The organism is Paraburkholderia sp. BL25I1N1 (assembly GCF_003002025.1).
GTDB lineage: Bacteria > Pseudomonadota > Gammaproteobacteria > Burkholderiales > Burkholderiaceae > Paraburkholderia.
In genome coordinates, this window is sequence record NZ_PVZB01000030.1 from 57,672 (window position 1) to 107,213 (window position 49,542).

The 49,542-nt window shown below is 56.4% G+C and carries 41 protein-coding genes and 1 pseudogene; 15 read left to right on the plus strand and 27 right to left on the minus strand.

Going from position 1 to position 49,542, the window contains the following annotated elements; translation table 11 throughout:
• Positions 1-131: 131 nt before the first annotated feature.
• From B0G73_RS33360 to B0G73_RS40235, 9 genes are all read right to left on the minus strand, one after another.
• Complete coding sequence (locus tag B0G73_RS33360; protein ID WP_106285429.1) at positions 132-1,580, minus strand: FAD-dependent oxidoreductase; 1,449 nt, start codon at positions 1,578-1,580, stop codon at positions 132-134.
• A 647-nt stretch (positions 1,581-2,227) separates the two neighbouring features.
• The gene (locus tag B0G73_RS33365; RefSeq protein WP_106285393.1) at positions 2,228-3,064 is read right to left on the minus strand and encodes an IclR family transcriptional regulator; all 837 of its coding nucleotides are present in this window, start codon (positions 3,062-3,064) and stop codon (positions 2,228-2,230) included.
• A 54-nt stretch (positions 3,065-3,118) separates the two neighbouring features.
• Positions 3,119-3,823, minus strand: a complete 705-nt coding sequence (locus B0G73_RS33370; protein ID WP_106285394.1) for a glutathione S-transferase family protein — start codon at positions 3,821-3,823, stop codon at positions 3,119-3,121.
• A 7-nt stretch (positions 3,824-3,830) separates the two neighbouring features.
• Positions 3,831-5,264, minus strand: coding sequence for an aldehyde dehydrogenase (locus tag B0G73_RS33375; RefSeq protein ID WP_106285430.1), 1,434 nt, complete (start codon positions 5,262-5,264; stop codon positions 3,831-3,833).
• Positions 5,265-5,465: 201 nt separating this feature from the next.
• Positions 5,466-6,185 (minus strand): ABC transporter ATP-binding protein, encoded by a 720-nt coding sequence (locus tag B0G73_RS33380; RefSeq protein ID WP_181196695.1) that lies wholly within the window; start codon positions 6,183-6,185, stop codon positions 5,466-5,468.
• Entirely contained in the window at positions 6,182-7,993 is a 1,812-nt protein-coding gene (locus B0G73_RS33385) for an ATP-binding cassette domain-containing protein (protein ID WP_106285396.1), read from the minus strand. Before B0G73_RS33385 ends, B0G73_RS33380 begins: the two co-directional genes overlap by 4 nt.
• A 10-nt stretch (positions 7,994-8,003) precedes the next feature.
• On the minus strand, positions 8,004-8,909 hold the full coding sequence (locus B0G73_RS33390) for a branched-chain amino acid ABC transporter permease (RefSeq protein WP_106285397.1): 906 nt from the start codon (positions 8,907-8,909) through the stop codon (positions 8,004-8,006).
• A gap of 14 nt (positions 8,910-8,923) precedes the next feature.
• A complete protein-coding gene (locus B0G73_RS33395; protein WP_181196696.1) occupies positions 8,924-10,174 on the minus strand; it encodes an ABC transporter substrate-binding protein in 1,251 nt (416 codons plus the stop codon).
• 225 nt (positions 10,175-10,399) lie between these two features.
• Positions 10,400-10,861, minus strand: coding sequence for a hypothetical protein (locus B0G73_RS40235; RefSeq protein WP_146144264.1), 462 nt, complete (start codon positions 10,859-10,861; stop codon positions 10,400-10,402).
• A 329-nt stretch (positions 10,862-11,190) separates the two neighbouring features.
• Between B0G73_RS40235 and B0G73_RS40735 the strand changes: the two genes are divergently transcribed.
• Positions 11,191-11,385: a hypothetical protein gene (locus B0G73_RS40735; protein ID WP_181196697.1), complete on the plus strand. Its 195-nt coding sequence runs from the start codon at positions 11,191-11,193 to the stop codon at positions 11,383-11,385.
• Positions 11,386-11,569: 184 nt separating this feature from the next.
• Here B0G73_RS40735 and B0G73_RS33410 read toward each other — a convergent pair whose 3' ends face one another.
• The 5 genes from B0G73_RS33410 to B0G73_RS33430 all read right to left on the minus strand — a co-directional run bounded on the left by B0G73_RS33410 (position 11,570) and on the right by B0G73_RS33430 (position 16,523).
• Positions 11,570-12,523, minus strand: coding sequence for an electron transfer flavoprotein subunit alpha/FixB family protein (locus B0G73_RS33410; RefSeq protein ID WP_106285400.1), 954 nt, complete (start codon positions 12,521-12,523; stop codon positions 11,570-11,572).
• Between the two features lie 10 nt (positions 12,524-12,533).
• On the minus strand, positions 12,534-13,283 hold the full coding sequence (locus tag B0G73_RS33415) for an electron transfer flavoprotein subunit beta/FixA family protein (RefSeq protein ID WP_106285401.1): 750 nt from the start codon (positions 13,281-13,283) through the stop codon (positions 12,534-12,536).
• A gap of 14 nt (positions 13,284-13,297) precedes the next feature.
• On the minus strand, positions 13,298-14,578 hold the full coding sequence (eno, locus tag B0G73_RS33420; protein WP_106285402.1) for a phosphopyruvate hydratase: 1,281 nt from the start codon (positions 14,576-14,578) through the stop codon (positions 13,298-13,300).
• A complete protein-coding gene (locus tag B0G73_RS33425; protein WP_106285403.1) occupies positions 14,565-15,611 on the minus strand; it encodes a phosphotransferase in 1,047 nt (348 codons plus the stop codon). Before B0G73_RS33425 ends, eno begins: the two co-directional genes overlap by 14 nt.
• A gap of 78 nt (positions 15,612-15,689) precedes the next feature.
• Positions 15,690-16,523: a CoA ester lyase gene (locus tag B0G73_RS33430; protein ID WP_106285404.1), complete on the minus strand. Its 834-nt coding sequence runs from the start codon at positions 16,521-16,523 to the stop codon at positions 15,690-15,692.
• 657 nt (positions 16,524-17,180) lie between these two features.
• Between B0G73_RS33430 and B0G73_RS33435 the strand changes: the two genes are divergently transcribed.
• The 7 genes from B0G73_RS33435 (at position 17,181) to B0G73_RS33465 (ending at position 26,827) form a co-directional block, all read left to right on the plus strand.
• Positions 17,181-18,305 carry a zinc-dependent alcohol dehydrogenase family protein gene (locus tag B0G73_RS33435; protein WP_106285405.1) on the plus strand — a complete coding sequence of 375 codons (1,125 nt, stop codon included), beginning with the start codon at positions 17,181-17,183 and terminating at the stop codon, positions 18,303-18,305.
• A 29-nt stretch (positions 18,306-18,334) separates the two neighbouring features.
• The gene (locus B0G73_RS33440; protein WP_106285406.1) at positions 18,335-18,883 is read left to right on the plus strand and encodes a hypothetical protein; all 549 of its coding nucleotides are present in this window, start codon (positions 18,335-18,337) and stop codon (positions 18,881-18,883) included.
• A gap of 41 nt (positions 18,884-18,924) precedes the next feature.
• The gene (locus B0G73_RS33445) at positions 18,925-19,809 is read left to right on the plus strand and encodes an N-acyl homoserine lactonase family protein (RefSeq protein WP_106285407.1); all 885 of its coding nucleotides are present in this window, start codon (positions 18,925-18,927) and stop codon (positions 19,807-19,809) included.
• A 326-nt stretch (positions 19,810-20,135) separates the two neighbouring features.
• Positions 20,136-21,803, plus strand: coding sequence for a GMC family oxidoreductase (locus tag B0G73_RS33450; protein ID WP_106285408.1), 1,668 nt, complete (start codon positions 20,136-20,138; stop codon positions 21,801-21,803).
• Positions 21,804-21,818: 15 nt separating this feature from the next.
• The gene (locus tag B0G73_RS33455; protein ID WP_106285409.1) at positions 21,819-23,261 is read left to right on the plus strand and encodes an aldehyde dehydrogenase; all 1,443 of its coding nucleotides are present in this window, start codon (positions 21,819-21,821) and stop codon (positions 23,259-23,261) included.
• A 283-nt stretch (positions 23,262-23,544) separates the two neighbouring features.
• Positions 23,545-24,981 carry an MFS transporter gene (locus B0G73_RS33460; protein ID WP_106285410.1) on the plus strand — a complete coding sequence of 479 codons (1,437 nt, stop codon included), beginning with the start codon at positions 23,545-23,547 and terminating at the stop codon, positions 24,979-24,981.
• Positions 24,982-25,165: 184 nt separating this feature from the next.
• Positions 25,166-26,827, plus strand: coding sequence for an electron transfer flavoprotein-ubiquinone oxidoreductase (locus B0G73_RS33465; protein ID WP_106285411.1), 1,662 nt, complete (start codon positions 25,166-25,168; stop codon positions 26,825-26,827).
• Positions 26,828-27,483: 656 nt separating this feature from the next.
• On the opposite strand, the gene B0G73_RS33470 is transcribed toward B0G73_RS33465, so the two are convergent.
• From B0G73_RS33470 to B0G73_RS33505, 8 genes are all read right to left on the minus strand, one after another.
• Complete coding sequence (locus B0G73_RS33470; RefSeq protein ID WP_106285412.1) at positions 27,484-27,870, minus strand: nuclear transport factor 2 family protein; 387 nt, start codon at positions 27,868-27,870, stop codon at positions 27,484-27,486.
• Between the two features lie 670 nt (positions 27,871-28,540).
• Positions 28,541-29,401, minus strand: coding sequence for a carbon-nitrogen hydrolase family protein (locus B0G73_RS33475; RefSeq protein ID WP_106285413.1), 861 nt, complete (start codon positions 29,399-29,401; stop codon positions 28,541-28,543).
• Positions 29,402-29,444: 43 nt separating this feature from the next.
• Positions 29,445-30,149: a ribonuclease activity regulator RraA gene (locus tag B0G73_RS33480; protein ID WP_106285414.1), complete on the minus strand. Its 705-nt coding sequence runs from the start codon at positions 30,147-30,149 to the stop codon at positions 29,445-29,447.
• Between the two features lie 37 nt (positions 30,150-30,186).
• Complete coding sequence (locus tag B0G73_RS33485; RefSeq protein ID WP_106285415.1) at positions 30,187-30,972, minus strand: SDR family oxidoreductase; 786 nt, start codon at positions 30,970-30,972, stop codon at positions 30,187-30,189.
• 86 nt (positions 30,973-31,058) lie between these two features.
• Entirely contained in the window at positions 31,059-32,210 is a 1,152-nt protein-coding gene (locus B0G73_RS33490; RefSeq protein ID WP_181196698.1) for a porin, read from the minus strand.
• A 108-nt stretch (positions 32,211-32,318) separates the two neighbouring features.
• Positions 32,319-33,587: an MFS transporter gene (locus B0G73_RS33495; RefSeq protein ID WP_106285417.1), complete on the minus strand. Its 1,269-nt coding sequence runs from the start codon at positions 33,585-33,587 to the stop codon at positions 32,319-32,321.
• A gap of 89 nt (positions 33,588-33,676) precedes the next feature.
• Positions 33,677-34,504, minus strand: coding sequence for a creatininase family protein (locus B0G73_RS33500; protein WP_219907305.1), 828 nt, complete (start codon positions 34,502-34,504; stop codon positions 33,677-33,679).
• Between the two features lie 63 nt (positions 34,505-34,567).
• The gene (locus tag B0G73_RS33505; protein WP_106285419.1) at positions 34,568-35,251 is read right to left on the minus strand and encodes an RraA family protein; all 684 of its coding nucleotides are present in this window, start codon (positions 35,249-35,251) and stop codon (positions 34,568-34,570) included.
• 606 nt (positions 35,252-35,857) lie between these two features.
• Here B0G73_RS33505 and B0G73_RS33510 point away from each other — a divergent pair.
• Both B0G73_RS33510 and B0G73_RS33520 read left to right on the plus strand, forming a co-directional pair.
• Positions 35,858-36,793, plus strand: a complete 936-nt coding sequence (locus tag B0G73_RS33510; RefSeq protein WP_181196699.1) for a LysR family transcriptional regulator — start codon at positions 35,858-35,860, stop codon at positions 36,791-36,793.
• Between the two features lie 582 nt (positions 36,794-37,375).
• A pseudogene (locus B0G73_RS33520) lies at positions 37,376-38,145 on the plus strand (sulfatase-like hydrolase/transferase); the annotation flags it as partial.
• Positions 38,146-38,309: 164 nt separating this feature from the next.
• On the opposite strand, the gene B0G73_RS33525 reads toward B0G73_RS33520, so the two are convergent.
• Positions 38,310-38,714 carry a DUF3331 domain-containing protein gene (locus tag B0G73_RS33525; protein ID WP_258194081.1) on the minus strand — a complete coding sequence of 135 codons (405 nt, stop codon included), beginning with the start codon at positions 38,712-38,714 and terminating at the stop codon, positions 38,310-38,312.
• A gap of 31 nt (positions 38,715-38,745) precedes the next feature.
• Entirely contained in the window at positions 38,746-40,038 is a 1,293-nt protein-coding gene (locus B0G73_RS33530; protein WP_106285421.1) for an NAD(P)/FAD-dependent oxidoreductase, read from the minus strand.
• 134 nt (positions 40,039-40,172) lie between these two features.
• On the opposite strand from B0G73_RS33530, the gene B0G73_RS33535 reads away from it, so the two are divergent.
• Together B0G73_RS33535 and B0G73_RS33540 are read left to right on the plus strand one after the other, a co-directional pair.
• On the plus strand, positions 40,173-40,844 hold the full coding sequence (locus tag B0G73_RS33535) for a TetR/AcrR family transcriptional regulator (protein WP_106285433.1): 672 nt from the start codon (positions 40,173-40,175) through the stop codon (positions 40,842-40,844).
• A 159-nt stretch (positions 40,845-41,003) separates the two neighbouring features.
• Entirely contained in the window at positions 41,004-41,756 is a 753-nt protein-coding gene (locus tag B0G73_RS33540) for an MFS transporter (RefSeq protein ID WP_258194083.1), read from the plus strand.
• 99 nt (positions 41,757-41,855) lie between these two features.
• On the opposite strand, the gene B0G73_RS33545 is transcribed toward B0G73_RS33540, so the two are convergent.
• The 3 genes from B0G73_RS33545 to B0G73_RS33555 form a co-directional block, all read right to left on the minus strand.
• Positions 41,856-42,599 (minus strand): SDR family NAD(P)-dependent oxidoreductase, encoded by a 744-nt coding sequence (locus B0G73_RS33545; protein ID WP_106285423.1) that lies wholly within the window; start codon positions 42,597-42,599, stop codon positions 41,856-41,858.
• 246 nt (positions 42,600-42,845) lie between these two features.
• Positions 42,846-43,883, minus strand: a complete 1,038-nt coding sequence (locus tag B0G73_RS33550; RefSeq protein WP_181196701.1) for an IS630 family transposase — start codon at positions 43,881-43,883, stop codon at positions 42,846-42,848.
• 181 nt (positions 43,884-44,064) lie between these two features.
• Positions 44,065-45,816 (minus strand): P-loop NTPase fold protein, encoded by a 1,752-nt coding sequence (locus B0G73_RS33555; RefSeq protein WP_106285425.1) that lies wholly within the window; start codon positions 45,814-45,816, stop codon positions 44,065-44,067.
• A gap of 495 nt (positions 45,817-46,311) precedes the next feature.
• Here B0G73_RS33555 and B0G73_RS33560 point away from each other — a divergent pair, with 495 nt between their 5' ends.
• The 3 genes from B0G73_RS33560 (at position 46,312) to B0G73_RS33570 (ending at position 49,447) form a co-directional block, all read left to right on the plus strand.
• Complete coding sequence (locus tag B0G73_RS33560; RefSeq protein ID WP_106285426.1) at positions 46,312-46,980, plus strand: hypothetical protein; 669 nt, start codon at positions 46,312-46,314, stop codon at positions 46,978-46,980.
• Positions 46,977-48,491, plus strand: a complete 1,515-nt coding sequence (locus B0G73_RS40740; RefSeq protein WP_181196702.1) for a lysozyme inhibitor LprI family protein — start codon at positions 46,977-46,979, stop codon at positions 48,489-48,491. The genes B0G73_RS33560 and B0G73_RS40740 overlap by 4 nt, the downstream gene beginning before the upstream one ends.
• 485 nt (positions 48,492-48,976) lie before the next feature.
• A complete protein-coding gene (locus tag B0G73_RS33570) occupies positions 48,977-49,447 on the plus strand; it encodes a toll/interleukin-1 receptor domain-containing protein (RefSeq protein ID WP_258194085.1) in 471 nt (156 codons plus the stop codon).
• The last annotated feature ends 95 nt before the right edge of the window (positions 49,448-49,542 follow it).

Here is a 49,542-nt window from a genome sequence, read left to right on the forward strand (position 1 = left end):
AAGACGCCTGCAGGCTTTTGGGGGCGAGCTGGCGCTACCGCTTCAGGTGCGGACCTTGACCGCGGATCGAGGCCTTGCCTTCCGGACAAGGCCTTCGTATCCCCGTCATCGACTTGCTTATTCCCCTAACGCTAGTTGACCAGTGAACTCCTCTCTGCAATATGCTTTCCTGCAATGCGCCCGAAGGTCAGGGCTCGTAGGACCGAGACCGCCCCAACATATAGGCCGTAGAGGATACCTACCGTCTCACCAGCAGCATAAAGTCCAGGAATCACCATGCCGCTGTTATTCACTACCTGCGCATTTGCAGTGGTTTTCAGTCCGCCGTATGTGAACGTAATTGAAGACATAATCGGGTAAGCAAGGAAAGGTCCTTTGTCAATGGGTCTCGCCCAGTTTGACTTTGGCGGCTGCAGCCCTTCTGTTCCCACGCCATCGAGCGTCGACGGTTCAAACGGACCTGGCACGCACGCTTCGTTGAAGGCCGACAGCGTACTCACAAACTTTGCAACCGGAAGCTCCAACTTTTGCGCCAGACCTTCGAGCGAATCAGCACTGACTGGTGGCAAATCCGAACGTACCATGGTACGCCAATTAGGATAATCATTGATCTTCTGATCGAGAATCAGGTAGGCAATGCCGTCGCGCTGCTCTGTCACGAATCGACACGGGTCCTCCTGAATTCGCCAGGCCTCGCTCGGTGCCTCGTCCATGAAGCGCACGGCGTCCTTATTGACGATAACTCCCATCGGGAAACAATTGACCAAAGCTTCTTGCATGCAGGAGCGGGCGTCGATCATCTGACGGTGACAGTCAGCGTAGTCGCCGGCAGGAGCGGCGCCAGCGTCAAGGGCCATACGGATGCCCTCACCCTTGTTGTAATATCCTCCGCGTGCGACCGGGCGCATATAGCGTGCTGCGGGACCGATGTGCTGAACAACCATCTGAGGGTTCCCTTCAAATCCGCCACACGCGAGGACCACGGATGCCGCATGAATTTTGATGCCTTCATGATTCGCATCTACAGCCTTGATGCCTACCACGCGTTCGTCGTCGTCCCGCAGGAGACCAACTGCAGTGGTCTCATATAGCACCTCTGCTCCCTTCTTCTTCACAATCGGCGTCAAGGTCTCAATGATGGCAAGCCCGCCCCCGTAGATGCTCATCATTGCCCAATATAGTGGGTAAGGATAATAACTATCGACGACTTTGATTCCGTGGCCTTGCAACCACTTCAGCACTTCCGGAACACCTTCAGCGAACGCATTCAATACTTCCGGGTCGAGGAAGGACAGAGCTTTCACAACACTAGGCCACGTCGAATATTCCCGTGTAGTGGCTTCAATGAAGTCCTGCTGAATGTTGTAACCTGAGTTCCGTGTAAACTCGTCGACAAAATCGTCGGTAACCTCGGTTTCACTTTTTAGTCTCAGCAGTGCTTCAGTCCACCGGGTATTTCCGCCGGACTCTGCTTCGTTCGCACGCTCGAGCATAACTACGGACTTACCCGCCTCCAGCGAAGTAAGCGCACAGGAAAGGCCAGCCGCGCCGCAGCCGACGATTACGACATCTGCTTGCATCTCTTTCACGATATCTCCTCCAACGCTTTTTGCGTGGTTATTGAGAACCCGCCCAAGTCGGTCAGGTTAATTACTCATTTCCGATCCCATTGCTGAGCCGCGAACAATAATGGGAAAGGCAGCATCCATGAAGCCGGACTTCAGTATTGTGCGATTTTGATGAGTGGAGGTTGCCAGATACCAAATAATCACGAATGTGATCGACGGACCCCCTCGGCCTAATGTCAACGGAGTCCGTGGCCGATGCGACCGTAGGAAGCGCCAACAGGCAACGTAGGTGCAGCCGCTGGTAGCGCGCACCGTGGCCTGGCATTCGAGACACTGTTTGATAGCTAAGTGCCCCGCTCTGACGCCCCTCTCACACACTGTGCTTTCTGGTTAGACTCGATACCACCGCGCGTGCTGGACCACTATATCGTTCGAGACGCTAGTGTTCCTGAGCCCTTGCCGGAGCATGGGCGCCGCATAGTTCTCACCTGCGGCACCTGGCGGCCCCATTTGTTTTCACGCCGAGAAAACAGCCAGGGAGGTTTGGTATTACTTGTTAAACAACGATAGAGCCGTCAGCAGGGCGATAACTTGTTCGCCGTGGCACGTGTACCGGCCTGAAAGGAGGGACTGGATTCAGGTGCAAAGGCGCCGCACCGCTATGCCCCTCTCTTCGGGGGACCCTTCCAACTAAGTCTCGCCCGAAACGGGCGAACCGTTTCGTCGAGTAGGTCTATAAACTCGTTCTTGTTCGCCTTTAGAACCTCTATCGACGCACCGAGTCCGATCGCCATGGGTGGTTGGCTAGATGGTGTGGGCAGTTCCATCGCCACCACACCATTTCCCGCTCGCACGGTACTTTCCGTGTAAGCGTATCCTTGGCGTCGAATCTGGTCTAACTCTGCCAGCAACGCAGTAGTGTTCACACGCTGGTCCGGATCCGGCTCTTCTCCGTTGATCCTGCGGACGATGGCGAGCGCATCTACGTCGGTCTTTTGAGACAAAAGTACCTTACCCAACGCCGCCTTATGCAAGGGGCGAAGCGACCCTGGCTTGATATAGAGAGGAACGGTCGGTTGAGGTTCCTGGATGAGGTGAATGTAGTGGACGTAAATGTCGTTTTGCATCCCTATCAGGACAGTCGCTCCCGTCTTCTCGTGCAATTGCTCAGTGATCCTTGACAGACTATTGTCGCTGAAAAGCTGGTCGTGGATCCACTCTCCCAGGAATGCGACTCGCATGGTCGGTAGGTAGACGTGTCTCTGGCGGTCGTAGTCGAGATAACCTAGTTTGGTCAAACTTTTCAGAAGCACCGAGGTACTCGACTGGGGAAAGTCGAGTTCGCCCACAATCTCGCCGACGCTCGCTGAGCGCCGGTTGTGAGCGAAGAATTCCAGGATTTGCAGGACTCGCTTTGCCGACTTAACCGTATCTCTTTCCGTCTTGAGAGATGCAGACTCCGAGTCCTTCTCAGCCTTCCCCGATTGATTAACCATGTCTAACCCAGCCGCTCTCCAGGCCAACGATCCAACGTTAAACAAGCAACCGTTTCAGGCAGCCATGCGCTGCTTATCGGGTGCTGCTGCGTTCACGCGTTTCAACCATTCTGCGATCTTCCCCTTAGGCTTGACATAGTCTGAGAACTCCCGCGCATACAGTAAAGCCTCAACCTGCACTGACACTGCGATGTCCGCAAGACTAATTTTCTCGCCCACAAGCCATAACTGTTTTTGTAGCAATGCATCGAGAGCGTCCGCATGGCGTTTTGCGTCCTGTACGACTTGCTCTTGGGGCTTACGCCCAATGCCCTGTGCTGTAGCGATGGCGCTGCCTTTTTCGACCAACAAAGCCGGCAGGGCTTGCCGATCCACGTTAGGCATAGTGGCGGCGAACTCATCTACCACTCGTTCCACGTTTTGTGGCCAGCCGATCCGCATCAACACCTCATAGAAGTACAAACTCTCATCAGCCCATTCCTCGATGATGTGTACGATTGCGCGATCGTGTGCGTCCGCTGGAATCACGGCCCGCTCAGGAAACGCCGCATCCAGATAGTACGCGATATCGGTCGAATCCCAAACGACGTCCCCGTCATTACGAATCGCCGGAAACTTGCCGGTCGGACTTACATCCTTGAATTCCGCTACCTTGTCTCGCGGCACCTCCACGATTTCGTAGTGGAGGCCCTTATAACCGAGGATCTTACGGACCTTTGCGCAAAAAGGAGAGGTAGAGAATTGGTAGACGGTAATCATCGTAGCCTCACAGCCGGATAGTGACGCACTTCAATTGTGTATTGTGATGCAGCGCCTCAATACCCTTCTCGCGACCATAGCCGCTATTCTTGTACCCGCCGAACGGGGTCTCGATGCCTGCAGCGAAATAATCGTTAACGGTGACCTGGCCAGCCTCGACAGCCGCGACCATTCTCAAAGCGCGACCTATATCGCGCGTCCAGATTCCGGCTGCAAGGCCATATTCACTATCATTGCTAATACGAACAGCGTCGGCTTCATCGTCAAAGGGAATAACAACGCCAACTGGACCAAAGATCTCTTCTTGGGCGATGCGGGCCTTGGGATCAATCGATTCGTACAGAGCCGGACCGATGTAATTGCCAATCCTGCCCGGTGCCTCATCGGTCGAGCCGGCCAACAAGCGCGCCCCGTCTTTGACAGCCATTTGAAGGGATTCACGGACTCGTTTATATTGTGCGTCCGTTGTGATTGCGCCAACATCGCTCGGAGCGTCAGCGCCCACTTGCAACGCGTTGACCTTAGCGACGAGCAGTTCAACAAAGCGATCGTATGTGGTGCGTTGGACTAAGCAGCGCGTTCCCGCCCAACAAATCTGGCCCGCATTCCAAGTAAAGCCTCTTAGAACTCCGTTGGCAGCGGCTTCCAAGTCCGCATCGTCAAAGACGATATTGGGCGACTTTCCGCCGAGCTCAAGAGTCAGCGGGATAATACGCTCTGCCGCAATATGCCCTACCTCTCGTCCTGCCCTGACGCTGCCAGTGAAACTTACCTTCCGGACCAATGGATGTTCCACCAGCGCGCGCCCAGCTTCCTGTCCTCGACCAAGAACGACGTTCAGTATTCCCGGCGGAAGTCCGCACTCTTCGACGCACATTTTGGCGAACTCGATCAATGAGCTTGAGGTCTCTTCAGATGGCTTGGCAACGACAGCGTTGCCCACGGCCAGTGCAGGTGCCGCGGCCCGGCAGGCCTGATTTAGAGGGGCGTTCCAAGGCAGGATCGCACCAATGACGCCGTAAGGCTCCCGTCGTGTGTACGAGTGCAACCCGGCTCCAAGATTAATGACCTCGCCTTGATAATAATTCACCAAGCCGCCATAGAAGTCGAAATACTGAGCACAAACCTCTATCTCCGATCGCGCCTGCTGCAACTTTTTTCCAGCGTCCGCGGCTTCCAATTCGGCAAATCGGTCTATGTCGCGGCGCAGCATCTGTGCGATCGAAATCATGATGCGGCCGCGCTCCATTGGCCTGAGGTCTCTCCAAGCCGGATACGCTTCGTGAGAGCTTTTTACGGCCAGGTTAACATCCGCGGCGTTGCCTGCCGCGACTTCTCCGATCGGCGCACCGGTGGCCGGATTGGTGTTAGGAATGTATGCGTCGGCGGATGGGGCAACCGATCGACCAGCAATATAATGGGTCAAACGTTGGCTAGACATGATGATATGGTCCTCGGGCGAATAGGGAGGAGCAAGCGGGCTCGAAATCCCCTTTGCAAGTTCCAAAGCCGACTTGAGTTCGTTAGCAAGGCTTTGGCGATTATTTATATTGCCGCCTCATCCCGAACACGATCCATTTTAGCGTCACATATCACATATGTGAGGGCCGCCGCCCAGGCAGCCCCCTCGCGGATTTTCTCGTCAAGCAGCCAGGTAGCGATGTCGAAGCGCCTCATCAGCATTGAACGCTGCAATATCGTCATCGAAGACCACGCTACCCTGATTAATCACCACCGCCCGCGACGCAACTCCCATACAGAATCGCATGTTCTGCTCCGCGAGAACCAAGGTCATTCCAGCCTGCCGCAATTGCTGCAGCAAGAGTTGGAGCTGATCCATAACTAATGGCGATAGACCTTGGCTGGGCTCGTCCAGCAACATTATTAAGGGGTTGCCTAACAATGCACGCGCGATCACCAGCATCTGTTGCTGCCCTCCTGATAGGGTGCCGGCGCCCTTTCGTCGTGCATCCCATAGCATCGGAAAGACTGAATAAACGCGTTCAAGAGTCCATTCGCACCCGCCGTCGGCGCCCGCCTTCATCCCGAGCGTAAGATTGGCTTCGACACTTTGGCGACGGAACACTTGCCGATCTTCCGGTACATAGGCTACGCCAAGACGGGCGATGTGCTCTGGGCGACAGCCTCGAGCCGGATGGCCCGACACCTGGATGATGCCGTTGCGCACGTCAGCCAAGCCCATTATTGATTTCAATGTCGTGCTCTTGCCGGCTCCGTTGCGGCCAAGCAATGCAACGGAATCCCCCCGATGCACGTCGAAGCTAACACCGAAAAGTGCCCGACTGGCCCCATAGAACGAATCGACGCCCTTAATGTTCAACATATCGTTGGTCGCGCTCACGTCGCTGCCCCCAGCACCGCCGGGTCGGCGATCTCATCACGCTCACCGGTGCTGCCCAGGTACGCTTCGATAACCCTCGTGTCACACCGGACCTGCGCTGGGGGGCCTTGAGTAAGCAAGGCGCCCTGCGCCAACACAACCACATGTTCCGCGATCGAGAACACGATATCCATGTCATGTTCGATGAAGACGACCGTCAGCTTGTGGCTTTCCCACAGTTGTTGGATGGTCCGCATCATCTTCCAGCGCTCGTCTGGCCCCATGCCTGCCGTAGGCTCGTCGAGTAGCAATACACGCGGTTCAAGCATCAGAGCGAGCGCAATATCCAACATTTTCTGGTCACCGTGGCTCAACTCGGAAACGGGACGATGTGCAACGTCGCCCAGATTCACCAGTCCGATTACACGTTGCGCACGTGCTGCTCCCTTCGGAGTGGGACAGGTCCTGAAAACTCCAGGCAGACCCAAATAGTCTGGATCTCCTACGGCGGATAGCGCTTCGTAAGCGGTCATCGAAGGAAACAGGCTTGCGACCTGGAACGCCCGCGCCAATCCCATTCGCACAATCTTACGCGTGGGCACGCCAGTGATCGGTGCGTTGCCTAGTAAGACCGCCCCGTCGTCCGGCTGCAATGCACCGGCCATCAAATTGAAAAGTGTGGTCTTTCCCGCACCGTTTGGGCCGATAATTGCGGTCAAGGATCCGGACGGGAATTGCAGGGATACGTCCCGTGTGACCTTCTGTCCGCCAAATCGCTTCTCTAAATGTTCAACCTGTAGCGTCCCACCATTCTCTTTTGGCGAAGCTGCAGCAAAAGAGGCCGCGCCCTCGCTGCCGTGCGGTGAAACTGCACGCCGCCGATTTTTCAAGATACCCGTAACCTTCCCATAGACAACGTCGGCTGGACTACGCCGAAGGCCGAGCACTATAACCAACAGCACACTGCCAAGCACCAGACCGGTATGGCCGGAAGATGCGCTCGTCACATAAATGAGACCATTCAAGATTCCATATCCAATGAGCGGCCCCAGGAAAAGTTGGCTACCGCCAAGCAAGATCGCAAAGATGGCGTCTCCTGATGCCGTCCACGCTGCAAATGTCGGATACGCGCCCGCGACCATGAACGTCGCCAGGCCGCCCGCGACCCCCGCGAACGCACCTGCGATTGTGAAAGCCGCAAGACGAGCCGAGTATACGTTTACACCAAGGCAAGCCGCACGGTCGGCGTTATCGCGGATCATCTGTAACGTTGTCCCGAATGCGCTCCGTGTGACATAGCGTAAAAGCATCACCGCCGCAAAGAAAAACGTAGCAATGAACACGTAGCGTTCAGTTCCTGTTGAAATGTCTAACCCAGCCACAGTAAGGCTCGCCGCACGGACCGATAAGCCGGAATCACCGCCTGTGTAATTGCTCGCCGCGTTTAAAGTGTTGGCGAATACCATGGCGAAAGCTAACGTGATAAACGAGAAGTATGTGTCTTTCAGTCGGACGCAAAAAATTCCTACTACCAAAGACGCCAACGTAGTCACTAACACGGATAACCCAAATGATCCCAGCACACCATACTCGTTTCCGAGGAACCAAGAGAAGCTATAAGCCCCGAGCGCGAAGAACATGGCATGACCAAAAGATACAAGCCCGGTTTTCCCGACCAGAAGGTTTAGCGACATCGCCATCAGACCATACACTAGCGTGTAACTCACGAAATCCTGCAGCGTGATGTTATGCAAAATGACAGGAATGACCAATAGCAGCACCGCCAATCCATATTTTACGAGCACCCGTAAGAAGCTAACTTTTGCCATGTCCTATTCCTCAAGGTCTTTCATGGACAGCGAACAATCCTGTCGGTTTAACACACAGCACAATAAGCATTGCAACGAATGTCAGACCCTCTGTAAATAGAGGCATCGCAATTGAGCCATACGATCGCGTCAAGCCGATGAACAGCGCCGCAAGCAACGCTCCGAAAATCGATCCCATCCCGCCGATAACTGTCACGACGAAGCACTCGATCAGGATAGAAAAGCCAACACCGGGCATCGTTGCGCGCATCGGCGATGCAAGAGATCCCGCCAAGCCGGCAAGACCACAACCTACCGCGACGACAACCGCAGCATAGAGTCGAGTATTTATCCCCAGCGCTGCGGCCATCTTGGGAACCTCCGCGACTGCTTGCACCGCGCGGCCAAAGCCGGAGCGGTTAATTAGCAGCCAACTCGCGATCCCTACCGTTGCCGAGATCCCGATAAGCACGAGGTAATAAACCGGCACCACACCCCCGCCGAGCTGCACGGGAGGCAACTGCATGGCCTCTGGCATGCCGGTAGACAATGCTGCACTACCCCAGAAGATCTTGACCAGATCGTCTGCTATCAAAACGACGCCATAGCATCCGAGCAGTATCATCAGCGGGTTCGAATCTTTGACACGACTGATAACCGTGCGCTCGAACAGGGCTCCGCTTGCGGCCACCAGGAGCGTCGCGCCGATCACAGCGACGAGAAAGCTCCCGTTCGCACGATAGAACGCGATGGTAAAGTAAGCGCCTAACATGTAGAACGTGCCGTGGGCGAAGTTTGTGACCCTTAACACGCCAAATACAAGCGTGAGCCCAGAGGCTGCCAAAAACAACAGGAAGGCGATGACCAACCCAGTCATCGTTTGCGTTACCAGACACGGTGCGCTTACTAGACACTCGGTCAATGCAGTGAGATCCATTGGCTACACTCCTATTAAACGTAGTTACTACGCTTCAGCCACGCTGTTTCGGATTCCAGAACTTGGTCCCAATTAACCGACTCGAAACTTTTCACGAACGGTTCGGCCGATTGGGCCATTCCAAATCCCAATGGATATCGAATCACTGCGTTATCGGCCGCACGCATGGTCACTTTGCCGTCGAGCCCGTACGGTACTTGCACGGTCGAGCCACGAATGGCCTGAGCCATTTTGTCGACCCGCAGTTCGCCGCCGGTTGCAGTCAATGCATTCACCGCAAGTTGGGCCGCCAACGCAGCTTGCCATGACCAGGTAGTCGGCCTGATTCCGCCACTTGTCTTCACGATTGCGTCGTGCCACGCTCGATTTTCTGCAGTAGGCGGATAGACCATACTGTAACGACTGCCCGTGTATGCAACCGGGGGAATCTGCTTGACTTTGTCGATCACGCCATATTCGGAGAGATCCGGCATGAACACGGCCCGATTACTGAACAACCCATAAAGATTCCCTTGCTCCATCAGCGAGAGAAGATCTCCGCTGAAGCATAGGGAATATATGACGTCGGCTTTCGAGGAAAGCATCTTTGTGACAACCTCCGTGTAATCGGAGGCGCCGAGCTTGGGCCAACTTTGACTGACAACGTTCAGGCTGCTGCCGAAACGTTTGCAGTTGTCAACGAACAGCTGTGTCACGTCACGCCCGTACTGATAGTCGGGCGAGCAGGTCGCCAATCTCCCATAAGATCGCTCTTTTGCTAAGCGGGTGAACCACAATGCTCCGCCCGCCGCGTCATGCACACCCTGTCGTGAAGTACGAAACACGTGTGGGGATCGCTGTTTGGGATCTGCGGTTAAAGCCGAATACTCCGCGGCCGTGTGAAAGAAAAGGACATCGCTGGTTCGAGCCACTTCGTTGACAGCGGCTGCGCCTGCCGAGGTTTCAGCCGCGATAATAATCCGGCATCCGTCCGAGTTCATCAGATTGCGAACATTCTTCACCGCCTCCTCGGGCAACGCACGCGAGTCACGAACAAGCAGTTCCAGCTTCCGGCCATTGATCCCGCCAGATGCATTAACTTTGTCGAAAAGGAACTTCACGGCGGCAACGCTGCTAGTACCGGTCAAGGCGACGGGACCGCTGGTTATGCATGACATGCCGACCTTGATACTCCCAGACTGAGCGCGACCAATTAAAGGAGAAGTCGCCAGAACTGCGCCGCTTGCCAAGCGTATAAACGAGCGGCGAGAAATTTGATGTTCCACGTGTTGTCTCCGAACTGTTGTTTTGACATTCATTGCAGCACCGCATCACGCAGCGCCGATCGGAAAGGTTGAGCTTAGCGGCCGACTCCTTCCGCTCCGGTCAGCGAGAGGCTTGCCTGAGACATGTAGACCCGGTAAGCCCGAGTCGACAATCCATGCTATGAGATATTTAACACGTGTGCAATAGAGCTTTCCCTGACGCTTCTGCGCTCCGCCTATTAAGCGCTACGTGCAATACGCGCCGCAAAGCCATCCTTCAATATAGCTGCTCGCGAGCAGGTCAAAGCCGGCGTCCGCTCGCTTATAGATTTGAATGATCAGGACGAGATAAGAAGAAATGCGAACGAATGAATGCAGACCATGCAGACCCAGCGCGGACGAAGGGGTGGCCGCGCTTCGCGACTGCTGAGCGCCCACGGCTAACGCTCCCGCTGGACTTCCTGAGACGCCATTCGGACGGCGGAAAATTTCAGCTTGAGCGGACGCAGAGGCAGAGATCCGTTCCACCCCATATGCCATGGGAAGAAGAAAACGTTCTGTGAAGCATATCGAGAAAATTTTAACGTTTCCCGCATGCTGTATCGATCGGCTAGTGAAATGAGTTAGAAATTCGCTGAATTTGCCCGATCGCTGTTTTGGCTTTGCATAACCATCCTTGTTCAACGAGGACGCGATAACCGGAGACATTTCAGTGGTTCCCTCCGAAACATGCATCTGCGGCCTCAGCCGGCGACAGGCCGCCGTGGAAGTAGCCTCGGAGACGCTTTATGATCGTCGCGTAAGGGTGAAACGGCGGCCGCACAAGATTCGCTGCGACGTCAGATCAATCCGCAGATGGCCCAATTGGGCTGCACTCCTAGGAAACACTCATTGCCGGACGCTTGGCCTCAGGCGGGAACACGCACCAGGCGCCGTCATGGTGGCGGAAGAAGAAAATTGCAAACGAACCTGCAGGTCTCGATGCCTCGACGCAGATATACCCTCTCGGACTCGAGCTTGTCCGACTGAATCGGGTTATGCGAACCGGCACCGCCGGCGTTGGCGCAAACCATTTTTCGACGAGCGTACGCAAGGACTTCTCCGCTTTTTCCATGGGTCTCTCCCTCAACTCGATGCCGGTGCAGCTGTCGTGGCTTGCTGCAATCGCCATCGCGCAGCTTGAGCCACCGCAAATTCGATCACTTCGCGCGATCCGCAGAGGATTATCTTGACGACGTGTCGATGGACAACATGGCGCATACCTTGTATGCGAATTTCTAACTCAGGGCACTAGCACCGGGCCAGTCCGCGGTGATATTCTGAGGAGCCAAACCTGACGACATCATAGGCCCGACGAAAGCAAGGACAGGACGACGCGCTTTTATCGCCCTTCTGTCCTTGTGAGATCGGTGCCTTCTACACTGTAACGCCGTCAAGGGCGTCAACTAACTCAGGCACAATGGCGAACAGATCGCCGACAAGTCCGTAGTCGGCCACGCTGAAGATTGGTGCTTCCGGATCTTTGTTGATGGCCACGATGACCTTCGAATCTTTCATGCCAGCAAGATGCTGGATTGCTCCAGAGATGCCAACTGCGATGTAAAGCTGGGGCGCGACAATCTTACCTGTCTGTCCGACCTGCGAGTCATTTGGCGCATAGCCTGCGTCGACCGCCGCGCGGCTGGCGCCAAGTGCAGCACCCAGCTTGTCCGCTAGCGGTGCGAGGACTTCGTTGAACTTGTCACTACTGCCGAGCGCTCGTCCACCAGAAACGATAATCTTGGCCGACGCAAGATCCGGTCTATCGCTCTTAGTACTCTCCTCTTTAACGAACTGAGTTCTGCCGTCGCCAGCGACCGCCTCAATAAGCTCGACTGTGGCACTGCCACCGTGAGCCGGGACTGGGTCGAAAGCGGATGTCCGGACGGTGATCACCTTGCGAGCATCGACACTTTGCACGGTCGCAATAGCGTTGCCGGCATAGATGGGGCGCTCGAATGTATCATCGCTCACAACTCTGATAATTTCGCTGACCTGCGCGACATCCAGCTTGGCGGCGACACGAGGAGCCACATTCTTCCCATTAGCCGTCGCAGGAAAAACAAAGTGGGTGTACGCAGGGTCTGCGGCGACCGCGAGAACTTGTGATGCCACGTTTTCGGCCAGGCCGTGAGACAAACTATCTCCATCGGCGTGCAGAACTTTACTTACACCTGTGATCTTTGCGGCTGATGCAGCCACAGTTCCAGCATTAAAGCCCACCACCAGGACGTGGACATCCACGTTGAAATTCGCAGCCGCCGCTACGGCGCTGAGTGTGACTGACTTGATACCAACACCGTCGTGATCTGCAATGACTAGGATACTCATAACGTTACTCTCAGATGACCTTGGCTTCGTTCTTAAGCTTCTCGATCAGCGTGGCGGCATCTTGTACAACAATGCCGGCGCTGCGCGTGGGCGGCTCGCTAACTTTCAACGTTTTCAGACGAGGCGAGACGTCTACAGACAGGTCTTCCGGACTCACGATTTCGAGCGGCTTCTTCTTCGCTTTCATGATGCTTGGAAGAGTCACATAGCGCGGTTCGTTTAGGCGCAGGTCGGTCGTGACAATCGCCGGAAGAACCAGGCTTACGGTTTGAAGACCGCCGTCGACCTCTCGTGTAACCGTCGCTCGGCCTTCGCTGATGTCAAGCTTTGACGCGAACGTTGCCTGCGGCAAGTCGGTCAGACTGGCAAGCATCTGCCCCGTTTGATTCGAATCGTCGTCGATTGCCTGCTTACCAAGAATGATGAGTTGAGGCTGCTCCTTCTCGACAATTGCCTTAAGGAGCTTAGCGACTGCGAGAGGCTGAAGCTCCTCGTTTGTTTCTACGAGGATTGCGCGATCAGCGCCAATTGCTAGGGCCGCCCGGAGGGTTTCTTGGCACTGGCGCGAACCGCAGGAGACAGCTATCACCTCGGAAGCAAGTCCATTTTCTTTCAGACGAGTGGCTTCTTCCACGGCGATCTCGTCGAAAGGGTTCATAGACATCTTGACGTTCGCAATGTCCACGCCGGAGTGGTCAGATTTTACGCCGACCTTCACGTTGAAGTCGACGACACGCTTCACCGAAACAATGACTTTCATAAACTAGTATCTCCTTATCGCGATCCGGCCAGCGCTGCCCGACCGACGAATCCACCGCTCACCAGACCGCTGTCCTCGAGACGGATCGCCTCGTTCCATTTAGCCATTCGCTCGGAGCGGGCGAATGAACCAACCTTCAATTGGCCCGCATTCCATCCTGTGGCCAGATGCACGATAGCCGTATCCTCCGTTTCGCCTGAACGAGCGGACACAATGGTCGCAAAGCCCCGCGCTTGCGCCGCAAGCAGTGCCGCACGCGTCTCGGTAACAGTACCCGCTTGATTCGGCTTTATCAGCACTGCGTTGCAGGCGTCAACGTCTGCGGCATGTTCTACGCGTGTAGCGTTGGTGACCAGATAGTCGTCTCCCACGATCTGTACATTCTTGCCTGCCGAGCGCGTGAACTCTATCAGTCCAGCCTCGTCATCTTCGGCCAGGGGATCCTCGATGGAAACGATCGGATATTTGTCCAGCCACCCTAGGAGCACGTCTGTCCATGATTGGGAGCTCATCGTGCGGTCGTCTAGCGCCAGGCGATAGCTGCCCTCCCGACCGAACTCTGACGCAGCAATATCCAGAGCAATGGCAACTTCCTTTCCGGACGCGTAGCCTGCGGCCTCGATGGCTTGGACCAATACGTCGAGCGCCTCTTCGTTCGACGAAAAATTCGGCCACCATCCTCCCTCGTCTGCCACACCCATAAGCCCGCTGCGCGAGGCCATTAACTTGCCTGCCGCAACATATACCTCCGCCGTCATCTCGAGCGCTTGCTGGAAGCTTTTTGCGCCTGTCGCAATCACCATGAAATCCTGGATGTCGACACGACGTCCTGCATGAGCGCCGCCACCGAAAATCTGGATCTGCGGAATCGGCAAAGATACAGACTTATCGCCTGCCAAATATCGCCACAATGGCATTTGATGGCTCGCCGCCGCAGCCTGGAGTGCCGCCAGAGAGGTAGCGATGGTGGCGTTTCCGCCTAGACGCGCCTTATTGGGAGATCCATCCAACTCGATGAGGGCGGCGTCAATCCCTTCCTGGTCTGAAACGTCGAACCCCAGCAGACGCGGGGCAATCTCTTCGCGGATGCCCCTTAACGCCTGCTGTACATCCATTCCGCCAAACCGCCCGCCGCCGTCCCGTAAATCAATTGCCTCCGCGGATCCACGCGATGCTCCGGCCGGCGCAATACCGCGGCCCCAAGCTCCAGAGCTTGTCCCGATCTCGACCTCAACCGTGGGCCGCCCACGTGAGTCCCATACCCGTCGAGCGATAACCTTTTCAATTCGTGCCATAGTAGTGCTCCAAGCAGTTCTTCCAGAAAGAATTCAGTTTATCTAAAGTCTTCAGCGGCTTCTTGATCAACGCCAGCGCGACCTCTCGCAACTGCTGCTGCTCGGTCGCTTTAAGGTATTCGACGGGCGATTTTCCATCGATCCTGGCAAGCGTCAAGGCTGGCAACAACGTCACGGCACGCCACTCAAGGTCCAAGGGCGATTCGAACGTGATATGTCCAAAATAGGAACGACTTAGCGCATCGAAGCTCGCCAATAGGGCTGACGCATTCTTTGGATCTCTCCACGCCTTGATCAGGAGGTGATTTAAGACAAACGCCAAGTCGAAGGCCGGGTCGCCATACCATGCGCACTCAGCATCGAGAAGAACGGGCCCATTCGGGCCAAGCAGAACATTTTTCGGGCTAACATCTCCGTGTACCAGTGCAACCCGATGGTCCCGCGTTCGGCGAACCAGCGCCTCCAGCTGTGGTTGCACCTCTTTATGGATTCGCGCCGCCTCAACAAGATACGGTTCTAACCGTATCGCATAGAAGTTGTCGTCAGTGGCAAACCGTCTCGCTATCTCTGGGTCATTGGCCGTGCGCTCGTGGATCAGACCAAGGATGTCGCCAACCTGACTGGCGGCATTGACGTCAATCTTTCCGTCTAGCAAATCCGACTTCCAGTTGACATACCCTTTGTCGAAATACTCCATTACGAAACTAGCAGTCTCACGGTCTTCTCCGATAACTTTCGGAACGCTGCCCGGCCTGATCTTTGCGACCGTTCGTAGCCACTCGACCTCGTAAAAGGCGCGCTCCAGCGGAACCTCCCACAGTTTCTCAACTTTCAGCTGTGGAAGTGCCTGCTTAACGCAGAAGCTACCTTTGCGGACGTCCACCCGCATGATTCCCGAGGATACGCCCCCGGTCAGGGGAGTGAGTTGCGGGGTTTCGTCCCTGTCCACCAGTCCCATCGCGCTAAGAATGCGCGAAAGCTGCTCTGGCGATGCAAAGAGGTCATTGAATTGCTGCACCATCAAAGTCTCCATGTTTTATCTCTTAAATCTTGCTACGGCAGTCCACGCGTTTTTGTCGAAGAGACAGCCCTGCTCGCTTCCAAACCACGGCTATGACACAGGTTCGCCTGCAGAAGAAAGAATCTCCCGAGCCTGCAATACGACCGGCACGTCAATCATCTGGCCATCGACTGAGACCGCCCCGCCCCCGCTCTCGGAGAATGCAGCTAATACACGGTGTGCCCATGTGATCTGGTCCGCGGTAGGACGAAAGGCGCGATTGACTACTTCCACTTGCGAGGGATGGATACATGCCTTCGCTCCGAACCCAAGGCGCTTGCCGCGTTCAGTCTCGTCCCGCAAACGGTTCTCGTCGCCGATGGCGGTGCAAACGCCATCGATTGGCGCCTGCAACCCGTACAACTTCGACACAAGCACGATATGCGAACGGAAATACAGCAATTCGTCGCCGTCGCCAACTATGCCGAGGTCGACTTGAAAATCGATGGTTCCGAACAAGATGCGCTGGACGCTCTCGGTTTGGCAGAGAGCTTCTACATTCCGAAACCCTCGTGCCGTCTCGACCAACGGGATGACACACGAAGCTCCTGCCGAACGGACGCGCTCGACCTCTTCGGAACGCTCACATTTAGGCAATATGACACCGCAAACACCCGGCGACCCCACAAGAGTCAGGTCGGCTTCGAAGTGACTCGTCCCAGAGCTATTGATGCGGACGTAGATCTCACGACCGCTCTTTAGCCATCCGCGCAGGGATTCTCGCGCATCAGCCTTTGCATCGGGGCCGACAGCGTCTTCCAAGTCGACGACTACCGCATGCGCCCCCTTGCCTTTTGCCTTCGCAATAAGTTCGGGGCGATGCCCTGGCACAAACAGGTACGATCGTTTGGGGATGTAAGCCAACTTGGTTTCTCCTGTCTCCATTTTTAAACTATCCTAGCACGCTTTGCACACGTGTGAAATCACATCTAAGATGATTTCCGAATCCGTTTCGTCTGGCTGCCCGCGATAGCGTTTTGCGATCTGCAAGCCGTGGCAAGGCGGCCGGAGTTTGGTCAACGCCGCACTGTTTCTTGACGCGCGTCAAGGTTGGACGTCGGGTCCGACGAAGCCTGGACGCCACGGACTCTCGCCCCGGCGGCCCGCAATCCCGCACCGCTGCCCGACGCTCCTTTGTCGGTCCTCCCGGCCCGGCTGGTCTGATGTAAGCGGGTCTCCGGCAGCGCCCCTTTCAAACCCTATTTCAAGGCGTCTAAGGCATATTGCCGCTCGTTTGACTTTGGAGGCTCGGCGCGCGGTGGCGGCGTAGCGCTGTGACACAGTGAATCTGGCAAGGTCGCTAGAACAATGGGAAAGGTACGCCGGAAAGACCATCAACTATCTGATCAGGTCACCCGATCTCAGTAATTAACCTCATTGCACACGTGTGCCTATTCGAATACGATGGTCTCAATGGATGAATACAGCGTACTAGGGAACCCATTCTGTTAGAGGGCGACTGGTCCGTAGAACCATTCGTAATCGCAGCCTCCGTAAGCTCATGCCGGCTTGTGGACAAGACCAAAGGATAGGAGACGCATCTTGAGAACGCGTGCCGCAGTGCTCTATGAGGCCGGACAAGAAGGTCCATTTTCGGAGACCAAGCCCCTGAAAATCACCGATTTGGAGCTTGCACCTCCGGGCCCCGGGGAGGTTCTCGTGCGCCTGATTGCTGCCGGACTTTGCCATTCCGACCTTTCGACCATTAGTGGTGTGCGTCCACGTCCGGTCCCGATGGCACTGGGTCACGAGGCAAGCGCGGAAGTTGTCGAAATTGGCGCCGGCGTGGTTGATCTCAAGCCAGGACAAACCGTCGCGTTGGTGTTCGTCCCCAGTTGTGGCCATTGCGTCCCTTGCATGGAAGGCCGTCCTGCGCTGTGCGAGCCTGGAGCCCTAGCTAATGGCAAAGGTACGCTTCTCGGCGGCGATATCAAGCTGAGAGAAAATGGGGCTCCAGTGCACCACCATAGCGGCGTATCGGCTTTCGCTGAATATGCGGTAGTTTCCCGTCGATCCTGCGTTCCAGTTGGCGACAATATCGAACCTGTGCTAGCTGCCGTTTTCGGATGCGCAGTTCTGACCGGGGTTGGTGCTGTGATTAACACCGCACAACTTAAGGCTGGCTGTTCGGCCCTTATTATTGGTATGGGTGGCGTCGGCCTGAGCGCCCTTCTCGGCGCGGCGGCGGCCGGTGCTGAGCCAATCATCGCGGTCGATGTTCACGACGACAAGCTCGAAGTCGCACGCGCCCTCGGCGCTACTCATACATTCAATGCACAGGACAAGGACGCCATCGCAAAGATTCGGGAGCTAACCAAGGGCGGTGTCGACTACGCCTTCGAGTTTGCCGGATCAGTTCAAGCAATGGAATTCGCATATGGCGCCACCCGCAGAGGTGGCACCACGGTAACGGCAGGTCTTCCCCACCCCGACTCCCGCTGGAACCTCCAGCAGGTCAGCCTGACGGCGGAGGAGAGAACGGTGAAGGGCAGCTACATCGGATCATGCATTCCAGCGAGGGATGTTCCCCGCTACATACGACTTTATGCGGCTGGCAAGCTACCAGTTGACAAATTGATTGGACAGCGACTGTCACTGGACGAGATTAATGAGGGATTCGACAGGCTCGCCGCAGGGCACGGTTTGCGCGATCTGATCGTGTTCTGAAATAGGCCATCCGAACCGAGGGAGGCTACATGAACCCTTTGCACGACAGCGAGTCCTCGACAGATTTCGAGGCGGTGTTACGAACGTGCGCTCCGAATCGGCTAACCCGAAACGACGGACTCCTGAAATATCTCGAGAGGATTACTCCTTGCCATTCTGAGTTAAATGACATTCTCGCTCGCTTGTCTGCGCTGCTCCTCGCAACGGCCTCTCGTTTGGAGCCTCATGCAACAGAGATGCTAGCGGGCACGCTCTGCTCCTCGATGCAACAGCTATCAGAGCGCCTGCTTACCTTGAGTAACGAAATTCCTAACGTGCATCTCCACCGGATGCAGGAAATTCACCGTTCCTGCGTGCGCGTTGCGCCCAAGATTCGAGCCCTTACGCTACAGGTGCGAATCGAGGCGGCCGAGGTGGACGCGCTGCGCAGAGAGATCGTTTCGTTGCACGCCAAGTTTCGCGCGACCTGCGATTTCAAATTTGGACTGAATGCTGTGGATTTTTATGAAGGCTGCAGTTGCGCCCGCTTATGCCTCTGTGTGTCTGAACAAAAAGCCGTCGCAACGGCCGAATCGTAGGCACGGAACGTTTCTTAACAAAAGAACCTGGGAGACAGCAGATGTCAAAGTATTCAATCTGGGTATTGGAGTATGCGCAGCTTGATCAGTATGCTCGCGGGGCATTGCAGTATGGGGCCTATGAAGGCTCGGTACGACTACCTTTTTGCTATGTCCTGATAAAGAGCGATGAGCACATAAGCATGGTCGATGTCGGTTATAACCATGCGGATTACGGCGGAGTGCTTGGGAAGAAGTTTGGAATTTCAAATTGGCACTCTCCTCGCGACGTGTTGGAACCGTTCGGCTTAACGCCCAGCCAAATCAACACCATCTTTCTGACCCACGCCCACTTCGATCACATGGGCAATCTGCAAGACTTTCCAAACGCGCATTTTTACATCCAGCAAAGAGAGATCTCAGAGTGGATCCGCGCGATGACGTTGCCAGAAGAATTTAAAGCACTCAATGGCGCCACCGATCCGGGTGACATTTTGAATGCTGTTCGTGCGGCTTGTGAGGGCCGACTGCATTACCTCGACGGCGACGCTTCAGATGTAATCCCTGGCATTGATGTTCATGCAGCGTTTGACACACACACATATGGATCAATGTGGATTCATGTCCGCAACGACCTTTCACAGGAATCTCAAGACGGTTGGATTTTGGCGGGAGACCTCGTTTACGTCTACGAAAACCTTGGCTGCGAGCATCCCGACCAAGTCGAAACAGGTCCCTACGTTCCAGTAGGCTTGGCAACAGGAAGCCAGACACGGCTGATTGAGACTTCGGCAACAATGGTGCGCACGACTAACGGTGAACGACGTCGAGTAATCCCAATTCATGACCGAAGGCTTCCGGACGTTTTTCCCTCACGAAAGCTTCAGAACGGTTTGACGATAACGGAAATCTGTCGCGCCGACGGTCAGGAGTCGATGGTTCGATAACATCGTTCGCACTTGAGCGCCGACATCATTCCAGACGCAGATGGATTGAGAGATTCAAGCGGCCAATCATAAACGATAGGAGACGAGCATGACGTTCGATGCAGCCGGTCTGTCAAATGACCGCGATCCCGGTCCTGAAGGACTACCCACCATGCTCATCCGGTGAAATTACCTCAGGTGTGCCTGAACTTCCGCCCCTCGTCTCAATATGCCGGTGGGCGCCCGAGCCGGGTAGCGCGGCGCAGATCCGCGTTCGCTGCCGGTGTTACGTCAATGTTCCAGAATCAGTGGCGACTGGAACTCTCCTCTGTGAGAGTCATTAGATCATGAAACAAAGCACATCTCCGCGTGAGGCGAAGCAGGCAGAGACATTTGACTATGTTGTCGTAGGCGCCGGCTCAGCAGGCTGCGTCCTGGCGCGCGCGCTAACCGAGGACCCTACTTGTACCGTTCTGCTCCTCGAAGCTGGGCCGGATATCGAGACGTTCTGGATCCGCACACCCGCCGGCGTCCCGTTTCTCTTCCACAACAAAGACTTCAACTGGTGTTATTCCACGGAACCTGAGAACAGCCTGGGCGGCAGGTCGGTCTACTTCCCCCGAGGAAAGGTCGTGGGCGGTTCGAGCGCGATCAACGGCATGCTCTATATGCGCGGTGACCGGCAAGATTATGACGACTGGGCGCGCGCCGGCAACCCCGGTTGGGGATACGACGACGTTCTGCCGTACTTCAGGAGAGCGGAGAAGAATGACCGCGGCGCCGACGCGTGGCGAGGCGATCAGGGCCCTCTTCGCGTCTCGTTAGGTCGGCATCAGCATCCGATTACCCAAACCTTCATCGAAACGGCAGCCACTGCGGGCATTGCGACCAATGCGGACTTTGCAGGGGAGAAAATCGATGGGGCCGGATACTGTCAGCACACAATCGGCGACGGCGTACGGAGCTCCGTTGCGCGGGCCTATCTACATCCCGTCCGGTCGCGCGCAAATCTAGCCGTTAGGGGCAATGCGCTTGTCCATCGAGTCGTGATAGAGAATCGCGTCGCGAAGGGAGTAATTTACGAGCGCGATGGCGTCGTTCAGAATGTCCGAGCCCGCCGCGAGGTGATTCTCTCAGCTGGCGTGATAGGCACCCCGCAGATTTTGATGCTCTCTGGAGTCGGTCGGACGAAGGAACTCGCCGACGTTGGCATCCGACCTGTTCATGAATTGTCCGGGGTTGGCCAAAACCTGCAGGATCATTATGCGGTCAACACAGTCTTCGAAGTCAAGCGCGGCTATTCAATGAATCCGGCAATTCGAGGATGGAAGAAATACTTGCACGGCGCGCGGTATCTCCTGGATCGAGGTGGCCCGTTGTCCATGGGTACGTCGCATGCGCAAGCGTTTGTCGCTACATCCCCTGGTGATCCCCGTCCAGATGTTCAAATCAGCTTCCGACCGTGGAGTTTTACGTTCGAAGCAAGTGGCGCACTGCGAGTGCATCCTTTTCCCGGGATCCAGATTGCCGCACTGAAGGTACGTCCTGCATCGCGTGGAACGGTTTCGCTCAAATCGCCGGTTCCTTCTGATGCGCCGCGCATCAGGGCGAACTACCTCTCGGCCAGAGAAGACCAGGAGACGATGATTCGCGCGTTCAAGTTGGTGCGCCGCCTGGCGACGACAGGTGGATTGGCTCAGGCGATTGTTCAGGAAGAATTCCCGGGCCCCGGCGTTGACTCCGATGCAGACATGCTCGAATTCATTAGAGACAACGGTCAATCCATCTATCACCCCGTTGGAACCTGCAAGATGGGCTGCGGGAATGATGCCGTGGTAGATGCGAGGCTTCGCGTGCACGGAATTGGCCAGCTCAGGGTGGTTGACGCATCGATCATGCCGAATCTCATCAGCGGCAACACAAACGCTCCCACCATCATGATCGCCGAAAAGGCCGCTGACATGGTTATCGAAGACGCGAAGGCGACCGCCAACCACGAAGTTATCATCCACTAGAAACAAGTGAACATCATGAGAGAAGAACGTCATTACATCAACGGAAAATCTGTCGCCCCTGCGGGAGGTCAGTTCCTCGATGTCGTTAGTCCGGCCACGGGTGAGAAGATCGCTCGCGTAGCGCGCGGAAACGTGATCGACGTGGACCTCGCAGTGAAAGCGGCGCAGGATGCATTAGAAGAATGGCGTGGGCGTCGACCCCTCCAGCGCGGCCGCGTATTAATGAGCATTGCGGACATGCTGCGGCGCCGCCGACAAGAATTTATCGAGATGGAGCGCGCTGAAACAGGAAAGGCACTTGAACAAGCTGCCGGGGAGATTGAGACATCGATCCAATACTTTGAGTTCTACGGCGGACTCGTCAACGCCGTCAACGGCGAGACCATCAATCTCGGCGACGGCTATCATTCGTACACCCGACGCGAACCATACGGTGTGGTGGGCACAATACTTCCGTGGAATGCGCCATTGAACCAGGCTGCACGAGCCGGAGCACCGGCTTTGGCTGCGGGCAATACCGTGGTAGCCAAACCGTCAGAGGCAACCTCTACCACTTTGCTTTGGATGGCTCGAGCCGCTGTTGAAGAGTGCGGCCTGCCGCCCGGAGTGTTCAACGTCGTAACGGGGCTAGGTCCGGAAGCAGGGGCGGCAATCGTGAAGCACCCTCTTGTTCGCAAAGTCGCCTTTACAGGCTCCGTTCGTGGCGGCTTAGAAGTCTCTCGTCTTGCCGCCGAGCGAGCGCTGCCGCTCACGCTCGAACTGGGGGGCAAATCGCCAAACATCATTTTCGAGGACGCCGATCTGGCTATAGCAGTCCCCGGGGCATTGCGTGCTTTCACTGTCAATTCCGGCCAGATCTGTGTGGCGGGAACCCGAATCCTCGTCCAGCGCTCCATCTACGATGAGTTCATCAACCAGATCCGGGAGGCCGCGGCCCACCTCGAAGTTGGCTGCACGACGACGGCGAATCTTGGACCTGTTACGACGCAAGCGCAGTACGACAAGGTGAAGAGCTACTACGAGGTAGCCAAAGCTGACGGAGCGGTGACCGTTTTCGGTGGGAAGTTGCCGGAGCGAGGCGAGTACGGAAGTCCCGGCGGCTGGTTCGTCACTCCGACACTCTACGCGGACGTGTCCAATGACATGCGAGTCGCGAGAGAAGAAGTATTCGGTCCGGTCGGATGTGTTATCCCGTTCGATAAGGAGTCGGACGCGATCCGCATCGCAAACGATACCGATTTCGGCCTGGCGGCCGGAATCTGGACCAAAGATCTGGCACGTGCGCATCGTGTCGCTGCTCAGATCGAAGCCGGCCAAATCTACATCAATGAATACATGTCTGGTGGCGTAGAGACGCCTCTTGGCGGTTACAAGCTGAGCGGCTACGGGCGTGAAAAAGGCATTGAGGCATTGCATCACTACACGCATCTCAAATGCGTCACTGTAAAGCTTTCTTGACGTTTTCGTGGTCATCATTCGAGCCTCGGATGGTGACCACCCACCGACGGGATTTTTCGATTCGGTCGATGGCGAACTAGGCATCGGCTCGACGAATACAACTTATAGACAGCCACGACGACGTTAAAGCATCGGGTTCCATACCCCCTGTGTATCTCCGTTGCGCGCGAATCTATTCTCTTCAATTTGTATGCCTACACCACGTTGACGTGGGGCCTTTTCATGATCATCGCACGCGCACCAGTCGATCAATGCGTTGCGTTCAATCAAAGGGAGACATCAGATGGGTAGTTCAAGCACCTCCATGGGAAGAACGACTGCTTACGCGTCCGGAAGCATAGAAGTCGCGATCGACGCAGGCTCCCTTTATGCAAGACTCGACAGGTTACCTGCTACTCGTAGCATCTGGAAACTCATCGTACTATTGAGTCTCGGATTCTTCTTTGAACTTTACGATCTTCTTTACACAGGATACGTTGGACCGGGTCTTGTAAAAAGCGGCATTTTATCGGAGACCACTTACAGTTTCTTTGGGTTTACGGGTGTTGCAAGCTTCATCGCTGCGCTCTTTTCAGGTCTGTTCGTCGGCACGATAGCTTGCGGGTTCCTCGCTGATCGATTCGGCCGCCGGACCGTTTTTACTTATTCGTTGTTGTGGTACACCGCGGCGAATGCCGTGATGGCATTCCAAGAAACCGCTTATGGCCTAAACCTGTGGCGCTTCGTGGCCGGCATCGGGATCGGTGTTGAGCTTGTCACTATTGGCACCTATGTCAGCGAGCTGGCACCAAAACATATCCGGGGGCGTGCGTTCGCCCTTCAGGAGGCGATCGGATTCACGTCTGTCCCCGTGGTAGCCTTACTTTCGTATTTGCTCATCCCTCGTTCGTTTTTCGGACTCGACGGCTGGCGCATCGTAGTACTGATTGGGGCGCACGGAGCGCTGTTTGTCTGGTGGATTCGAAGAGGATTGCCCGAAAGCCCGCGTTGGCTTATACAGAAAGGACGGTTTGAAGAAGCTAATCGCGTGGTCTGCGACCTCGAAGCGAAGGTGACCAAAGATCTGGGGAGTCCGCTGCCTCCACCCGAGGCTGCTGCTCCGACTCCTCCCCGAGGTCGTTTCGCTGACATGTTTAGCGGGAAGTACCGGCGCCGAACGCTGATGCTGTCGTTATTCAATCTGTTCCAGACAGTCGGTTACTATGGTTTTACGAATTGGGTTCCGACGTTATTGGTTAAACAGGGAATCACGGTAACTTCGAGTCTTGCCTACTCCAGCATCATTGCAATTGCTGCCCCGATTGGACCAATCATAGGTTTTTTTATCGCGGACCGCTTCGAACGTAAATTCGTCATCATGTTCGTTGCCGCAGCAAATATCATTTGTGGAATCTGGTTCAGTCAGGCGCTAGGTGCGGTGTTGTTGATTAGCCTCGGTGTCTGCTTAACGCTTGGGAACAACATCATGTCATACAGTCTTCATCTTTACCAAGCCGAACTCTTTCCAACAAGCTTCCGCGCTCAAGCTATTGGGTTCGTCTATTCGTGGAGCCGTTTTTCAGCGATCTTCACTGCGTTCATAATCGCTGCCATGCTTAGAAATTTTGGAGTTGTCGGCGTGTTCACTTTCATCGCAGGCGCTATGACAATCGTTATCTTCATCGTTGGGCTGCTCGGACCGCGCACAAAGAATCTCTCTCTTGAAGAGCTTTCTCATTGATTCATCTCAAGGCGCCCGACAAGAGCATTACTAGCAGACTGGGTGCGTTCAGGGAGCACGCTTGACTGGCTTGGAATACCCCATCGGCGAATTTCTGCGTCGCTGATTGTGAAATGGCTTGTTGTGCGCAAGTCAGCTGTGCTTTCCCATAGAGGGTGTTCACTTTCTCTGTAAAAACCTATACATGAAAGACGGTGCTGTAGATATGCGTGAATCAATGGAGTACGACATCGTAATTGTGGGAGGAGGTCCTGCGGGTCTTTCGGCTGCAATCCGTCTCAAACAGCTGGCAAACGCCGAGGACGTCAATCTAAGCGTTTGTGTCCTAGAAAAGGGTTCGGAAATCGGCGCACATATCCTGTCCGGCGCCGTCATGGACCCGTGCGGCCTGTCCGAACTCATTCCCGACTGGAAGGAGAAAGGCGCTCCGCTCAATGTCAACGTAACCGAAGACCGTTTTCTTTTTCTGACCCGAGAGAACGCCAGGCAAGTGCCGAACTGGCTACTTCCCGATAACTTCAAGAATCACGGCAACTACGTAATCAGTCTGGCAAACGTCACACGCTGGTTAGGTCAGCAGGCCGAAGCCATGGGCGTTGAGATCTTTCCGGGCTTTCCTGCGGCTGATGTGCTGTACGACGAGCGCGGCGCGGTAAAGGGAGTCGTCACGGGAAACGTGGGCCTCGGCAAGGACGGCGAGCCGACCGCGAACTTCCAGTTTGGCATGGAACTGCATGCGAAATACACGCTGTTCTGCGAAGGCGCTCGCGGGCACCTAGGCCGCCAGCTGAACGATAAATTCAAGCTGCGCGGAGGCGCCGATCCGCAGGTCTACGGGATCGGCATCAAGGAGCTGTGGGAAATCGATCCCTCGAAGCACAAGCCGGGCTTGGTGATGCATACCGCGGGCTGGCCACTGGAGAACGACACCTACGGCGGCTCGTTCCTCTATCACATGGACAACAACCAGGTGGTGGTGGGCTTCGTGGTGGGCCTGGGCTACACGAATCCGTACCTGTCGCCGTTCGAGGAGTTCCAGCGCTACAAGACGCATCCGGCGATCCGGGCGGTGCTGGAAGGCGGCAAGCGTGTGTCGTATGGCGCACGGGCGATTACCGCGGGCGGCCTGATGTCGCTGCCGAAGCTGGTGTTCCCGGGCGGCGCGCTGGTGGGCGACGACGCGGGCTTCCTGAACGCGTCGCGGATCAAGGGCAGCCACGCGGCGATCAAGACCGGCATGCTGGCGGCCGAGGCCGCGTTCAACGCGGTGCAGGCCGGTCGCCAGAACGACGAACTGACGGCGTATCCGGAGAGCTTCAGGACCTCGTGGCTGCATACGGAACTGCATCGCGCGCGCAACTTCAAGCAGTGGATGAGCAAGGGCCTGTACCTGGGCACGCTGATGGTGGGTATCGAGCAGAAGCTGCTGGGCGGCAATGTGCCGTGGACGCTGCATCACCAGCATTCGGATCACGAGATGCTTAAGCCCGCGTCACAATGCAAGCCGATCGTCTATCCGAAGCCGGATGGCAAGCTCACGTTCGACCGGCTGTCTTCGGTGTTCATCTCGAACACGAATCATGAGGAAAACCAGCCGGCGCATCTGACGCTAAAAGATCCGAACGTGCCGGTGAATATTAACTGGCAGACGTACGCTGGTCCGGAGTCGCGTTATTGCCCGGCGGCGGTCTATGAGTTCGTGAAGAGCGACGATGGCAGCGAGCGGCTCGTGATCAACGCGCAGAATTGCGTGCACTGCAAGACGTGCGATATCAAGGATCCGACGCAGAATATCGTGTGGGTCACTCCTGAAGGCGGCGGCGGGCCAAATTATCCCAACATGTAAGGGACCAAGCGCGGCCTTAATGAATCCGGCAGAAAGAGAAACAAAGCATCGCTTTCCATGCTCCAATAAACATGAGCTGTTTTGACATTCCACGGCCGTTCATGCAGCAACGCTCGATTGCGTTCATGTTGTCTCACCGAGCGTTATGAAATTTCGCAAGACTACGATGCACGACAATTCGTCGATCTCTGTGCGCTAGGCCCCAAGTAGCCAACCGACGGCCGCCGTTTGACACCACCGATCGGCGCTGGTCAAGACGCTGTACCGCTCCAAGAGCGGGCACGCCAACGTCGTCAGGTCGTACAACATGCTCGTGCTATGTGCATCGAGTGCTTACGTCGACGCACATGGGCTGCCTGCAACAGCGCTACGACTACGCTCACCCTGCTGTCCGGCCCATTCAGTATCGACTTGGACGGGCCCGCGTGCCATCCGACCAAGGCGGATACGCGTACGTGAGACACCGATGCTCGCGGAGAGCCCGGACATCTCGCTTTATGACGCATTGATCGATAGCTTTTGCGTGGCCGGGCTTATTCCGGCCTAGGCGGCGCAGTTTCGCTTGGCGCGTGCAGCATAAGCCGTAACGATGTCGGATCTACGGCTCGGGCATGCCACCATAGGCATGCCCCTCACCTCACACTAAAGCGGAAACGTCAGTCATACATATGGAACAGCTTGGAGACGACTTTCCACTTGCCATCGAGCTTGATTAGTTGGTGGTAATCCGTGTAGTTCTTTCCACACGCGGCATTTTCCAGCTCGATGCGAACCGTCGCTGTCGTCGGCGTCATGCTGAGCACGTCGATTCGGGTCGTCATGTTCTTGCTCGGGCCGAACTGTTCGATGTAATCCGCAAGATTCCGGATCGAGCCGCTCGTCAGGCTCCCTTCGGAGTAGCCGTACATAGTGGCGTCAGGGTGGAACGTGGTCATGACCAAGTCGAAGTTCCCCTCGATCGCCCCCTTGAGGTATCCCTTTTCAATGACGGTTTTCACTTCTTCGTAATCGGCAATCGAATTAATGTTCTTATTGAATGACATAGCTCGCAACTCCTCAGTGCAGAAAAATTAATGGTTTCAAGTGTTCAGCGTGCCTGATCTTTCAATTCAGTCCGTGATTCCCCCTTCAAGCGCCAAAAAACGGCGATCTTCGGCTGGCAAAAGTACGACACGCTGCACTACGACTCGGCTCTGAGCCTATCGACGCAAACCCAGCGTATTGCGCTCGCAAATAACGGTCAAGACTGCACCAGCCATCCATCACATAGATGATATTTTTTGCGCGCCACAAGTCGGCGCAAGTAAACATCGCGCCCATCTTTCACACATGTCGACTGAATGTGGCGGCGGAACAAGGCACCGTGTTCGACTACATTCGCCCCCTAAAATACGGGCTGTAAACGCTCGGTGCTAGCGTTGAAAAGCCCCTTCGATCAAAATTTCATAATCGCCCTCGGTGTAATGGCGCCGCCGTCCGGGAAAAGCCAGCCTCCTCAATTCCTGAAGAGCCTATGCGCGATCTCAAGCGCACGCTCATATCGGTCGCCGACGCCGTTTCCACGGATCCTACCGGCGCCTCGTCCAAGGTAGCGCGTACCTCAGTCGTTGAACGCATACTATTTATGTCCATACCGGGACCATTAGCGGCCAGAGAACAGTTGCGGAGCTTCCGTCGTCGGGCGGACAATGGTCTTTGCGTTATTGCAGTTGGTTAGACGACCGGATCAGTCTCCGCGGGGCAGACGAGCTCAACCCGGCCGGCCACGTCAGTCAGCTGATGGGACCAAGCGGGAAGCCTTTGTCGAGCATCCCACACGTGTTCTGGGTCAATGACTGCGGTGATGACGTCCGGCTCTTCTCCAGCCTCAGCGAGAACCTGGCCCCACGGGTCGATAATCATTGAGTGGCCGAACAGCGGTACGCCACCCTCGAACTCACCGCATTGCCCCGCGGCAAGCACAAAGCTCCCGGTTTCGATGGCGCGGGCGCGCAGAAGGGTGTGCCAGTGAGCTTTTCCCGTGTGACGCATGAAAGCCGCAGGGATGCTCATCACAGTAGCGCCTGCCTGCGCATATCGTCGATAAATTTGCGGGAAACGCAGGTCGTAGCAAATGGACAGGCCAATCTTTCCTGCACGCGTCGGCACGATGACGAGCTTCGTACCTGGTGCGACCGCTGCACTTTCCCGAACCTGACGGTCAGGCAGGTCTATGTCGCATAAGTGAATCTTGTCATACCTCGCGACAGGCTGCCCTTTAGCGTTGACGAAGAAAGATGCATTGAAAACTCTCCCGTCATCGGCCGACACGCCGATGGACCCGATTACCAGTTCGATCTGATTCTCGCGAGCGAAGGCGCAAAACTCCTTCAGTGCCGGATGGTTGGACTCTTCGAACGCCGAAGGTCTGAAGAGGCCACCAGACGTGTCGATTCCCGCGCAAACCTCGGGCAACGCGGCGATGGCAGCCCCGCGCCCGACCGCGACGTTCAACAATTCCAACGCCGTATCGACGTCCTTCTTCCAATCGTTGCTCGCGGTATATTGAATACATGCTGCTGTGACTTTTTCCATCACACACCCAGAAATTTGGTTAGGAGCTCGGATTCATTTGCTGCTAGCGCTTTTTCGACAACTCATAGCGCCGCTTGTTTTCCTCATTCGGTGGATAAAGTCCCGGCAGCGTCGCGCCGTTATTGACCTCGCCGATGATCCATAGCTCAAGGTTCTCCTGCTCAGCCGCAGCATTGGCGATCTCCTCGACTATCGCTGCCGGAATCAACACCGCGCCGTCCTGATCAGCGACGATGACGTCGTTCGGGAACACGGCGACCCCGCCACATGCAACCGGTTGCTGCCAGTCAACGAAGGTCAGGCCAGCGACCGAAGGCGGAGCGGCAACGCCCGCGGCCCACACGGGCAGTTTCGTCGAGAGGACGCCTTCAATGTCCCGTACCGCACCATCCGTAACCATCGCAGCGACGCCTCTCTTCGCCATACGAGCGCAGAGGATGTCTCCCCATACACCGGCGTCCTTGATACCCATCGCGTCGACGACAGCCACGCAGTCAGCAGGCATCGCTTCGATGGCAGCCCGGGTCGACTTCGGCGACGACCACGATTCCGGAGTCGCAAGGTCCTCGCGGGCCGGTACGAAGCGAGCAGTGAACGCTCTTCCGACGATGCGAGTGCCGGACGGCGAGATTGGTAGCGCACCACGGATCCACACGTTGCGCAGCCCTTTCTTTAAAAGAACAGTGGTCAGGGTGGCGGTGGTAACACGAGCGAGAACTTCAAAAAGTTTTGTATCTTCGGCGGACATGGGTATGGCTCTCAGAAAATGCGTTTCTTTAACGAACTTAAATACTGGCGATCAGGCCACCGTCGACGCGGATGGTCGAGCCCGTCACATACGAAGCCCTTTCGCTCGCCAGAAAGGTAACGACGTCCGCGTATTCCTCCGGCCGACCGTAGCGACCGGAAGCGATAGTTGACTCGCTTTCCTCCTGCACGTTCTTCACGTCCCGGCCTTCCCGTTTCGCTCGAGCGGCGTCGAGAAATTGAGTGCGCCCAGTCGCGATGCGGCCAGGAATGACCACGTTCGAGGTAATCCCCCACCGCGCGACTTCACGCGCGAGCGTCTTCGACCAACCTAGCAGTGAAACTCTCGTTGCGTTTGAAAGACCAAGGTTGGCGATGGGTGACACCACGCCCGAAGATGTGCTGGTAATAATTCTTCCCCAACCCCGGTCCCGCATTCCCGGCAAAAGAAGGTCGGTGATTCCAATGACCGAAATCACCATGGACTCAAAGGCATTTCGCCACACATCGCAATCGTGTCCATGCGCCGGTCCAGGAGGCGGCCCGCCAGTGTTGTTCACGAGGATGTCAATTCCGCCAACGTCGGCCAACATTTTCGATATGCCCGCTTGCCACTCGTCTTGTTTCCCGAGATCCCATACGTATGTGCGGCTCCTGCCACCAACCTGGTGGACGGCCGCTTGGACAGCGTCTATTGAAGAAACATCTCGGTCTGCGAGGCAAACTTCAACGCCTTCGCGAGCCAATGCGACCGCGATGGCGCTCCCAAGTCCACCGCCAGCGCTCATCACGAGCGCCCGTTTTCTATCTAGGTTCAATTCCATCAAATCTCCGTGGTTCCAATTCCGGCTACGATTTCAACCGCGTACGAGCCCGACCAGAGGTGCTCGATTGAGCTACGAGCCGAACTTTAAAATCGCTTCCTGATCCCGACGCCTGCAATGAATTGACGACTTGTCGTAGAGGGTTGTAATGCGATCTGTTGGGCCTGATGCAAGGATCCTCCAACAGCTTGCGCGCTCGTTAACGCATACAGATCGGTCGACTTAGAGAGGAAGTAATGTCCCACCAAGCCGATCTGTTGGATGTGCGCGTGCTCATTAACGCCTGCGGTAGTTTGGTCGCTGAAGATGTAGAACGCGCCGACCTGAATCGCGGGACCGAAGGAATAGCTTGCGCCGATCTGGTAGTTATTGAACTTCGCAAGGATCGTTTTCCCGGGCGACGTGAACGTTACCCTGGAGTAAAGCAGAGCCGTTGTGAGACTTCCCCAGTTAGCGTATGCACCGGCTGCAAAGATGTCTTGCTTTTGCGCTGCCGCCACTGCTGCCCCCCAGAACACGTTGGTATACGTCGCCGTATTGGGATATGCGGTGTAGGTCGAGGGGTTTTGGATGTGCTGATAAGCAACGCCTGCACCAAATACCGACCCCGCGTAAGCAGCGCCGGCACCCCAAGCGCTGTCCGTGGAAAAATTTCCGGCTTGACCGCCTAGCGTGTACTGGCCGCCAAAGCTGACTCCGTTGAAGTCGGGGGACTTGTACTTGATCGTGTTATTGAAATGCATATCGCCGCCCACGTCATCGACGTCGTTCACGTACAGCCCGGGGATTCCACCGGCGAAAATCTGATTGACAGAGAACCAATGCACCCAGTCAAGCATCGCGGAGTATTGACGGCCGACCGTCAAAGTACCGTAAGGAGAAGACAGGCCGATATAGGTGCGCTTGGCGAACATCAAGCCGGCGCTGCTCAGTGCGCCGGTCCCAGGATTGAAGCCACCTTCAAGGTCAAAGATGATCTTCATCTTTCCGCCGATGTCCTCTGACCCCTGAAGGCCGTACTTGCTGGAGGTCTGCATCGTCGAGATAGCAGTACGCGCGCTTCCGGCGTAGTTATTCGTGTACAGAAGACCCGTATCGATAATTCCATATAGCGTCACACTGCTTTGTGCGTGCGCGACCGTATGACAGCCTAGAATGGCCAACGCGGCACCGAGAATCCTATTCGCACTCCTGATTGATACATAACGATTTTCTTTGCACAAGGATGAAATGATCACGTTCATTTTCGTTGGGAAGCGTTCTTCGCAAGTTAGGAGAATGGATCCTGTGACTAGGCTGCGAGCGACGATGAGGTCACACGCGAAGCCAGGATCAACTGAATTTCCTCAATGGCCGACGCTTACCTCCCCCTTTTCGCTGTCGAGCAACGCGCAGCCGGGTGAGGTTGAAGGAGCTTCCTTGCCCGGGCGATCAGGTCGCAGCCAGAGCGCTCCACCAATCAGAGCTGCTGTCACCGCAACGACGGTCACGGGCGTCCAGGACGTGTAATGCTTGTAGAGCATCTCGAACACTACCGGTCCAATGGCGAGACAGCCGTTCCCTGCAAACTGTGTAAATCCCGCTGCAATGCCTGTAGCGCCGGTAATCGTCTGTACACGAGCCCAAGCCAAGATTTGGCAAAGACCCAGTGCGAACATCGATCCGCTCAGAAGCGTCATCCCGACGAAAATGTTGTCCGTCAGTACGCCTGCTGCGAGAAAACCACCGGCTGCCAGTACCCCAACTGCGCGTCCGGGTGCTCCGTAGAGACCAGCTCCCTTGCCTCGACGCTTCAGGTACTTGATGAGCGCCCCCCAGAAAAGCACAGACAGATACAATGCGCCCCAGAGGATTGAGAAAAGCGATCCTGCGGACACAGGTGTGACGTGGTACATCGAAGTCGCAAAGTGCGGGAAAGTAATCAGGAAGAAGCCGTGCTGGACGCACACCGTACCGTAGAACGTTGCAGCCTGAGCGATCTTCCAAATAATGTCTATCTGCCTCAGCTCGCGGAAGCTCAGCTTTTCGGTTACGGACACAACTTCGCGAGTCTTCCCGCGATAGAACACCAGCACGAGCAGCCCAAGCGCGACGCCGACCAGCCCATAAACCGTGAAGCAATACCGCCAACTGGAGTGCTCTACCATCCACGGTGTGAAAGCACCGCTGACGATGACGCCGGTGTAGGCAGCAGCGAGCAGCAGCGCGTTCGCGTCTTCGCGCTCCGTTTCGGGAAAAAGAAGCTTAAGTGCAAGGATACATGCGACCCAGTCGGGGGCCTGCCCGATGCCGAGAAGGATCCGAGCGGCGAAAAATCCCGGCACATGGGTTTGCAGTGCCGTCATAGCCGTCGCAGCGGACCAAAGGAAACATGCGCCCGCGAGAACCCATCGTACGCCTAGCTTCTGAGCGAGCCAGCCCGCAGGTACTTGCATACACGCGTAAACGGCGGTGGAGATGACCAAGATTTCCGACATGAGAACGAAATCAATGCTGAGTTCGTTCTGCACGTAGTGCGCTGTTACGCTCAGCGCGTTGCGGTCAAAGCCGTAAAGGAAATTTAGCGGCATTAGCAACGCAAACAAAATAAACCATCGATTTTGAAGCAACTTCATGATGATTAACGCCTAGCGGGGGTTGTCAATTGGCATCTCATTCCACTTAGCAATGCCCGATGTTTTGCGTGCGCAAGTGCTCGTCTGATTCAGAGCTGCGCTTGCCCGGTCTTCGAGTCTGACCTCCTAGCGACGTGTTTCGCTACTTCCGCTCCGACAGAGACAAGCTTCTCGACTAAGGCCGCTCCAGTTTCCGCAGTACATAGTCGAGGGTCGCCTCCGAGAATGCCGTTCGGGACAGTGTCGTCCCCTTCGAGCGGGACCGTTATCGATCCCTCGCCGATTGCAAGCGTGTCAAAGCCTTTAATCGGCAGTCCCCAGATTGACTCCAGTGAACTCGGCGGCCCGATGAGATCTTCGCGGATAAGTTCTGGGAAGAGATGCATAGTCACACTTGTAAGCGGGTTGCTGCCATGGCCAGACGAAAGTGCCGCTCGCTCCGCCCCTAGAATCTCGGGCAGTACCTGGTAGCCCGTCTTCCAGAGGTAGTAGCTGGGAATGAGGACTCTGCGCTCGTTCCATATCTTTTGCGTAGCCTCGTGGATTGCACTGCAATTTCCTCCGTGGCCGTTCACGATCACAATACGAGTAAGTCCGTGGCGCAGAAGGCAGCTCAGCATGTCATCCACAAGTTTGCGCAGCGTCGACTGGGTGAGCGAGATGCATCCAGGCATGTAACCAAAGAAGTCATTGCCGCCGAATGGCACCACCGGCAACACGTAAGTCTCGGTACCCCCTTCGGTCGCACGTTGAGCAATGAGCTCAGCGACACGATCGGCCGACAGATAATCGCCAACGGGTGCATGGGGGCCTTGATCCTCGAAACTCCCCATAGGAAGAAGCAGGACAGGCTTTCGTTGAGCCGCCGCTTTAATTTCAGTAGCCGTTAATTCCGAAAGTCTATAAGTCTTGGGCACCTTCAGGTCTCCTGGAGAGCAAGCAATGCTCGCGCAAACATTCATGCTGTTATTTACCTTGCTTCAGAAGCCCAGTTGCTGTGCCCGCGCAATGGCTTCGGACGCGCCGCTTACATCGCCCAGGATGGACCTGCCCTCCCGCAGCGACCGCTCCACGACCGCTCCCGTCTCTTGAAGCTCCAAGGCGCGCCGTGCCTCTTTCTCCGCTTCGTCGGGCGGCAGAATCAGAACACCACTATCGTCGGCAAGCACAACATCTCCGGGATTCACGACGACGCCACCAATAGAGACCGGGACGTTCATCCGGCCGCCGAGGTCATACATGCGTGTTGTGATCGACGCGATACCTCGGGCCCAGACTGGGAAGCCGGATTCCTCCAGCTGTGCGAGGTCGGTGCAAGGACCATCAACAATTCCGGCCACTGCGCCAGAAGCTTGGATCCCAGCCGTGACACCGCCGCCCCAGCAGGCGAAGCGGTCGTCTCCGAGCCGATCTACTAAAAGCACGTCGCCCGGACGAAGCATGCCCGCAGCATGATGCAAAAGTGCCGAGTCAGGACCATAAATACCAAGTGTCACAGCGGTTCCGACAATATGCTTGCTTCGCAGCATTGGTCTAATGCCGCGATTGCAAAATCCCCAGAATCGAAAATGACCCACCGTTGCCGTTTCAACCTTTTGAAGCAGCTCACAGACCTCCTTACTGGCCTGATTAGGCATTTCATTGATAACGTATTTCGTGGTCATATCATTTCCAAAAGTTGAAGTCTAATTATCTCGCGGGGTGTTTTATTCCCCAGCCAAATTGGTAGGTTGCTGAAACTACTTTTTAATGTTCCGACCGGGTGGTTCATCGATCCATCTTCTCAATGCATCGCTTTATGACAATAATATTTCTCGACAAAACAATGGTGTCCAATCATTTAATGATATCTATTTCTATAAACTTCTCTTATGAGTGCTGGATCGGCTTCGCCGCCAGCGCCGGCGTCGGCGCCGCGCCTGACCGTGCGATACGCCACGCGGCGCGTGATTCGTTATGCGAACGCCTTCGCCCTGTATCTTCCGGGCGTCGAAGTTATGCTGCGCGCCGCGCTGTAGGACACGGATACCGGCAAGCGGCAGATGCGGTTCGACTACCCTCGAACAGCTCTGCACGTTCTTAGGCTAGCAAATTCGGGGTTTGCACCGGTTACGCCGGTGCGTCATTCCCGTTACGCTGGCGGGCTAACGGATTTTTGGCACGCTAGGATATTGAGACTCGGCGACGGCTTTGCGGTCTCTAGGGAGCGGCATGTGGCGTCTGGGCCATCTATTCGTGCGACGGGTTCGCGAGTCAGCACAGGAATTTTAGTGAACACGACTTTTCTTGAGACGTTGGTCTGGCTTACCAGGCTCAAAAGCTTCAGTCGCACCGCGGAAAAGCTGAACACGAGTCAGCCGTCGGTCTCCAATCGAATCAATAAGTTGGAGGAGCTGCTGGACATCCGGCTCTACGACCGTGGCGCTCGCCAATTTGAGCTGACCCCTGCGGGGCGCAGGATTCTCCGGCACGCTGAAGCGATCGTGTCGCTCTCTTCAGAACTGCGCGAGCTCGCGGCGAGCGATGAATCTGAGGATATTCACATCAGGATTGGGGTTATTGAGGTGGCGACGATGTCTTGGTTGCCGAGCTACATCGAAGCAATAGCGAAATCGTTTCCAAAAGCTTCCTTCCAATTTGGAACGGGTACTTCCAAGGATCTGCTTGGGCAGTTAAAGCGGGACGAAGTTGACTTGATTTTTGTGTCCGGGCCTCTCAATGAGCCAAATATCGGCACATCAGAAGTCTGTAGAATGAGGATGTCATGGTTCGCGAATCCAACTATATTTGATTGCGATCGGAGCTTCGATATAAGCGAACTCGCGGACTTGCCCGTAATACTTTCTCGACCTGAAAGCTCAGGTTATACATCTATAGTCGACTACTTTCGATCGTGCGGAATTTCTCACGTCCCTCAAAGGCATAATAGAATAACTTTAGATTGCGTCTATTCAGTGAGCACGGCTCGAGAACTTGCTGTGTCGGGTTTGGGCATTATAGCCCTCCCAACCTTTTTGATGGAGAAAGACGTCAAATCTGGGGCAGTAGCCGTACTGCAAGTGAAGCAAACTCTCCCGCCCTTCGAGCTTGTGGTCGCTTATAAGAAACCCATGATCAAATCAGCTATTGGTCATCTCATCGAGATCGCTAACGACTGCGTGGCGCAATACTCGTCAGCACGCGAATCAAAAGATATGTGGCGCTAGCTCAGTTGGCTCACTACCAGCAGCCTGCGTGCTCGATGAGGCGCCGGATCATGGGCGTCTGTTTCCAGCGTCATCGATCTGGCCGCTTTGCGAGCGCGGTCGCGGCGACCGTCGTGCGGGCATCCATGCGATGAGCAAGTGGTTTTGGCGGAAACATGGTGATAACTAGATTGCGCTCGCGCGAGGAGTTCGTCCATTAACGCGCCGCATCTATCGATCCAAGGGCCCGAAGCAGGCGAAGCGGAGCAAGTCGTGCTCAATGTCGGACGCACTGCCGAACTTGCTTTCGGCCCCCGCAGCCTGATGCGCGGGAGCAGCGATGGGGTTGATGCTGATGAAAGGAACCGTGTTCGCCATCGCAGTGCGGATGTACTTCTATCTGCGCACACTTGTTGTCGCGTGGCTCATGGCCGCAGCCGCAACATGACCTGCGATTCGGTGTGTCCGCGCGCGCCTTGCGTCGCTACAGTCTCAATGGCGTTCGATGCCTCGGATTCAACGTTTCTCCCCCTGGCATCATGACCCGTGTGAGGGTATTTCTCAAAGTCGTTCAATTTTTTCTGCAATTACGCCGCAGCCAATGAAAAATCGACGGAGTTCATTCAACGGAATGCTGGCGCGGCGAAGCCGTTTTTTTCTATACCTTCCTCTGGTCCATCTTCCATTTCCCGACCTTACCGCGTAAGGACTTCGATGGTTTGACCGGAATGGGTGAGTTTGCCGACTCGCTTGCAGAGATGGACTTCCAGGTTGGCCAGATTGTCGATGAGATTGATGCGCTAGGTCTCGCAGAAGACACCCCTTACCTTTTGCAGCGACAACGGCGCCGAGTTTCGCGCGCCTTATCGCGGCACGGCCGGTCCATGGACGGGTACCTACCGCACGGCGATGGAAGGTAGTTTGCGAGTGCCTTTCATTGCCCGGTGGCCGAGAAAAATCCCGCTGGATGTCAACAACCAGACCGTGCACGTGGTCGATTTCCTGCCAACGATTGCTGAAGTCATCGGTGGCAAGCTTCCAGACGATCGGCCAATCGATGGCGTCACGCAGATCGATTTCCTCACAGGCAGGAAGACAACGTCCGACCGCGAGGGCTTCCTTTTCTAGATCAAGGACGAACTACGCGCGATAAGTGGCGCGACTGGAAGCTGCATTTCGTCTGGGAACCGTACGTCAATGCAGATGGGAACAAACTGGAATCGCCGTTTTGTTTCACCTCGTTCAGCACCCCAAAGAAGAAACCGACATTCTGGTGCGGAACACATGGGTGCTTGGACCGGTGCTGAAGATGGTCAAGCAATTCAAAGGAAAGTGTTAAAGCATATCCGAACACAGCACCTTGGGGAGGCTGACTGACACCTCCGCAGTCAAGCCTCGATTAATCCAAATTTCTTATCGGACTTTCCATGTTTTCCGACATTCCACCTCATGCCGGTGATCCCATTCTCGGTCTGCTCAAAACGTTTCGCACGAACCCACGCCCGGACAAATAAACACCGAAACACGCCTGCCAAAACTAGCAACATGGATCGTTAAAGGCGAGCTCGACTACTGTTGCAAGCATCATGGCAGTCGCGTTGGCGGGAGGCGGCTCGACCTTTGAGGGGCGGTAGATCGCATCGCCCGCGGCAATGCGCTGTCCGCTCAAGGCGCACAGACCCGATCGTTTTGCGGTAGCAAGGCGCCAAACCTGTTCGCCGTACTTGCAACCGCGGGGGTCGCTCCACGATACGGTGGCCGTTCGTGGACTGGGTCGATCGAGCAACGTGATCGCGACGTCGCCATTCCTTGCCGGCAGACGGCTCGATCCGTGCGAATCGACTATCTGCCTGACTTGAGCCGTCAATTGGCGCGCGCACCCCGCATCGAGTTGGCCGACAGTGCGCTGCCATGCAGTGTCAGCCGACAGGTATTGATCCATGGCAGTACTCCCGTCAGAAGCGAGGTGGCGTTCAGCTCAGTCGTATCTTCGGCTGCACGAAGCCGTTAATTCGCTCGGCAGTCCACAGCATCATGGCCTTACCGAAACCGTGCAAAGCCTGCTGATGTTGTCGATAGAGCATGGCGTGACTGAGCTGCGCGAATCGGCCCTTGATAAACCCGCCGCGGAAGAATCCGAACTGCCCGAGCGTCCCAAAAGCGTTATAGTCGCTCAGCGACACGAGCGCGCCGAAGTCGTGAAATGCAAAGTCGGGCAATGATCCCCCGCCGAGCCAGTCCGGCAAGTGCTTCGCGAGGTGTTGTGCCTGTTGCGTGGCGACTTGCGCCGTGGGTGCGAGAGGACGTTCATTGCCAGCGAGCGTCAACGTCGAGCAGTCGCCGAGGGCGAATAGTGTGTCGTCGTCCTGTGCCTGCAGGGTTGGTCTGACGATGATCTGATTGGAACGATTGCTCTTGATCCCATCCAGTTTGCCTAGAAAATCAGAGGCCTTGACGCCCGCCGCCCATACCATCAAATCGGCCGGTTGCTTGCTGCCGTCGCCCAACCGGAGTCCATCGGGTTCGGCGGCGGTCACTCGCGTGCCCGTTCGTACCGAGAAGCCGATATGCCGTAACTGTGCCTCGCTCGACTCCGACACCGCCGGCGGAAATGCCGCCAGTACGCGCGGTGCGCTTTCATAAAGGGTGAGGTTCAGTCGTGAGCGGATGCCGGGGTCGCCGTAACTCGACGCCAATTCGAGCAGGCGGCTCAATTCCGCTGCCAGTTCGACGCCGGTCGCTCCGGCGCCGACGATAGACACGCGCAACGGGCTATTCGTCACAACGCTCTGGAATATGCGGATTCGCAATGCTTCGTTGAAGACTTCAGCCTGTGCCTGGCTGTCAATGAAATGGCAATGATCAAGTACGCCTGGTGTGCCGAAGTCGTTGGCGCGGCTGCCTAGCGCAAGAATCAGCACATCGTATTCGACCGTGCGCGGCCCGATCACGACCTTTCCCGACGGCGAACGCAGCGCAGCCAGCTTCACGATGCGCGCATTGCGGTCCAGGCCTTCCATTTCGCCTGGTTGATAGTTGAAGCCGTGGTCGCGGGCGTGGGCAAGATAGATGACCTGCTGTTGCTGGACATCGCGAGTGCCGGCCGCGATGGTGTGCAGCATAGGCTTCCAGATATGGGTTGCACTTTTGTCGATCAACGTGACCTCGGCGCGGCCGCCGCGGCCAAGCGTGTTGCCCAGCCTGGTCGTGAGCAGAAGTCCAGCAATCCCGCCGCCGACGATGACAATCCGGGTGGTCTGGCGCATGGTCAAATATTCTACAAATGATGAATAAATGAGATACTAAGGTTTTGATGGGTTCGTGTCAAACCGATGCCGCTGCCATTCGCGGCGCGGCACCCGTTAAAATTCTGAGCTTTCCAACCGATCTATCGTCGCCGATGAAACACCATAACGATCAAGTCCCGTGTCCCGCGACGACTCCCACGCCGCGTCGGTCGCGCGGCCGTCCAGCGTGCAGCGACGCGGATGGCGCCGACGCATTGCTCCGCAGTGCCCGAGGGGCGTTCGCGAGGAGCGGCTATGAGGCGACGAGCGTGCGCGAAATCGCCAGGGCGTCAGGTGTCGACCCCGCGCTGGTTGCCCATCACTACGGCTCGAAGGAAGCGCTGTGGATCGCCGTGGTGGACCAAATCGCCGACGAAGCGGCTCCCATGGTCGCGAAGACCGCCGCCTTGCGGGAGATTTCAGGTCTAGGCCCGCGAGCGCGCGTCGAGGGCGCCGTGTCGGTCCTGATCGACCAGGTGTTTCTGACGCCAGACGTTGGCATGTTTTTTTCGACTGCAGCAACCGAAACTGGAGAGCGCCTCAACCTGCTGATCGAGCGTGTGGTACGGCCGTTTCATGACGTGCTTGTGCCGTTGCTCATCGATGCGATCGACGCAGGTGAGATTACGCGGCAGGATCCCGACATCATGTTCATGATGCTCGCCAATGGCATCAGCAAAACCGTCGCCTATAGCCATGTGCTAAGTCCGTTCTCCTCCATGCCACAGCGCGCAAGGGATTTCAAGCGTGCCGTTCTTACAAGTGCTTTAGCCATGCTTGGCTGAACCGCTGCGACCCGGACGCCGCTCTTACAAATGTGCCGTAAAGCCGTCCCTCCAGACGTGCAGAAACCACCTTCCGCGGATGTCGCTGCGTGCGGTGTAGCTGAGAGCACAGAGGGACGCTGCGCATCGCATGCTGCCGTGTTCGCAGCGGACAACCAGATGCTAAACATGGGAACGGCGATCGGCCCCATAGTCGGCGGACTGGCGGCCCTGATCGATGCCCGTTTCGCCTTCGCGGGAAGCGCACTTTTATTTGGCGTGCTGGGTGCGACTATGTCCCGATCAACAGTCGGATTATCCGAGACAGCGGATCGCCGTGCCGTCCTGGTCAATCTGCGCGCAGCTGCGACTAACCGCGATCTTTGGCGCCTGATCGTGGTTTCTTTTCCCTGGTTCTTTCTCTTCCCGCAGCTTTATGTCGCGTTTCCGTTGCATGCCGGGCGTCTCGCGGGTCCGAACGCAGCATCAGCTGTCTATGTTGTGAACGGCGTTATCGGACTGGTATTCATGCTGGTCGCGAAGCGCTGGCTTGTCCGGATGAACCCGGCCATCTCAACGATGTATGCCTATTTGGCTGCTGCGATCGCCTTCACCAGCGTGGCCGCATTCGATGACCTCGCATGGTTTCTGTTATTCATCGCCGGATATACGGTCATCGAGACAGTGATGCTTCCGGCACTGGAAACGATGACCGGCTCGCTAGCGGTTGACGGAAGTCAGGCCACATCCTTCGGCGCGTTGAGTGCTACAGGGGCATTGAGTGGCGCAGCGGGTTACTACGCCGGAAGCTGGCTGATCCTCAACGCTACGTCGCTCGAAACGTGGGCGACGTTTGGAAGTGTTGCTGCGGTGGGCTTCGCGGGAGCCGCACTGATTCTTCCGAAAACTATCCGTCGAACTTCGATGCTCTAAAAGTAGAGGCACTGCGCTGGATGTCAACGATTTTGCTGCCTCGGTCGAATGTCCCAAATTGGCCCGAGTTCGGAAACTCGAACCCAGGACATCGATTTGTTACGTGAGATTCAACCCACCATCCGATAGCAGAATTTCTCCAGTTAGATAGTCCGAAGCGACCAGCATCGCGACCGCCTGTGCAATGTCTTCGGGACTAGCTGACCGCCGCATTGGGGCTCTTGTTTTCCAAAGCTCCTGCGCCTGCGTCCAGTCTGCGGTCAATGGTGTATCCACTAGCCCGGGGGCAACAGCATTCACCCGGATATCGGGCGCAAGTGATAGCGCCAGCAGGCGAGTCATGTGGTTCAGTGCAGCCTTCGTGGCCGCATAAGGGATTGACGCGCCCTTTGGCCGGACGCCCGCGTGCGAGCTGATATTGATCACGCTACCCGGGCGGCCCCGTTGAGCTGCATCGCGTAATGCAGTTTCCGCTTCGGCTATCAAGCGAAACGGAGCAACCACATTGACTTCGTGCAGGTCCGACCACACAGTTGGCGTGGCCGCAGCCAAATCCGCATGTGGGATAACACGGCTGATTCCCGCATTGTTGACTAGAACGTCGAGTCGCCCCCACGCGGCGACAGCCTCGCGGATAAGCCGTACCCTGTCCGCATCGTCGGTTAAGTCGGCCTGTACGTAAATTGCCGAGCCGAGTTCACGAGCCAACGCTTGCCCTATTTCCGCCGAACTACGCGAATGCAAGACGACTGAGAAGCCATCGCTTGCGAGCCGCCGAGCGATGGCAGCACCAATGCCGGAAGTCGAGCCGGTGATAAGCGCGACAGGGGATGCAGTTTTCATGGTTGTCAACGTCGATGAGGGCGCGATCTGGTGTTCGTTCGCCGATTGTCTACGATGTAGGCGCCTATGTCGAACGTCTCAAATTGGCCGCACACGGTCCCACGCGCCATGCGGTCATTCCGACGTGTGCGTCGGGCGAAATCAACTTGAGTAGCCGGCTCAGCATCCTATTAATGTGAGACGGCTGACCGCCGAGCATGTTTTTCAGCAAATGCCAGTGCAGAGCGAGCCCTGACGCCGGATTACTCATAGGTCAGAAACATAGCGGACAGACGGATGTCTGAAGAAGGAGCGCACGAGCGTTGGGTTCCGTCCAATTTGTGCAAGCTGCTCGTGAATTCGCGGCCCCAGCTTTTCACCTTTTTGCAAAGGGCGTCGCGCGACTCCGGTGCGCTTGACGTGACTCCACACCAGTTCATCAGGATTGAGGTCGGGCGCGTAACCCGGCAGGAAGTGCAAGGTCAGTTTGCCCCGGGTGCTTGCGACGTAGTCCTTGACGACAGCTTTCTTGTGCGCGGGCAATCCGTCGACAATCAGATGAACTGCCTTGCGGCGATTGAACATCAGCTTCCTGAGCAACGTCACGAACAGCTCGCCGGTAAGCCCACCCTCGTATGTTGCAAACCAGAAGGCCCCTTTCGAGTTGACGGCGGACGCCGCGCTCATGCTTTGCCTCTGGCCCGGACGTTCAACGACTGGCGTTTCGCCGCGTTGCGCCCAGGTCCTGCCATGCACCGAGTCAGCCCGAAAGCCCGACTCGTCCCAGAAGAAGATGTCGGCATTTTCCTCGCGGGCCTGTCTGGCAATGGCCGGATACGTATCGCGCTGCCAGCGCTCGATCGCCTCCGGATCTCGTTGGTAAGCGCGCTGCAATGGCTTTTGCGGCGTCAGGTTCAAGCGTGCCAGTATCGCGCCAATGGATGCCAGGCTCAACGTGACATCGAAGTCTCGCCGCACCAGTTCGCGAACAAGGTTGCGCGTCCACAGGCCGAAGTCAAATCCATACTGCATTGGATTCTTGCCATTGATCCAGCGCAGCACCTGCTGTTCCTGTGCAGGCGTGAGCTTGCGAGGACGGCCCGTGCCTTTGGTCGAGAGCAGCAGCACACGCACGCCACGGCCGCGACCGCTCGCTTGAGCCCGGATCTTGTATGCCCACGAGCGATGCATCGCAAACGATGCCGCAACATCCTTCGGATGCTCTCCCTCGGCCATGCGTTGAACCGCCAGGATGCGCATCTCTTCAAGCGTATTGTGAGCCAGGCTCCGGCCGTCTCGTTTCATGAGCAATCCTGTCAGTAACTCTCGCTCAAGCATAGACCATATGTCCGCTAAATTCCTGACTTATGAGTAACGCTCACCTTTTCAAGCCGTGGCGTCATCCAACTCAAATGCGTATCTCTGCCGTTGCCACCGTCTAACCGAGACCTGAGCACCTAACATTGCTCGAAGTATCGAGGGCTGCTTAAGGCTGCTCGGCGTCGTCAGCCGGCTGACCTGGTTGTGCAGGTTCAAGCTCGATGGCCAGCGCCGTCGTGGCAAACAATCTTTTCATCAGCTTGGCCAGTCGCGCTGATTCAGGGCTCTGGTCGCTCGCAATCGCTCGGCACGCCTCCATGAAGCGGTCCGTCGCGTGACCGAAGTGCGGATCGTAGGCGCCTCGCTGGAGTCGCATCTGGATCATGCGGCGCATAAATTTCGGCAAGTCGTCGATGCCCATCTCTCGGATGGCCGACTCAAAATCGTCGGCCGTCGCCCGCTTCATGGCTATTTCTTGCAAAGTGCCCCAACCGCTGTGTTCGATGATGTAATTGCAGGCCTCTACCACGGTCGCCTGAGCCTGTTGTTGCGAGACGACGGCGTCGAACGTGGCTTGAATGTCAGGATGTAAGGAGTTGCCAAACGGGTTGTCGTCGTCCGGGGCGGGGCCTCCACGAGCCCTGAACGCCGCATTCCAAGCATGGATCACCTGCTCGGCCAAGCGCTGTCCGCCATCCAATTCGCTCAGCACGCCGTGGAGCTCCGTAGCGACATAGGGATCGAGCTGGCCTGCGACGGCGGGGAAACCGGTGGCTTCGGCAATGAGATCCGTATCGGTTGCCCGGTGGTCCCAGATTGCCTTCTTGATGAACATGCGGGCATTTTGGCGAGCCTCGATGGTTTGCGCCTCGCCGATGTAACGCTCGATGATAGCCTGGACCTTTTCACTTTCGAAAAGGCCGGATTCCAGGAACTCCACGAGCACCTTCTCGAAGTCGTCGCAGCTGTTGATGCCGAGTTCGCTCATGAGCATCCGCCAACGGTCTTCGCGCTTTTCTTCTTCGGTGGGCTCGTCCTCTTTGTCGCGGAGGAACGTGGACCAGTTCGGGTTTCCGACGTTTAAAGCGAACTGGAAGTCGGGACCGTCCTCAAGTCCCCGGTAATGAATAGCTCCGAAGAGAACGATCGAGGGCACAACTCGCGCTTGAATCGGATCGCTCAGATCCCTATTTGCGAGAATCTGATTGGCTGCCCGAATCACCTTCCCAATAATCCGAATGTTCGTGAGGCCACACGCGATGATGGCTAGTTTTAGCGTTGCCTCAAATTTGGGCGAGGCCACGAGCTTGATCGCGATGGCGAACGCTTCATCCGGCGTCGTCGAGAGTTTAATCTCCTGGTCGATCACTTTCTCTCGAAACGTGCTCCAAAGCGTCCGCTGCTCGCCCTCTGTCGCAAGCTGGTCGTCGTTGAGAACGAGAACGAACCGCGCCTCGAACTCCTTGGAATATTCGTCGATGAAACCAAGGATCTCGTCGATCCCGAGCTTCGCGTGCTTGCGTTCGATGTCGTCAATGACGATCACCCTCTCCCTCAAAGCGAGTGGCGCGACGAGCAGCAAGTTGAGGTCGTTGATGGCTGCGAGCGCCTTGTAATGGGTAGCCGCAGCTTGCACCCCGCTCTTGAACAGGTTCTTGACGATCTCAAGCTTGCCGCCGCCGACCGCCGCGTCGGGCAAAGCGCCCTCCATCAGCTTGCGTTTGACTTGGTCAATACTCGACAGGCCGAACAGCGATACGTATAGCGCCTTCTTGACCTTCACGTCTTTGGACTCCGTCTTGACCTCGTTCCAAAGATGGGTCTTGCCCGTTCCCCACCTGCCCGACAAAGCGATGACTTTGTTGTCGGCGTTTCCGAGCACTTCGATTAGTTGTTTCTTGGTTTTCTCAAGCGACATGGCGCTCCTCCGTCGACTTCTGGAGGCCGCATGCCAACGTCGGCTACGGCTCACCGGGTAAGCTCGTCGGCATTATCGCAGTGCAGGCGGGTATCCAGTCCAAAATGAGCGAACGACTCACCTCGGCCCGAAACGGCCATGCAAACGCTCGCGCTGGCTGGCAGCTCTTTGCCGCACTGCGTCGTTCACGGAAGCGCAGATGTAATGATCGCGTGCAACGCGCGCTTCATGCCGATGATATACCGCGACCCTAGACCTGACATTGATGCTTGCCCGTCCAAACTTTGGGGCGAATTGACACGCAATAAGTGTTCGAGCATTTTCACCAAACACTTTAGGGCAACGTTGCAATCGCATTATTCCAAAATCCAACGGGACTCGAATACGACTTGTCTGAAAACGTTGTTTTTGCCACAAACAAGTAGCTTGCGTATATTATTGTCGCCAGCGAAATTCGCTAAAAAAAATTAAACGCAAAAATCGGGGGTTAAGACCATGAGTATGGTAGAAGGCTTTGAGCGCAAGGCTCTGTTTAACATCACGCGAGCCGTTGCCCTCGTTTGCGTCACAGTGTTCCTCTTGGGCATCGTGGCAGCAGCGTTATATGGGACGTCCGTCTGGAAGGAAACCGTCGACACGAAGGTAACACCACAGGAAATCGTCGACCCGCTCAAGCCGGCAAAGGCGGCGCGAACCGATCCTAGCCAGCCCCAAGGCGCCCAACCTCCGGCAAACACCGGACCCGCAGAAAGTCCGCTCGCCGGCTTCAAGATTCCTTTCTCCCTGCAGAAGTACGCTTCCGGTGATAACGCGCAGGTAATCCGCAACCACCTGAATGACGTCCCCGAAGCCGATCGACAGCAATACCTCGACGAGCTCGGCGCAGTGGTAGCAGCAGCAGAGGCGAGCAAGGTTGCCCCGATTGACGCCATCAACGCGTACATGCACACCAAGAGCGAGCGCTACACGGCCGCCGCCGCGAAGACAGCGGAGAAATGGGGAACTCTCAAGCTGGTTGCAGAGGTTGCCGCTGGCGGGCTGCTTCTTGTCGCGCTCTTCAGTCTCGTTCTGGTTTTGCTAGCCATTGAGCGAAACACTCGCCACATGCGCAAAGCCGAAGTGCAAACCATCCGCACGGCCAGCGAACAGGTGGTTGAAGCATGAGTGCTCTAGCACGCGTAAGGCGCTACGGGGCAAGCGCCCTGTTTGTCTGGGCAGCGCTCGCACTCGCCGCTTGCGGGAAAAACAGCAGCACGGGCGGCGAGACCTCGTCGGCCAAGCAGTTTCCCGGATTCCAGCAAGTAGGGCAGTCAGGTGATGCCGCACAACTCTGGTTCAATCCTGCCAGCATTTCCCGCAGTGGCAGTGGCTATGTCGTCGAGACCCTCAAGTCATTCCCGCAGGGTTACGCCCGGTTTAGCGTGGTGACCAATTGTCGTGACTCCATTCTCCGGCGGGCGGGCACGCAGTATGGCGCCGATGGTACGGCACAACAGACCTACCCGGGCAACGATGCGGCCGTGTCTGCCAAGTCCGAGCCGGGTATGAGCGAACTCATGAGCGCGGCATGTTCGATTGCGATGGCGTCTCGCGCAATCGGCGGCGAGTTCAACATCCCTGCCGCCCTCGAGCTGCTGTATGGGCCGTACGACTACAGTTCGAAGACCGCATCCTGGCAGGATGCCGTCATACCGCCTGACCTGCCGTGGCGGGACAACCTGCAGGCGGCTACTGACAAGGCGCTGCTGGTTTCTGGTGTTGCCACGTTTGACTTCTCTGAAGACGGCAAAAAGAAAAAGGTGCTCGTCACAAATGCGGTGCCCGAGGGCGGTGGCTGCCACGCGTGCACCGGCTTGCTGGGTGTAGCCGTCTTCGTCAAGGACGGCGACAAATGGACGGTTGACTCAAACCACCCGTACGTAGCGTCGATGGGCGAGTCGGGTTCGGTGGGTAGCGGCTTCGAATGGGTTCCCTCCGGCGACAACAGTTACGCTCTAGTCGTGAATGGTGAGGATGGTCATCAGGGCTATCAGACAGTGACGACTACGGTCTTCGTGCGAGCGAAAGACGGTTCGCTCTCGCAAGCCGTCGACGATGGTGATACAGCCGTCTCGGAACAGGAACTGCTCTCGGCGCAAACGAGCCTCGTAAAGGGCAAGAATGCTGCCCACTACGATGTCAAGGTCGCGTTGACGTATCAGATTCCAAGCCAGGCAACATATGTCGCGGAGCACGTCTACCAATTTGTCAATGGCAAGTACGTTGCGGTGAAAAAGGATGGGCCACCCAAATACGTTCAGTCCAATGACGGCACGTCGGCCAATTCTAGCCAGAGCACCGACGTTACGGCACCAGCCATGTCGAGCACGTCCGGATCGCTGCAACCGCCGACCACCTACGCCACGAGCTTCGACTGCACGAAGGCTCGATCGGACGCTGAGCATCTGATATGTGGCGACCCCGAACTGGCAAACGCCGACATTCAGCTGGCTGCCGTCTTCCTGCGAGCGAAAGCTGCGGTCACGGATCAGGCCGCATTTCGTGAGCGAGTTCGCCAGCAGTGGAACTATCGTGAGCAAAGCTGCCACGACAAGGAGTGTCTGATGCGCTGGTATGTGGGCCAGAAAATCGCGTTGTCCCAGATCGCGCAGACGGGGCGCGTGACCACAAACTGAAAACTGCGCACGAACCCTCGTCCGGCGAGTCACTGCCAATCCGGCGCCATCCCCCTCTCATCCTGGCGGAATGGCGTCGGAGATGCGACCGGTGAAGGCAGCTAACCGCTGCTTTGCTGATTGATAAGAATTGCATCCGATATCTCCGATCGGCATCGGATACAGCTTCATTCAGTGACCGCTTCCGTTACAGTACATATCGGTAGGGCCATCACGACAAGGGAGATAGCACAGCAATGGCACGATGCACAGCACCAGTTCGAGGGCACCAGTCGGCAGCCGCGCAGGCAGCCTGCCCTGCATGTGGTTCTCGTTATGGCGGGTACCGCAGCAGCTGTGGCAGCGGGTACGGCGGTGGATATGGCTCGTCCTCTTATTCTGGCGGCGGGAACAGCTACAGCAGCGGTGGCAGGTCCAGCGGAGGCGGCAGTTCAAGGCCGCGCTGGTCGAGTGCCGATTCTTCCGTTTCGTACACACCTGCTCAGGTGGCGTCACTCACACCGGTCCGCGAGGCTGTAGAAAAAGAAGCTGCGGCGAAGCCGGACCTTCGCGATTGCTTCCTCTGCCACGCCTGGGATGACAGGCAGGGCGCCGCCAAGGAACTGCACGATTTGCTCGAGGCAGTTGGTGTCAAGGTTTGGTTTAGTGAGAAGGACCTCGGCCTTGGCGTGCCAATGATGCGGGCCATCGATAGAGGCTTAGCGGCCTCGAAAATTGGGCTCGTTCTGGTGACCCCTGCGTTGTTGGCACGTCTTCCGAAAGAGGGCGTCGCTGACAAAGAGCTTTCGACTCTGCTGCAGGGTAACCGTCTCGTGCCCATCGTGCACGGCACCACGTACACTGCGCTCCGCGATGTCAGTCCCATGCTTGCTTCTCGAAGCGGACTTGACACGTCGGAAGACACGATGGCGGCGGTCGCAACGAAAATTGCCGAGCTGGTCGCCATCTGGAACTGAGGACGTGTCAGAAATCTTGTGTGCTGAGGCCGGTTAGAAATCTCAGTTGATGGCGCTGGTGAACCGCTCGCCGAACAGAATGGCGAACTGATTGA

Excerpts from the sequence above, each read along its gene's own strand:
- B0G73_RS33360 (WP_106285429.1), bottom strand. The coding sequence starts at position 1,580 with ATGCAAGCAGATGTCGTAATCGTCGGCTGCGGCGCGGCTGGCCTTTCC.
- B0G73_RS33365 (WP_106285393.1), bottom strand. The coding sequence starts at position 3,064 with ATGGTTAATCAATCGGGGAAGGCTGAGAAGGACTCGGAGTCTGCATCT.
- B0G73_RS33370 (WP_106285394.1), bottom strand. The coding sequence starts at position 3,823 with ATGATTACCGTCTACCAATTCTCTACCTCTCCTTTTTGCGCAAAGGTC.
- B0G73_RS33375 (WP_106285430.1), bottom strand. The coding sequence starts at position 5,264 with ATGTCTAGCCAACGTTTGACCCATTATATTGCTGGTCGATCGGTTGCC.
- B0G73_RS33385 (WP_106285396.1), bottom strand. The coding sequence starts at position 7,993 with ATGGCAAAAGTTAGCTTCTTACGGGTGCTCGTAAAATATGGATTGGCG.
- B0G73_RS33390 (WP_106285397.1), bottom strand. The coding sequence starts at position 8,909 with ATGGATCTCACTGCATTGACCGAGTGTCTAGTAAGCGCACCGTGTCTG.
- B0G73_RS40235 (WP_146144264.1), bottom strand. The coding sequence starts at position 10,861 with ATGTCTCCGGTTATCGCGTCCTCGTTGAACAAGGATGGTTATGCAAAG.
- B0G73_RS40735 (WP_181196697.1), top strand. The coding sequence starts at position 11,191 with ATGCGAACCGGCACCGCCGGCGTTGGCGCAAACCATTTTTCGACGAGC.
- B0G73_RS33410 (WP_106285400.1), bottom strand. The coding sequence starts at position 12,523 with ATGAGTATCCTAGTCATTGCAGATCACGACGGTGTTGGTATCAAGTCA.
- B0G73_RS33415 (WP_106285401.1), bottom strand. The coding sequence starts at position 13,283 with ATGAAAGTCATTGTTTCGGTGAAGCGTGTCGTCGACTTCAACGTGAAG.
- eno (WP_106285402.1), bottom strand. The coding sequence starts at position 14,578 with ATGGCACGAATTGAAAAGGTTATCGCTCGACGGGTATGGGACTCACGT.
- B0G73_RS33425 (WP_106285403.1), bottom strand. The coding sequence starts at position 15,611 with ATGGAGACTTTGATGGTGCAGCAATTCAATGACCTCTTTGCATCGCCA.
- B0G73_RS33430 (WP_106285404.1), bottom strand. The coding sequence starts at position 16,523 with ATGGAGACAGGAGAAACCAAGTTGGCTTACATCCCCAAACGATCGTAC.
- B0G73_RS33440 (WP_106285406.1), top strand. The coding sequence starts at position 18,335 with ATGAACCCTTTGCACGACAGCGAGTCCTCGACAGATTTCGAGGCGGTG.
- B0G73_RS33445 (WP_106285407.1), top strand. The coding sequence starts at position 18,925 with ATGTCAAAGTATTCAATCTGGGTATTGGAGTATGCGCAGCTTGATCAG.
- B0G73_RS33450 (WP_106285408.1), top strand. The coding sequence starts at position 20,136 with ATGAAACAAAGCACATCTCCGCGTGAGGCGAAGCAGGCAGAGACATTT.
- B0G73_RS33455 (WP_106285409.1), top strand. The coding sequence starts at position 21,819 with ATGAGAGAAGAACGTCATTACATCAACGGAAAATCTGTCGCCCCTGCG.
- B0G73_RS33460 (WP_106285410.1), top strand. The coding sequence starts at position 23,545 with ATGGGTAGTTCAAGCACCTCCATGGGAAGAACGACTGCTTACGCGTCC.
- B0G73_RS33465 (WP_106285411.1), top strand. The coding sequence starts at position 25,166 with ATGAAAGACGGTGCTGTAGATATGCGTGAATCAATGGAGTACGACATC.
- B0G73_RS33470 (WP_106285412.1), bottom strand. The coding sequence starts at position 27,870 with ATGTCATTCAATAAGAACATTAATTCGATTGCCGATTACGAAGAAGTG.
- B0G73_RS33475 (WP_106285413.1), bottom strand. The coding sequence starts at position 29,401 with ATGGAAAAAGTCACAGCAGCATGTATTCAATATACCGCGAGCAACGAT.
- B0G73_RS33480 (WP_106285414.1), bottom strand. The coding sequence starts at position 30,149 with ATGTCCGCCGAAGATACAAAACTTTTTGAAGTTCTCGCTCGTGTTACC.
- B0G73_RS33485 (WP_106285415.1), bottom strand. The coding sequence starts at position 30,972 with ATGGAATTGAACCTAGATAGAAAACGGGCGCTCGTGATGAGCGCTGGC.
- B0G73_RS33495 (WP_106285417.1), bottom strand. The coding sequence starts at position 33,587 with ATGAAGTTGCTTCAAAATCGATGGTTTATTTTGTTTGCGTTGCTAATG.
- B0G73_RS33505 (WP_106285419.1), bottom strand. The coding sequence starts at position 35,251 with ATGACCACGAAATACGTTATCAATGAAATGCCTAATCAGGCCAGTAAG.
- B0G73_RS33525 (WP_258194081.1), bottom strand. The coding sequence starts at position 38,714 with ATGGATCAATACCTGTCGGCTGACACTGCATGGCAGCGCACTGTCGGC.
- B0G73_RS33530 (WP_106285421.1), bottom strand. The coding sequence starts at position 40,038 with ATGCGCCAGACCACCCGGATTGTCATCGTCGGCGGCGGGATTGCTGGA.
- B0G73_RS33535 (WP_106285433.1), top strand. The coding sequence starts at position 40,173 with ATGAAACACCATAACGATCAAGTCCCGTGTCCCGCGACGACTCCCACG.
- B0G73_RS33540 (WP_258194083.1), top strand. The coding sequence starts at position 41,004 with ATGCTAAACATGGGAACGGCGATCGGCCCCATAGTCGGCGGACTGGCG.
- B0G73_RS33545 (WP_106285423.1), bottom strand. The coding sequence starts at position 42,599 with ATGAAAACTGCATCCCCTGTCGCGCTTATCACCGGCTCGACTTCCGGC.
- B0G73_RS33550 (WP_181196701.1), bottom strand. The coding sequence starts at position 43,883 with ATGAAACGAGACGGCCGGAGCCTGGCTCACAATACGCTTGAAGAGATG.
- B0G73_RS33555 (WP_106285425.1), bottom strand. The coding sequence starts at position 45,816 with ATGTCGCTTGAGAAAACCAAGAAACAACTAATCGAAGTGCTCGGAAAC.
- B0G73_RS33560 (WP_106285426.1), top strand. The coding sequence starts at position 46,312 with ATGAGTATGGTAGAAGGCTTTGAGCGCAAGGCTCTGTTTAACATCACG.
- B0G73_RS40740 (WP_181196702.1), top strand. The coding sequence starts at position 46,977 with ATGAGTGCTCTAGCACGCGTAAGGCGCTACGGGGCAAGCGCCCTGTTT.